Below are 55,278 nucleotides of genomic sequence, written 5' to 3' on the forward strand. Positions count from 1 at the left end.
GCGAGCTGACGGCATCGCCTGTTAGCCGGGACCGCGAGGAACGCGCCGACCTGAGCACCCGCCGGGAAGAAAGCTCCGGCCGCGGCCGGAGGTCGAGCGAAGGACGCGGCGGCAGAGCTGGCGCAGGGCAGCGTCAAGGCGGCCGCGGGCCCAGAGGCGCAGCCGGCGCGGAGCGGGAGACCGTGCGCGGACAGCGGCAGCCAGGCCGTGGGCGCAATGCGGATGCGGACATTGCCGGCGCTTGGCACCGCCGCGCGGAAGAGAGCGAGGAGCTCGCGCGGATCGAGCGTGAGCTAAACGAGGGCGGCAAAAAATCAGGCCGCAACGGCCGCTTCCAGGCCGTTTCCCGGACGAGCAAAGCCGCCTACAGCGCGCAAACGAGCGAGCTTGCTCCGGCTCAAGGCCGCAAGCGCTCGGACGAGCGCAGCGAACCGAGAGCAGGACGCGGCGGGGCCGCTGACCGGCGCCAGGCCGGCGCAGCGAGCCGCGGCGCAGGAGCGCCGAGCGCGGCCCGAGGCGGTCGCGGCCAAGCGGACGCGGGACGCCGCGGCAGAGACGGGCGCAGCCAAGCCGAGGCCGGGCGCAACGGCGGGAGCGGCGCTGTCGGACGTGACCGCCGCAGCAGCGCGGCAGGTCCGGCAGCCGGCAAGCGCGAGCCGATGAATGGCCGCGGCACGAAGCCGCGGGGCGGGCGCGGTCAAACCGGAGGCGGGCGGCGCGGACGCTGACAGGCGCCGCTCGTCCCTCGCTCCGTAACTGGTCCAATAGTGTGAAATAACGTTGAAGTTGAGCCGTGAAAGCCTTTACCTTGCACCGTAAACCATGTAAAATAAGGATACGGTACTTGGCAAGGAACTTCCAAAACCAAGGAGGGGTTTCCATTGTACGAATTGAAAGATCGCGACACTATCTTTATTTTTACCGGACCTAACGGTGCCGGCCGTAAAACAGTTGCGCAAATGTCAGGCGAAACACTTGGGATGAAGCAGGTCATTTCGTACACAACACGGGCACCTCGATCCTCTGAAGTGGATGGACAGGATTACCATTTCGTGTCAAGAGATGAATTTATTGCAGCCGAACGGAATCAAGAGTTTGTCGAGGTCATCGAAATCGATGGAAACCGCTATGGCGTCAAAGGAAAAGACGTGGCGGATATGGTGGAGAAATTCGGCGCCATTTACCTCGTGCTCAACCGGTTCGGTGCCGAAGCCTTGAAGCAGCGCTACGGCCGTAAAGCGGTGCGCATCTTTATTTATGCGGATCTGAAGACCATCGTGAAGCGTGAGGAAGACCGCGGTGATTCTCCCGAACTGATCGAACGGTACACTTCGCATTATGAAGAGGAAATGGCCTACAAGAATCAATGCGAGCATATTTTCGAGAACCTCGATCTGGCCCATACGGTATTCGACCTCACCAAGACGTTAGATGATAACTACTTGCACCGGAACCTGGTAGACAAGGACTAAGCACGAATCAACAGTTGAATATAGAGAGAAAAAGAGACCGCTCCCTTGCCTAACCTGCAAGCCGGTCTTTTTTTCGTAGAGAGGCGAGAGATAACGATGCACATTATTTCGATTGAACCTACCCCCAGTCCGAATTCGATGAAAGTCAATTTAAGCGAACGGCTGCCCGACGGCGTCCGCCACACTTATACGATAGCCGAGCAGCATAGAGCCCCCGGGTTTATCCGGGACCTCCTGGCCGTCAACGGCGTCAAAAGCGTGTACCACGCTGCCGACTTTATCGCCGTCGACCGCCTGTCTAAAGCGCAATGGCAGCCGATTCTGCAGCAAATCCGCGAGCTGCTGAGCAGCGGCGGCGCAGCGCAGACAGCCGCTCCAGGCGGCAGCTGCGGAACGCCTGCGGCCGGTGAAGCAGGCGCCTTCGGCGAAGTGCACGTGCTCCTGCAGCATTTCCGCGGCATTCCGCTGCAGATCCGGGTGCAGAGCGGCACGGAGCAGCAGCGCGCCGCTCTGCCGGAGCGCTTCAGCGAGGCCGCCGTCCGCGCGGCTTCGGCCTCCCCCAATCTGATCAAGGAGCGGTCGCTTGAGGATTGGGGAGTCCGCTACGGCGAGCTGAAGGAGGTGCTCGAAGAGGTGGCGCAGGAACTGGACGCCACCTATGACGACGCCCGGCTGGAGCAGCTCGTGCAGCAGGCGCAGCAGCAGGCGGGCCCTGCCGCCAGCGGCGCTGCAGCGGTTCAGGCGGCGGGCCGTACCGTGCTCACGCCGGAGGAATTGGCGCGCGAGCTGACGGATGCGGACTGGAAGAGGCGCTACGCGGCGCTGCAGCAGGTGAAGCCGTCCCAGGAGACGCTGCCGCTGCTCGTGCAGGCGCTGCGCGACGAGAAGTCGACGATTCGCCGGCTCGCGACCGTATACCTCGGCGACTTGAAGGACGAGGCCGATGTGCTGCCCTACCTGTATCAAGCTTTACAAGACGAATCCGCCTCCGTACGCCGTACGGCAGGGGATACGCTCTCCGATATCGGCGATCCTAGAGCTACCCAAGCCATGGCGAAGGCGCTTAAGGACCCGAACAAGCTGGCTCCGCTGGAGAGCGGCACGCTTTTTATACGAGGCCGGAACCAATGATGCCCTGCCGGCATTGAAGGAATCGTTGACCGAGCCGGAGTTCGAGGTGCTTATGCAAATGCAGATGGCCGTGGAGCGTATGGAGGGAGGCCAAACAGCCGAGGGCTCGGTATGGCAGCAAATGACGCGCCGCTCCCAGCAGCCTTAACGAAAATCAGCTTAAAGCGGATCAAGATGTTAATAGCGACCGCTGCTATCCAGCCTGCATCCATGTTGACGCCCCCTCCCTTATCTTCAATCATATGGCGATAACCAGAACAAACGGTCAAGAAGCTTATGGCACACATTGAAAAGCACCTGCATTCATTCCCCCCGGCTAGGCCAAGCGGAGAAAGAATGCAGGTGCTTCTTTTTGTAATGCAAGCAGCAAAGCTCAAGACGGAAGGCTGTGGCCTAACTAACGATGCGCATGGCCCCCCCTTCTCTTCTTCAAGCCGTGTAATACTTTAACAATTGATGCAGCTTATCGCTGCGTTCACTCAAGGTCTCGGCAGATGCCGCAATTTCCTCCATCGAAGCCAGCTGCTGCTGAGTCGCGGCCGCTACCTCCTGCGCATGAGCCGCCGCATTGCGGGAGATGACAACCGTCTCTTCCATCGAGGCAGTCACCTGCTGCGAGCCTGCGGACATTTGCTCCGAAGCTGCGGATATTTCCTGAATCTGCTCCGCCACCTGCTGAATCGAGCCCAGAATGCGGGCAAAAACTTCCCCGCTCCGTTCAATCGTGTCCGTCCCTTTATCTACTTCCAGCACGCCTACTTCCATTTTTTGTACCGCCTCCTTGCTACGCTCCTGAATCGTCCGGATCAGCTGCAAAATCTGCTTGCCTGAGCCTTCCGATTCCTCTGCGAGCTTTTTCACTTCAGCAGCCACTACTTGAAAGCCCCTTCCATGGACTCCTGCTCTCGCCGCCTCGATTGATGCATTGAGCGCCAGCAGCTGCGTCTGTTTCGTTATCGCATTCATTGCTTCGGCTATCCGGTTGATCTGGCCTGACGCTTCGCCGAGCAGCCGAATCGTTGCTGCGGTCTCTGCCACCTTCTCTTTAATAGAAGACATCTGTTGAATGGCTTTGCCGACAACATCGTTTCCGTGGGTCGCATCCTCTGCCGCTCCAGCGGCGGATTCCGCTACAAAGGCGGACGTCTCGGCAATACGCTGCACGCCTGCCGCCATTTCTTGCATCGCCAGCGACGTTTCTTGAGCCGTCTGCATTTGCAGCTCCGAACCGGAAGCCACCTCTTGAATCGTCTTTGAAATTTGCTCGGAGGATCGGGTTGACTCCAGACTTGCGGACGATAGATGCTCCGATGAGGTATGAACCAGCTCCGCCACCTGCTTGCTCTCCCCGACCACAAGGCGGAAGGAATCCGCCAAAGCATTGAACGCGTGTACCAGCTGGCTCAGCTCATCCTTCGTATCCACCGGTGCGCGGGCGGTCAATTCGCCCTTGGCCAGCAAAGCGGACGTTTGCTGCAAGTTAGCTACGGTGCGCCGTACCGAGAAGTAAAAGCCGATAAAGACATACGCCGCGATAAGGATAAACAGCAGCGTCAGCGCAAGAAGCGTTGCTTGACTCGCTTTCGCTTGATAAATACGCTGCGACAGCCGGCTATCCAGCATTTGAAGCTCGGTATGGTACAGCTTTCCGGAAGCATCGAAGGCTTTGGCCGTCAGATCGTCCAGCTCCGAATTTTTCATAATGAACGAATAGGCGGCGACAATGTTGGAATATAACGAATTATTGAAGAAGGTGGTGCCCTCTATCGCCTGCTTTAAAGCGGGGCTCAGCTCCTGCTCCAGAGCCTTGTTCGATTGGTATGTCATTTGCGTCGAATTATTCAGCTTGTCCATGAAGGTACCGATGTCCCCGGTAGAGAGTATCATCTGCTCCTTCTCGACGGTATTGTTGAAATTCCCTCGCTGCAGCAGCTCTCCGCTCAAGCTCGACGCCTTGCCTATGCTGAACCAGAGGCTCGGCATAATATTGATCGTCGCATCCATTAAATAATAGCTGTCCATCCGGGAATCCAGCGTAAGATTCGATTCATTCTTAATCTCATTGACCAGCTTGGAAATTCCTTTTTCCATCTCGACGTGCTTATCCTCGTTATCCATCGTGCTCTGTACACCGCCGGAGGTCTTCAGCTGATTCCACTGCGCTATCAACGGCTTCAGGGAATCGGATACGTCCAGGCTCTCCGTGTTGGCGGCATTGGTCTGATTCATCCGTTCCAAAACCTGGTCCACCTGCGTCTGCCATTCGCTGGCCTTGTCGGCCGCCGTTTTGTCTCCCCTCAACGATGCCGCTATCGCAAGCCGATGCTTTTCTACCGATACAATCAGCACATCCAGCTCCTGGAGCAGGGCGGTACCGAGCCTCTCCTGTTCGGCAAACCGGATATCCTCATTGAGCTTGCCGATATACTGAACCAGCATAAACGTGATAGGAATAAGGAAGATGATTCCGATCAGCCCGAACTTCAAGGAGTAACGAAGGCGGTTTAACACAATAACAGCCGGTTGGAAAAAATGGCTCCATAGTTTTTGAATACGATGGTCCATAGGAATCATCCTCTACGATAAGATTATGTAACAAAATATGACATAATCTTATTATATAGGCTGAAATCACTAAAAAACAAGGATTATTATGTAAGTTTATGTAGCATTAATAAAAGCTTATTTGAGAGTTTCTCCCAGCTTGGCAATGCGCAGTGCCGTTTCAGGCAGTTTTCTTCGCTCCCACTCGGCCGTTAACCGGTCCAACGCTTCCTTCGGCGTATCGTCCGCCAACCGGAAGGCGCCGTAATGCATAGGGATGAACTGCTCCGCTCCCACATCCAAAAAGGCCTGCACCGCCTCCTCCGGCGTGACGTGCTGTACCGACATAAACCATTCGGGCTCGTAAGCGCCGATGGGTATGAACGCCTGGCGGATTGCATAGCGATCGCCAATCTCCCGAAAGCCGGGAAAGTATCCGCTGTCCCCGGCAAAATATACCGCCTCGCGCCCTTGGCGCCGCGAGGGCTGCAGCACCCAGCCGCCCCAATGGGAGCGGTTCGTGTCCCACAGCGTGCGGCGCGTCCAATGCTGCGCCGGCACAAAGTGCAGCTCCAGCTCGCCGAGCTGCGCCTGCTCCCACCAGCCCAGCTCGGTGACGCGGGCAAAGCCTGCGGATCTCAGCGCTGCGGCAAGCCCTGCAGGCACGAACAGCTGCGCGGATTTAAACCGGTTCAGCGATGCCATATGCATATGGTCATAGTGGCTGTGCGACAACAGCACCGCGTCGATATCCGGCAGCTCGGACATCTGCAGGCCCGGAGCTGCCAGCCTGCGGGCAAAGCCCATCCGCTCGGCCCAAACCGGATCTGTCAGCACGTTCCAGCCGCCCATCTGCAGCAGGAAGGTAGAATGGCCGATCCAGGTGAATGTCGTCTCCGTTCGGTTGCTGCGCAAGTAAGCAATCTGCTTCTCTTCCGATTGGGGCACAACATAGGAAAAGTCATTCACCTTCTTCCTCCGCTCCGCCTGCCATTGACGAAGCTTGCGAAAGTTGTTATCCAGCTGAACGCCATTCATATTTTCATATCGTTTACCCGACATTCCGCACGCCCTCCAAGTTAATGTTTCTATCTTTCCTTTACTATAACGTTTTCAGAGGCATCCTCACAATTAGGCCGGTTGCCGGACTTTTTTATGCTACAATAATCCCGCCGGACCTTATCGAAGCCCTGCAGCTATCCCCTCCCTGGTTAACAGGGATGCATCCATATGTAAAGGAATGAAACCTTGCATGCACAAACGCATTATCATTTTCAGCGGGGGTACCGTCGGGCCTTGGGCCCTCGCGCTGATTCAGCCCGCGGATCTTCTTGTCGGAGCCGACCGCGGAGCGTTATTTCTGGTGGAAAACGGCTTTAAGCCCGACATCGCTCTCGGCGATTTCGATTCGGTCAGCACCGAAGAGCTGGAAGCTATCCGGCGCAGCAGCGCGATTCTCAAAAGCTGTGACCCGATCGATAAAGATTACACGGATACGGAGCTGGCTTTTGCCTGGTCGCTGGAGCAGTCCCCTTCCGAGGTCATCCTCTGCGGAGCTCTGGGCACCCGCTGGGATCATTCGCTGGCCAATATCCACCTGCTGCGGCAAGGTCTGCAGGCCGGCATAAGCTGCCGCATTGTCGATGCCCATAACCAAATCCGGCTTGCCGACCCGGAGCAGCCGCTGACGCTGTCCGCCGAGCCCTACCCGTATGTCTCGCTGCTCCCTCTGACACTGGAGGTGCACGGCATTACACTGGCCGGCTTTCAATATCCGCTAATGGATGCTTCATTGACCATCGGGCAATCCCTTGGCATCAGCAATGTACTGACGGAGCCTGCGGGATCGGTGACGATTAAGGAGGGGCTGCTGCTGGTCATTCAGAGCAGCGATACGCAGATCATAAGATAGGCCCGCTAAGATGCGAAGCCATGCATTATCAGCACCGCCGCAACAGCCGCAAGCAGCGAAGGCAGCAGGTTGGCTACACGAATCTTGCGGATTTCGAGCAAATTGATCCCGATGCCCATAATTAAAATGCCGCCGACCGCAGTAATCTGAACGATAATTTCATCCAGCAGCTCCTGCTGAATAAACGCCGCAATCCCCGAAGCCGCCAAAGCGATCATTCCTTGATACAGAAATACCGGAATCGCTGAGAACAGCACCCCCACGCCCATGGTGGATGCGAATATAATGGCCGTAAACCCGTCCAGCATGGATTTCGTGTATAAAATGTCGTGCTGTCCTCGCAGCCCTCCGTCCAGCGCTCCGAGGATCGCCATGGCGCCAACGCAGTAAATCAGCGTCGTGTTGACAAAGGCAAGCGCAAGCCGTCCCTGCTGAACCTTCGGCGCTTCGCCGCCGTCTGCGTTCCCGCCGGAAGCCGTCGGAGCCGCGTCCGCCGATGCCTTAGACCCGCGATCCGCTCCTGCAGGCGTTTCGGCGAAGCTTTGAATCGTCTCGGACTTTTCCCCCGCTCTGATCACCGATGTCCCGGACTCACTCCCCGCTCCCGCAGTCGTTTCGGCGAAGCTTTCGGCCCCGCTCGGCCCGTTCTCCCGCTCCGTTCAGCAATGCCTCAGCTTCGCTGTCCGTTCCTGCCGCCGATTCGGTGAAGCCTTGGGCCAAGCGCGCATCGCCTTTGCCCCGGCGCCGGCGGAGGCCGGAAAGCAGCTCGACTCCCTGCTCGAGCTTCCCGCCCAGCTGCTCCAGCCGCTTCTCTACCTGTATCAGCTCGCCCAAAATCCCCCCAACCACCAGGCTTGCTACCACCAGCAGAAAGTTGTTCGATTTGAGAGCCATGGACAACCCCAATACCACCAGGGCCATCCCAATTCCCTGCATGACCGTATTTCGGATGCCTTGACTCATCCGGTTGAGCATCAGCCCCAGCAGACCGCCTGCTATAATGGCTGCCGCATTCACGATCGTCCCCCATAATGCCATACGATTCGACAAATCCCTTCTTATTTACATTCGGCTTACCTGTTCCGTACACAAAACCGTTTCCCGTAAAGGAAACAAGCAAGCTCCAGTATACTCCTCTTTCGGGGCGTTTTGAACTGTATAAAGTTGCCGCATTCCCTCATCTCCTTCCTCTCGGCACCAACCGCTTTGCGACATAATCCTGCCGGAACAGGGCATACTAACGAGCGAATTCATATCAAGGAGGTTTATGGCAGCTATGGCAGAAGATAAGAGCATGCAGCCCGTATCCGGCGATGAGGTCGAGACAGACGGCATTTACGAAAACGAATGGGGTCGCGAGGAAACCTTAAAGCGCGGAGACGAGTTTCCCTTTGATCCCGCTATGGGCCAAACCGAGTGGGAGCTGACAAGTCTCGTGCCGGAAAGCCAGGAGCAGGAAATGTACAAAGACACCAAAGGCAACACCAAATCGCGCCTGCACATAGACCGCGGCGACAAATAACCGGGCGAACGGCGTTGCCGGAGCTCCTCCCTCTTCGCCCGCACACAAAAAAGCACCTGACGCGGCCCTAACGGCTGTGCAGGTGCTTATAATTGTTTCAGATAAACATAAGACGTTGGTTATACCGTTTTTTGCAGCCGCTTGTACATCCGCGCATTTTCAATGGCAACGCCCGCGGGCATGGTCATGGCCTCAAGCAGCTTGACATCCTGATCCGTGAAATGCTTGCCTCCCACCTTGTTAAGCACCTGAATCACGCCCAAAATCCGGTTCTGGACTTTTATCGGCACACAGATGAGATTGCGCGTTTGAAAATTCGTCTTATCCGCCACGCGGGAGGAGCCAACGGGCATCCTTCTGCACTTCATCGACCCGCAGCGACCGCCCCTGCTGAGCCACCCAGCCGGCAATCCCTTCTCCCATCCGAAGACGAATATGCCGCACCTGTTCCCCTTTTTCCCCGTTAGCCGCCCGAAAATACAGCTCATTAGTCTCCTCGTCCTTCAAAATAATCGAGGCCGCTTCCGCATCAATCACTTGAGCGGCGGTATGGACCACATTCGTGAGCAGCAGCTCCGGATCGTGCATCATGGAGTTGAGCTTGAGACTCGCATCAAGCAGCTTATTCATATCGCTTAAATCCCTTTGAAGCTGTCTATATTTGTGTACAAGCCTCCAGATAGCCGCAGCTGCCGCAGCGATTGCAGCAAGGACGGCCAGGATGGCGAGCTGGAGTAAATCCTCCATCCACTTCATCTCCTCCTGAGGATGAGCCTACTGGCGATATATCACATTGTAGCACATTTTGTCGGATTTCTGTCTACATTTCAGGGAAGCTTTTTCCTGCAAAAAAACATAATTTTTCCGCTTCTTATGAACCAAATCGGGCGTCAGCCCATACAATGCAGAGTCATCAACAAAACCGAACAAAACTGGAGGAAACTGTAAATGAACCGTGCATTTGGATTTCCCTATGGAGGCTTTGGAGGCTTTGGAGGCTTCGGGCACTCTTGGCCCGCATACCCTTTCTTCCCGCGCCGCCGTTTGTTCCCTTTTTTCTTCCTCTCCCCCTTCTACTTTCCGTTCTTTAGGGGAGAAGACGACAGGGACGGGACTTATTTCACCCATCATACCTGCCAGGAAGGCGATACCTTCGGCACACTCGCCAGCCAATACAATGTGCCTCGGCCCATTCTTGAAGCGATGAATCCCCACATCCAGCAGCCTGAGACGCTGTCGCCGGGTACCACAGCTTACATCCCGCGGCTCGATCAAATGCATTGCCACAAAATGTATGTGGAGCAGGAGGTTCCTTTTACCGGATCCGTTCCTGCATATGGCGGCCAGCAAATGATGCCCTCCTCCTACGGCTATCCTGGGACGTGGACAGTACAGCAGCCGGCTGCACCCTATGGCGGCGGTACGGCAGCCCGCTAGGGAAGCTCAACGAAGCGGAGAGCACAGGGAGCAGGTTACAAGTAAGCCGGAAGTAAAGGTGCCAAGAGTAACGTCAAAAGTCTGCCGCGCCCAAGGCCCTGAAAGAATGACGTCAGGACTGTAAATTCCAACGCGTGCGAATCCCAGGCGCGCGTTACGGCGGTGCCCGGGCGTGCGCTCAACCCCAAGCTGCTTCCTTTCTTTCAGAAGCTCCCGTCTGACCCGTTGATCCGGAGTATGACGTCGCTGCAGATCGTCTCCTGAACCGCAAAAATAAGACTATTCCTTGAATCCGGCCGATTCAAGAAATAGTCTTATTGCATTTCCAGCGCGCGTACCCCTAGTAGGCTGCGGCTTTTAACGGCGAACGCTCGAACCCTTTGACCAGGGACTCCCTTTATTTCCGTCCATAGTCCGCTTTAATCTCGCCCCACGCCTTCGTATCCCATTTGATGATTTTATTGCTGTAGGCGTTATTGTGGAGCCAGGCCAGCGCCCGGTCGACAAGCGTCCAGATCTCTTCGGTCGATGCATCGCGGGGCAGATTGGTTGCCACCGCCTTTTTGCGCACCCAGCTGATAGCCGTTACCGAATCGCTGTAAATCGTTTTACTGCTTCCCTGCTGCTTCAAATAGGCCAAACCGTGAACAATAGCCAAAAACTCGCCCAAATTGTTCGTTCCCTTGGCAATCGGCGGATGCTGAAAAATCACTTCCCCCGTCCGGGTATCGACGCCCTTGTACTCGACGATACCCGGGTTGCCGCGGCTGCCCACGTCAACGGAAATGCTGTCGAGGTCGGCTGCCGCCGGCGCGCCGCTTTTGGACGCGGATCTGGCCGTGCCGGCAGAAGCCCCGCCGCGGCCGGAAGCTGACGACCCCGCACTTGCAGAAGCGCTGTTCGCAAGGGCGAACGAGGCTTTCCAGCCGCGGGAATAGGCGGCCTTAGCTTCGGCCTCGCTCTCGTAGGCCTTGAAACGCGCCTGCGGGTATCCGTTCGTCTGCGCTTGGCATTCGGCCCACGTTTTATAAATGCCGGGGCCTCTACCTTCCCACACGACATAGTACTTCTGCTTCGCCATAAGCCTGCGCCCCTTTATGTTCATGAGACTGTCCGGCCCCTACTGCTCGTCCGTGCCTGGACAGCTCCTTATAAATTTTTGAAAAACTCGATAAAATAAGCGCCATACTTGAAAAACTTCGCTTCCCCGACCCCTTTGATCTTGAGCATGGCCGCAGGATTGGTCGGCTTGATGCCGCACATTTCGCGCAGCGTGCTGTCCGGGAACACGATATACGGAGGAATTCCCTCGCGCTTCGCGATCTCGCTGCGCAGCCTGCGCAGCTCGTCGAACAGCTCGGCCTCCACCTCGCGGACGGCCGGCGCCTGCTTGATGCGCAGCTTCTGAACGACGCGCTCGCCGCCAGATAGCACGGCCTGGGCTTTCGCCTGAAGGCGCAGCACCGGATATTTGCCCTCCGTGATGAACAGATAGCCTTCCGCGACAAGCAGCTGAATCAGATCGACGATTTCCTTCTCCGTCCGGTCCTTCAGCAGGCCGTACGTCGTTAATTCATCGAAGCCCATCTCGATGATCTTCTTGCTGCGCGATCCCTTGAGCACCGCAGCTACCGTCGTCGCGCCGAAGCGCTCCTTCATCCGGCGGACGCAGGAGAAAATCTTTTGCGCCTCCACCGTAATGTCGGTCAGCTGCCTCTCCGTGCTGCAGCTGCTGCAGCGGCCGCAGTCCTCGCCATCGTCGCCGAAGTAGCGTACGATATAACGCTGCAGACACTGCGACGTATGACAGTAATCCGCCATCTGCTGCAGCCGGCGGTATTCCTGCCCCTGGCGCTCGGGGTCCCCGATCGACTGCTCAATCAGAAACTTCTGGATATGAATATCCTGCGGGCTGAACAACAGCATGCATTCGCTCGGCTCGCCATCCCGGCCCGCACGTCCCGCTTCCTGGTAATAGGCTTCCATATTTTTCGGCATATTATAGTGAATGACATACCGGACATTCGACTTGTCGATGCCCATGCCGAACGCATTGCTCGCCACTATGACGCGCACCTCGTCATACAGGAACTGCTCCTGCGCTTCGGCGCGCTCCTTATCGCTCATGCCTGCATGATACTTCCCTACGGGCACCTTCTGCTTGCGCAGCAGCTCGTACAGGTTGTCGACTTCCTTGCGGGTCGCCGCATAGACGATACCGACCTCGTCGCTATGATCCCGGATATATTCGAGCATGACGTCCCGCTTGTTCTCGCCTTTGATGACCGAGAAGGCGAGATTCTCCCTCGCGAAGCCCGTCACATGCACCTTCGGCTCACGCAGCTGCAAGTGCCTGACGATATCCTCGCGCACCTGGTCCGTCGCCGTCGCCGTAAAGGCGGCGACAATCGGCCTGCGCGGAAGCAGCTCGACCAGCCGGCTGATCGCGAGATAGCTCGGGCGGAAGTCGTGCCCCCACTGCGATACGCAGTGCGCCTCGTCGACCGCAACCATCGGCACCTCCAGCTCGCTCAGCAGCTCCACGAAGCGCTCGGATTCGAGCCGCTCCGGCGCTACATAGAGCATCTTGTACTCGCCGCGCCTCGCGTTGCGGATGCGCAGCTCCACTTGAGCATAGCTCAAAGAGCTGTTGATATAGGTCGCGGGAATGCCGATGCTGTCCAGCCCGTCGACCTGATCCTTCATCAGCGAGATCAGCGGCGATACGACAATCGTCGTCCCCTCGAGCAGCATCGCCGGCACCTGGTAGCAGATCGATTTACCTCCGCCGGTCGGCATGATACCTAATGTATCGTGCCCGTCCAGCAAGCTTTGAATCACTTTCTTTTGCCCTTCACGAAACGTTCCGTAGCCATAATATGATTGAAGCAGCGTCTCCGCCTGCTGCATCGTCCCTATCACAACGGTTCACCACTCCTTCCCCTTGCTCCCGCTTCTTCCTCTTCCGCCTTGCCCTTTCCGGCAGACAGCGCATAACGCGATACGATCGGCGCTCCGTCCCACAGCACCTCTGTCGCCGCTTTACGCTGCTGCACCTCCGGCTCCTCCAATAAAACAAAAAAGTTTTTGGTCGGCAGCTCCCCGAGCCCGTGCTTGGCGGACAGCCTGTCCAAATAAGGACGCATATCCTCATGGCTTCCGGACATGTTGTCCCCCTGCTCGGAAAAAGCGTACAGCGCGCTGGCCACCGGCACCCTTTTGACCCGGTAATGCTCCGCCGCCCGCAGGTAGAAATCCCAATCCCAGTAATGGTGCATATCCGCATCGAACCGGATGAGCTTCTCCAAAATTTCCTTACGGAACAGACAGCCTGAAGCGACGAACGTGGAAAACCGCCGCATCGCCGCCAGATCGCTGTCATAAGCGAACACGAACCGCTTCGTTGCCCGGCGCGTCGCCCCTTCCAGCACATAGTCGAATATTTCCACATCCGAATAGACGAGGTCTGCGTCGGCAATCGCCCGCATCATAGTTTCCACATGCGTCGGCAGCAGCAGGTCGTCGTCATCGCACAGCATAATATAATCATCCTGCACAAGCTCAAGACCGCGGTTGCGGGCATGAACATGCTTCAGGTTCGTTTCCAGATCGACCAGCGTTATATCGAGCTCCGGATAGTCCTCCGAAATGAAATTCAGCGGCAGCCCCGCATCGTTCACGAGAATAATATGAAGACGGCGGTAGGTCTGCCTGTTCAGCGATTCTATCAATTCGCTCACCATCGCATGCCGGTTAAACGTAGGAATAATGACCGATACCCACGGTTGTTCCATATTTGTTCCTCCTCCGCCCTTGGCTCCTGCCAGAAAAGCCGCTAATGACAAGATACCAAAAAAACAGATAAAGGGAAACCGATCTTTTGGCTCACCTTCCCTTTGCCTCCCGAAAAAGGCCGTTCCATAATTTAACTTTTAGTATGTTCATACAATCCTCTATAATAGGATGACAACGTTTTGCCCTAGTATTTCGTATAATACATAGAGGGACGTTTCGTTCTTCTTGCGAAATAGGTTCAAGGTTGTTGGATTGCGACACGATACGTGTATAAGACTCACCTGGGAGGAAATTCATCATGAGACGGTTATGGAAACAAAGGGTTGCCCCTATCGCTCTGTCGGTCTGCATGATGCTGTCGTGGGCAGTTCCGGCGTCAGCCGATGCCGAGGACGCTTCAGCCGCGGAGCAGGTGCAAATCTATATGGGCCAGCAAAAAACAGACTGGGAGCAGCCTCCTTATATCGATAACGGCAATACGATGGTCCCGATGCGCGCCTTATTTGAAAAGCTTGGCTTTGCCGTAACATGGGATAATGCCGAGCGGAAGGCGATTGCCAGCAAGGGCGACTTGAGCATATCGCTGCCGATCGGCAGCGGGACGGCTTCAGTCAACCAGATCCAGTATTATCTCGATGCGGCACCCGTGATCCGGGAGGGCAGCACCTACATGCCGCTGCGCTTTGTCAGCGAAGCGGCCGGCGCCGAGGTGCTGTGGGACAGCGCGACCCACACGGTGACGGTGCAGCCGATCGAGGACGCGCAGCAGAGCATTCGTCATCTGATTGACCACGTCACGCAAAGCAGCAGCTTTCTGCAAAGAGCCGTGGCCATCACCGGGGGCGACGGGATCAAACGAAACGAGACCGAGGTGCTGACCCTTCAAATGAATGGCCAGGGCAGCTCCGCCGAGGTGACCTTCGAGGTCGGCTTTACCGTCTCCACTGCGGTCAAGAGCGACCATGGCGTCACCATTTCCCCGTCCGAGTCGGTCGTTTACGAATTTAAGGGCGAAGTGTACAAGGACAGCGCAGGACAATGGCTGCTCCGGACCGGTATCGATTCCCTGCCTTATGTACTGCAGGAGAAGAAGCCTTTTATGGATTCCTAGAGGACATTCATCCAGCCGCAAAGACCGCCAAAGCCGTGCGTCAGCCTTCCAGGCTCCGCACGGCTTTTTGTGCGGTTTCTTTTTGCCGGTTCACGATGCTGACTATTTCGCTTTCAGGCTCGCTTTCGCCGACTCGATCGCCCGGACGACAGGCTCCTCTCCATACCGGTCATACAGATGAAGCCTGCGGAAATAATCTTTGGCATTCGTATGATTCATTTGCTGAAATGCCACATTCAGTCCTCCGTTCAGCACCGCTCCGGCAATCGGGATCAGCAGGCCCAGCTCCTTTTCCGTCACGATAATGCCCAACCGTTCGGCGACAAAACGTACCAGACGGATCAGCTGAGGGGAAGCGCCATCCTTGACAAGCCCTTTGGCCAGCTCCCCCGTATGCCTGGAAGCGAATTTGACCGATTCGCGGATTTCGCTGATAGCTGCGGCCTTTGTGACCATAAACCCTTCATCGGAAGCGTCCGAGGTAGGAGCCATCGCCGCCAAAATATGCGGAAGGTGAGCCGGGTTGCTCGACGGATAGCCGTACGAGGCGGCAATCTGGCAAATATGTCTGGACATCATCGTCATCGATGCCGCCACATCGGCAATGACGACGGACGGAATAGCGATCTGAGCGAACGGAACCGCTTCGAGCAGGGTCGTCGCCGCTCCCATCACGGCTCCCTCCGTCGCTACGATAAAGGCGTTGCTGACGTCGAAGGCATCGGCCACTTTGTCCTTTTGCAGCAAGGGAAGTCCGCGGACAGACTCAAGCTCGCCGGTGTCGAGCTGCCATTTTTTCTTATACTCCTTGCGGATGCCTTCCGCATTCGTAAGCGTATTGGCCGCCTGAATCGTCTTTATCAACGACTTCTCGATGGTCGCGTCGATCGACCGGATCGCTTTTTGCACATACCGGTTTTCGGAGCGGTGGGCGATATCGAGCACTTTGGACACCGGCTTTCCCGCCAGCTCCAGCGCCGTTTTCACCGGGCTCGGCTTCACTTCATTACGGGCAATTTCTTCAATAACCTGTTCCTCATACTCCTCGAACGCAGACATAGCCGAATCCCCTTTCCCAATCCCTCTTCTACTTTATATTATACCCCGCTTCGCGATAGCTGCACGATCCATCCGGTGATTCGCGGGTGATTGGCTGCTTGTCCAACCGGGTAAGTAGAACCATGCCGGCCGCTTCTTTCTTGGAGCTTCACCGTAAAACCTGCCGGCAAATTTACAGCAGGAAGGGTGCCATTCTTATGAAAACTGCAACGGACTTATTTCAAACCAGCGACATCGTATCGGAAACCGGCGATTATATTTGCAAGGCCGGCGTATCGAAAAAGCTGCAAAAGGGATACCCCTTTCCCGATTGTCCGGTAACGAATGAACCGACCACCTGGAGACATGCCGATCATGTACACCGCTCGGGCGACCGGGTCACGGAGGCTGGCTCCTATACGGATGCAGACGGCCAAACGCTTGAGTTAAATCCTGGGGACACGTTTCCGAACTGCCCTAAATCAGGACAGCCGACGACCTGGAAGCATGCTAAAGCTTAATAATGTAAAATCTTAATAGCGTTAATTTAGCTATCTCTTTACAGTTCATACAGACGGATATACGAACACCGGCGGGGCATGGAGCGGAGAGACACATTCGTTCGGAGAGGAATACAGCCTAGCCGCCGTCAAACTGTTCAAGAGATAGCCATGGGTTGAAAAAAAGACACCGGGATACAGGAAGCCTCTTCCTTGTTCCGGTGTCTTTATGCGTATTTCTTACAGCGGCAGCAATCCGATCCGATCCCGCTGCTTCAGCTGTTCTACCATGGCGTACCAAGCCTGCGGCTTGTTCGGCAGGATGGCATAGTACGTTTCCAAAAAGGATGAAACCAGCGAAGCCGGTATGCTGGCCAGCTCCTCGACATCCACACCGAAAGACATGAAGCCCAAATCCAGCTCCTGTACGGCCGCCCCGTCCTGCTGCCACGAAGGATGAACGTAGCTGAGATCCAGCTTCCGGTATCCCAGGTGGGCCAGCACTTCGCGACGAACGAAAGGGTCCATCGGCTTCACGCCGCCGAAGCTGTGATCCTGAGCCAGGTATGGATTGTAGATCTCCGCAAACATCCCTTGCAGCCGGCCGCCGCTTTGCTGAACAAGCGACAGCAAATCCTGCGTACGCTGCTTCACCAGGAACGGTCCGATACCCAGACCCTCGCGGCCGATAATCGTGAAATCGGTCATCGCTACCTGCATATCGTCGTAATAGCGGTACTCTGTAGCCCCCACAACAATGCCTTCATGAACCGCGACAAATACCCGGATGCCCGGGTCAGTGCAGCGGCCCGCCCATGCCTCGAAGGCGAGCACTTCCTCGGGCGGGAATACGGTCTGCATCAGCCCATGCATTTGCTTGAAATACGGATCGGAAATATGAGTAATCCGATGATAATCCATGTCTTACGCTCCACTCCTCTCACAACTATACGGCTAGTATATCAAGGAGAGGAGCCGTTTTCCAGAAGAGGCGTCCTGTCTTGGCGGCATCTTTCGGCCGCATCGGTCGGCCTCGCCGTCTGCAAGCTTGAAGTTCGACTGGGCCGCCGCCGGTTATGGAGCAGGGACGGTCGAGAGGCCCCCTACACAAGGTCTCGCATGGATGCGCCGCAGCTGCAGCCCGACGCCGGCCTATGCTTGAGTCGTGAAATCAGCAGCCAAAGGAGGGGCACAGGTGTCGGCCCTTTCGTTAAAGGCCAAGTCCGGCGCGAATCCGTTCCTGCCTCGCGCCTACCTCCTCAGCTTCGGCGCTCCTCTTCGCTGCGCTTCAGCACCAGCACGTAGCCGCGCGTACCGTCCAGGCGGATCGTATCGCCGTCCTGAATCCGCTGCGTCGCCCCGTCGATGCCGACGACGGCGGGCAGTCCGTATTCCCGCGCGACGACCGCGCCGTGGGTCATCAGCCCGCCGACCTCCATCACCAGGCCGACGGCCGAATGAAACAGCGGCGTCCAGCCGGGGTCCGTGAACGGGGCGATCATAATCTCGCCCTTGTTCAGCTTCGCCTCCTCCGGCCGCATCACGACGCGGGCTACGCCTTCGACCACGCCCGCCGATACCGGCGTGCCGAGCAGCGCGCCCTCCGGCGCCTCCTGCCGCCTGCGGCGGCCGGTCAAGAGCTCGCCCTCGCTCGTCATCAGCCGCGGCGGCGTCAGCGAACGGAAGCGGTCGTACTCGCGCTTCCTCGCCTCCAGCATGGACGCGAGGCCGTCCGTGCGCCCTTCCTGCAGGAGACGCTTCAGCTCCTCCAGCGTCAAATAAAACACATCGTCTGCGGCTCCCAGCACACCGGCTTCGGCCAGTTTGCGGCCTTCCTCCTGCAAGATGAGCCGAATGCGGCCGAACCGCCGGATCAAGCCGTACTTCGGATGCTCCCGAAGGCCCATCAGCCCCCGGAACACCCGCAGCAGCCTCCGCATGAGCCTTACCTTCAGCCAGCCGAACGGCTGGCGGCGCAGCTTATCTAATAGCTCCAAACCGGCCGCCTCCGCTTCCCTGGCGCCCTGCTCGAATTTGAGCCGGTGCTCCCCCGGCTCCAATGTCCGCATATGGCTGTCGATGGACGGCAGCAGCGTACTTGCATCCTCGTACCAGCGCGGCCGCGTAATGTCGATCTCGCCCGGACAGCGCATGCCGTAGCGCTCCATAAAGCGGTCCCACAGCGTGCCGAAGATATCCCCGCCTTCGACCGTCCTAAGCTTCTCGCGGAAACGCAGGCCGTCCCCTTCGCGTATCAGCGCAGCCACCTGCGGGTAGGGTCTCGCGGCATCCGCCAAATCTCCAATCTGCAGCCCCATCTCGCTGGTCACATTGCCAGGCAGCGATTTGATCAGCACCGCCATCCTATCGGAGCCGGGCAGCCATCGGGCGATCAATGCGGCGGTAAGCTTGGAGGCGACAACGCCCGACAAAGGATAAGCCATCATCTGCTGAAATAAAATGCGCAGCGTCTCTCCCGCCAGCTCCTGTACCCGCTCGATCCGCGCGGCTCCCGATAAACCGGACAAGCGATCGGCGCCCTTTTGCTCAAAACTCTTCATCCGCGCGGATATTTCCGCGCCGCTCTTGGAGGGCGAGGCGATCAGCAGGTTGCGAAGCAGCCGGACGACGATCGGACGGGCAAAGCCTATAACGCTGCGGCCCAATCCCGGCTCCTTGGGCAGCCGGCTGATCACCTCTTCGCGCTGCACGAATTCCTCGACACCGGCGGCCATGGCCTCGTCTACGTTGCCCAATATTTTAGGGAGCCCCCTGCGCGCCGGCTTCAACGTCAGCAGCTTGGTGATATCGATAAACATCCTGCCGCCTGCCGTATAGGTGAAGCTGCTTTCGGCCGTGAGGCTCTTCTTGCCGAAAGGGAAAATGGTACGCAATACTGACAAGCCCATCGGCTTGACGGCATCCGTCATCATCTGCTGATGACCGAACGACATGAGCAGGTGCGGCGGCTCGCCCGCCGCCGCGGCGATCGCCGGGAGCGGATAGAGCGAGGTGATCGGACGGCTCTGCACAAGGAACAAGCGCCCGTCCGCCACACACCATTCGATATCCTGATCCGTGCCGTAATGCCGTTTCACCCGCTCGCCTAAGGCAGCCAGCTCCATAATGACGGCATCGTCCAGCGCCTGATGCTCCTGCACCGCTTCGGCCAGCTCGCGGGTTTCCGTTCCGCCCTCGGGCAGCGCAAAGATAGCCAGCTTTTTCTTCGCCACCTGCTTCGATACAATGGAGCCTCCTCGCACCCGGTACAGATCCGCGGATACCAGCCCGGACACCAGCGCCTCGCCAAGCCCGAAGCTGGCGTCGATGGAGATCGTGCCCCGGTGCCCGCTGACCGGATCGGCTGTAAACATAATTCCCGACACATCCGGGAATACCATCTGCTGGACGACAACGGACAGCAGCACCGAACGGTGGTCAAAGCCGTTTTTTGCCCGGTACGAAATCGCCCGGTTCGTAAAAAGCGACGCCCAGCAGCGCCGGACGGCCTGAAGCAGCGCTTCCTCTCCCCGCACGTTCAGGTACGTGTCCTGCTGTCCCGCAAACGAGGCCGAAGGCAGATCCTCCGCCGTTGCGCTGGAGCGCACCGCATAGGCGCGCTCCGCTTCTGCGCGGCTCCATGCGCCGGTTATCGCCGAGCGGATGGGCGCCGGGATGGGCACCGAGGTCAAGTGCTCCCGAATATGCCGTCCCAGCTCGGCAATCTGCTCCAGCTGATCGGCCTCCAGCTCATCCAGCCGGTCAAAAAAGCGCTCCATCTCCCCGCTGCCGGCAATAAAATCCCGGTAAGCCGCTGTCGTCACGCAGAATCCCGGCGGCACAGGAAAGCCCGCACGGGTCATTTCTCCCAGGTTAGCGCCTTTGCCGCCGACCAGCGGCAGGCTGGCTTTATCCAGCCGTTCGAAATCGAGAACATAGACGTCCATTACGCAGCACGCTCCTTATTTCTTATTATCCGCCCGGAGTCCCTCAATGAACAACGTGAACAGCGTATCTGCCACATCAGCGAGCACGAAGCCGTGCTTGGCGGCGAAGTCCGGCCTGACGAAGGTCTGGATGCTTTGCATGAGCAGCGTAGAAACCAGACGCGTGTCAATATCTCGGATCTGCCCGCGGCGCTGCGCCTCCTCCAACAGCTTCTCCAGGAAAGCAAGCTGCCGGCCGCGAAACGCTTCGACCTTGGCCCACAGCTCGGGAATGAATCGCTGCACATCCTCGAGAAACAGCGGGTTCAGCTTCATAATCTCCTGCTTGATGCCGGAAAACGCGGTATGAAACAGCTCGAACGGATCTTCTGCCGGGCGTTCTTTCACCGCAGCCACCCTGCCTGCGATCGCCTCCAGCGTCCGGTTCAGCACCGCTTCGGCGATCTGCTCCTTGCCGTCAAAATACAAATATAGCGTCTTCTTGCTCATCCCGAGCCGCACCGCAAGCTCGCTTAACGTAATGCTCCGGTAGCCCTTCGCGTTAAACAGCTCCGAGGCCGCCTGCACGATCCGGGAACGGATGGCCTCATCCATACGATTTCTCTCCTCTATCCGATTTGATTGCTGCCCGACTATGCGGAACGCTTCTTTAGACCGCTTCAATAAAGATGTGACATGAGCCGCGGGTCAGGGTGCTGTTGCTAATCATTCACTTCAACTCATACACTGCATTAGAAACCATGGAAACCAAAAAGATATTCTTTGGTTTCCATTTTATATAACGCCTTCCCCTCCTGTCAATGGGCACATGCCCATACCATTGTGTCAAGCTCCGTACAGGAAGCCTTGCACAACCGCCTGATAAGGGAGATAGCTAAAATGATTATTTAAATCAATCCTATGTCTCAGTTTCCTTTCCCCTTTGCTGCTCCCCCTATCTTATAGTACTGAACTTTATCCATTGCTTGGATTCGGAACTTTTATACCGCCCCATGGTTCCGCTTTCGCGGAATGTGGTAATTACATTCCAAATAACCCCACTTAACATTATATTGACTTCCCTGTTTATTTCATATACAATTGCTTGGTTTTAATGACCATAGGTTAATTAATTTCCGCAGCATGAACTTGATGGAATAAGCAAAAGCTTACCATAAGAAAAGAAGCTGCCATGCAATTGAGGTGAAATATGATACAGCTGCAGCAGATTCAAAAAATATATCAGAGCGGACGGCAGCAAATCGCTGCGCTCCGCGATATCAGCCTGCACATCCGTCCGGGTGAAATATTCGGCATTATCGGACATTCCGGCGCCGGCAAAAGCACGCTGATCCGCAGCATCAACCTGCTTGAAAGACCGACTTCGGGCAAGGTCATCGTCGACGGCATCGACATGACCGCGCTCAGCTACAGCAAGCTGCAGGAGGAAAGGCGCGCGATCGGGATGATCTTCCAGCATTTCAATCTTCTTTCCTCCCTGACGGTCAAGGAGAATATCGCTTTCCCGCTGCGGCTTGCCAAGCAGCCGAAGGAGCGGGTGGAACGGCGCGTCCAGGAGCTGCTCGGGCTGGTCGGGCTGGAGGCCCATGCCGCCAGCTACCCTGCGCAGCTGTCCGGCGGCCAGAAGCAGCGCGTCGGCATCGCCCGGGCGCTGGCGACCGAGCCGAAGGTGCTGCTGTGCGACGAGGCGACCTCGGCGCTGGATCCGCAGACGACGCAGTCGATATTGTCGCTGCTGCTTGAGATTAACCGCCGGCTCGGCATTACGATCGTGCTGATTACGCACGAAATGCAGGTGATCCGGTCGATCTGCGACCGGGTGGCTGTCATCGACGGCGGCTTGATCGTCGAAGAAGGAGCCGTCGCCGACGTGTTCTTGAAGCCGCAGCATCCGACGACGCGCGACTTTGTCGCCCAAGCCTCGGATGCGGCCGACGCGGCGGTTTACGCCAGCAGCGGCCCGGGAGGCCGGACGCGGGTACGGATCACATTCCTCGGCGAGCAGACCTACGAGCCGGTGCTATACGATACGACACGGGAGATGAATGTGCCTTTTGCCATTTTGCAGGGTACTATTTCCCAATTGAAGCAGATTCCCTACGGCCAGCTGGTGATAGAGCTGCACGCCGCAGGCGCGGAAGCGGATAAGACCATTGCCGCGCTGCAAAGCCGGGGACTCGACGTGGAGGTGCTTCGCTGATGAATAACTCATCGTTTCTGGACCTTGATTGGGCCGAAATCGGACAAGCGTTAATCGATACGCTGCTGATGCTCGGCACCTCGACGTTCTTTACCGTACTGATCGGTCTTCCGCTCGGCATCCTGCTCTTTCTGACCGCAAGCGGTCAGCTGCTTCAGCAAAAAGCGGTGTACAGCGTGCTGTCGTTCATCGTCAACGTCCTCCGGTCCGTACCGTTCATTATACTTATGATTATTATTATTCCGTTTACGAAGCTGCTGGTCGGCACCTCCATCGGCGTTCCGGGCTCGATTCCTCCGCTGGTTATCGGGGCGGCGCCGTTTTTCGCCCGTCTCGTGGAAACCTCGCTGCGAGAGGTCGACCGCGGCGTTATTGAAGCGGCTCAATCCATGGGAGCGACCCATGGCCAGATCATCACGCGGGTGCTGCTCCGCGAGGCGCGTCCCGGCCTCATCGCAGCCATTACGATTACGGCCGTAACGCTGGTTTCCTACACGGCGATGTCCGGGGTGATCGGCGGCGGCGGACTCGGCGACCTGGCCATCCGCTACGGATACCAACGCTTCCAAACCAACGTCATGATCGCCACCGTGATCATCCTGCTGGTGCTCGTTCAAATTCTGCAAATGCTTGGCGACCGGCTCATCCGGAGCTTTCAGCGTAAATAAATCATTTATTCATCATCAGGAGGTTATCTCATGAAAAAACTAACCATTACCGCTCTATCTGTCGTATTAGCACTCTCGCTAGCCGGCTGCGGCAAAAAAGAAGCCGCACCCGCACCATCCAACGGCGCAGCCGCCAGCGGGGAAACTAAGGAGGTTACCCTCAAGGTCGGCGCCACCGCTGTACCCCATGCCGAAATTCTTAACTCCGTAAAGGCCAAGCTGAAAGAGCAGGGCGTGAACCTGGAAGTCAAAGAATTTACCGACTATGTTCAGCCGAACGTGCAGGTGTCCGAGAAACAATTAGATGCCAACTTCTTCCAGCACACGCCTTATTTGGAACAGTTCAATAAAGATAAAGGAACCAATCTCGTCAAAGTTACAGGCGTTCATATCGAGCCGTTCGGCGCTTACTCGCAAAAAATCAAATCGATCGGCGAATTAAAGGACGGCGCCACGGTCGCTGTACCGAACGATCCTTCCAACGGCGGCCGGGCATTGGCGCTGATGGAAAAGAATAACCTGATCAAGCTGAAGGAAGGCGTAGGCGTGAACGGAACCGTTAAAGATATCGTGGAAAACAAAAAGAACCTGAAGATTAAAGAGCTGGAAGCGGCTATGCTGCCGCGCGTGCTCGGCGAAGTCGACATGGCTCTGATCAACACGAACTATGCGCTGGAAGCGAAGCTGTCTCCTGTGAAGGACGCGCTGTTCATCGAGGATAAAAACTCCCCGTACGTGAATATCCTTGTCGCCCGTCCGGATAACAAAGATTCCGATGCCATGCAGAAGCTGGCAAAAGCGCTGAATTCCGACGAGGTACGCAAATTTATTGAGGACAAATATCAAGGCGCGGTCGTCCCTGCATTCTAATCCGCTGCGCATGCCAAATAGCCGGAGATCCCTTACATAAAGGGTCTCCGGCTATTTTTGTCATGCGGGGGGGGGGGGCCGGACAGACCGGCCTGAGGGCGTACAGTCAGCCGACCCGATAGGCTCCCTCTCCCCTAAGCCCGATTCGTAAAAGGGCCCAGCCCGGAGACCGCAGAAGCTGCTGGAGACTAAGCCGGGGATACCTGCTTGTCCGCCCTGAGAGCCTGCCTTTCCATGACCTTCTCCGCTCCACAGCTCCCTTCCTCCGTTCGAAAGGGGATGTATAAGGTGAACGTGCTGCCCACGCCCTCCCGGCTCTCCAGCTCCAGAAAACCGCCCAATAGCTGTGCCAGCGCCCGGCCGATGGACAGCCCCAGACCGCTGCCGCCGAACCTGCGGCTGATAGAGCCGTCCGCTTGACGGAACGCCTCGAAGATCGGCGCCTGCATAGCCTCCGAGATGCCGATGCCCGTATCCTGAACGCGAAAGGCAATCCATTCTCCCGCCTTCCCCCGCTCCTCTAAGGTTACGGTTTCAATTCGAAGAACAACCTTTCCTTCCAATGTAAACTTGAAGGCGTTCGAGAGCAGGTTACGCAGCACCTGTTGGAGCCGCACTGCGTCGGAATATACGATATCCGGTATATCCGCAGCCGTTTCTATAATAAATTTCAAGCCCTTCTGCTCCGCCAAATGGCGGAAATGCTGGTTTAGGATGTGCATCATTTCGCACAAAATCACAGCCTCAATGGTGATTTCCATTTTGCCTGCTTCCACTCTGGACAGGTCCAGCACGTCATCGATCAGCCGCAGCAGCTCCCGGCCGGAATCGTGAATGATGTCTCCGTATTCCGCCGCTTCTTCCGAGCTCACCGGATCCTCCTTATCGCTGAGCAGACGGGATAAAGCGATAATGCTGTTCAGCGGCGTCCGCAGCTCATGCGACATATTGGCAAGAAACTCCGATTTATATTGCGATGCCAGCAATAGCTGCTGCGCCTGATGCTCCAGCACGCCGTGAGCTTCGATCAGCTTCTCCGTCTGTGTCTGCAAAGCGGCGTTCGCGTTCTGAATCTCGATGACACGGTAACGCTCAATTTGAAAATCACGCAGCATAAAGACAAAGAACGCGCTCAACAGCAGGCTTACCGGCAAAGTGACGGGGAGAATCGAAGTAAAATACATTTGAACCGGCATAACGCCGAGCAACCCGATATCCGCCACATTGACAATATTAAAAGCTACGATGACAATCGTTACTTTGACTTTAAAAGAATAGGCTCTGTTCTTCAGCCATTTGTTCAAGAGCATGCCCAGCAAGCCAAGCACGACCATATTCCAGAAGCCTGCCACAGCAGCCACCTGCAGACCGAACGTTAATCTTGCCAGCCCTATGCCTACCCCTATCAAGAACACGGTTATCGGCTGCGCGTACGCCATCGTACAAATAATTAGGGGCACAAATCGCAAATCGAAGAGAATGTCGTTGCCCAACTGCAGCCCGAACAGCATCGTTGTCCAGCCTGCTCCAATGGCAAGCAGCACGGACAATATATATTTAAGCAGGCCCGGCGCTTTCATAAGCCAATATTTATGAAGAAGCATCGCGACATAAACGAGCGTGGTCAAAACGCAAATATTCACCAGAAACACTTTGGAAAACTGCATTCTATCCCTCCTCTGTCATGCTTCCGCTTGTCGCTTCATTATACCATAAGCAGGCAGACTTTCTCTCATGAAACGCTATATTATGGAAGAGGGATGCACTTGTTTTTGACGCGCCCCTTTGATAAGATCAATATAAAATATAAGAACGTATATTCGTATTTTATTTTCTTGAGACGGGGTGATACAATGACTCAGCCTTTCAACGGGCAAAAGAAACCGATGGAGTTCGAAGCCATGCCGGTCAAATCGGTTTTAAATGCCGTCAAAGCTCCTTCGATGCCTTTCGACTGGTCGATTAATCCATACCGCGGCTGCCAGCATGGCTGCAGCTTCTGCTACGCCCGCTCCACCCATTCCTTTCTGGGCCTCGAGGCCGACGATACGTTTCAGCGGCATATTTTTCTCAAGGAAGGGGCTCCCGGGGTACTGAGAGAACAGCTGCGCAAGCGTCTTCGCAGCAAGGCCGGGCTTGCCGGCATGCGGCCCGTCGCTATCGGCACGGCGACGGACCCTACCAGCAGGTCGAGGCTAGGGCCGAGCTGACCCGGGGCTGTCTCGAGGTGCTGGCGGAGTATCAGGTGCCGGTAACCATTACGACGCGCTCTCCGCTTATTCTCCGTGATCTGGATCTGCTCAAGCAGCTGCCGGTCTCCTCTGTCAATATCAGTCTGTCTACACTCAATCCTACCGTTTGGCGGCAGTTTGAGCCGTATACCCCTTCGCCCGCGCAGCGGCTGAAAACAATCCGGCGGCTGACGGAAGAAGGGATTCCCGCAGGTATTTTTACCGCTCCCATTCTTCCATATTTGACCGACAAGGAGGATGGCCTGACCGAGCTTATCGCTTCGGCCTCTGCGGCCGGATCCCAGTTCATGATGCCGTCCTTCCTGCGCCTCAGCACCTCCGAGGTCAAGGTGTGGTTTTTTCAAACGCTGGAGCGCCATTATCCCCATCTCGTTGCGGATTATGCCAAGCTGTATTCCGGCTCCGGCTCCGTTCCGCACAGCTTCCGGGCCCCTGTGATGGAAGCAATCGAGAGGCTGCTGATGCAGTACCCGATGCGCCCCTTCAAAGCGGCTGCCGAACCGCCGTTTCGGCCGGCTCGCCCGGATGCGGAACCGGAAGGTGCGGGAGAACCGGTGCAGCTGACCTTATTTTAAAAGGAGGTGCAGCGCCCTCTCAGGACTTGCGGAGCCGCTCCCATGAGTGCGCATCAGCATCAGCCTATCAGCGCAAAAAAGCCGGCCCTGTGCATATTCGCACTAAGGCCGGCGATGAAATCTATCGCATCCGGATTATACCGGATTTAACTCCATCTGATCTTCTTCGTCTTTATTGAACGCATCGCGGTCGAACTCGCCCTCGGAGTTCGCTATCAGCACGGAGCACACGGTCGTTCCCGTAGCATTAGTTGCTGTCCGGCCCATATCGACCACGGCATCGATGGCAAGTACAAGTCCCAAGCCTTCCACCGGCAAGCCCAGCGCCGTCAGAACCACCGTCGTTGAGATAGCGGCAGGACCCGGCACGCCGGCAACCCCGATAGAGGAAATCATGCTGACTACAACAATCAGGATATATTCGGAAATGCTAAGCGGCACATTATAGACGCGCGCGACGAAAATCGCTACAATAGCGGGCCACACGCCTCCGCAGCCGTTCATATTCATCGTGGCGCCCAGCGGTGCCACAAAGCTTGCAATACGGGAAGAAACGCCGAGACGCTTCGTGATAACCTCCAGATTGACCGGCAGCGTCACATAGCTGCTGCGCGTCGTAAAGGCCACGGCAATCGTCGGATAAGCCTTGCGGAAAAACCGGAACGGATTGACCTTCGCTACGAAAGTAATCAGGCCCCCGAACGTCAGGACGAAATGAATAATTAAAGCCACATAGGTGGCCAGAATGACCTTCACCAGCGGAGCCAGCGTCTCAAGGCCGTATTTGGCCGCCATCGTTCCAATCAGCGCGTAAACGCCGTATGGAGTCAGACGAATAATGTATTTGGTAACCTGGTGCATAATTTGCGCGAACGATTCAATGAACTGCTTCACCGGCTGAACCAGCTCCGGCTTCTTTGAGCCGACATGCACCATAGCGATCGCTACGAAAATCGCAAAGATCAGCACAGGCACCACTTTGCCGCCCGCCATATCGCTGACCGGATTGGTCGGAACGAGATCAAGAATAACTTGAGAGAACGTCGGAATATCCCGCGGCTTGAACGTCGTCGGTACCGCCTGCTGAATGCCTGCGCCCGGATCGAAGGCCAAGGCAACCAGGAGGCCGATCAGTGCCGCAATCCCGGTCGTAATAAAAAATAACGAAATCGTTTTAATACCGATTTTACGAAGATGCCCCATATTGGAGATCGAGGTGATACTGTTAATGACCAGCACGACCACCAGCGGAATGACAAGCATTTTTACAAGATCGACATAGATCGTTCCGATCGTGCCTACGCTGGTCGCGTCAAACTTGAAGGTGTTGAAGAAAATCCCGGCCGCAAGGCCAAGTCCTAATGCCAGAAGCACCCTTGTACCGAAACCGACGCGCTTCTTGGCCAGAAAATAAAGAATACCAATGATGACAACTGAAACCAGCAAGCTGACCCAGTTGGATTGGATTGCCGTAATCAAGTTATTTTTCATGATGCCTATCCCCCTGTATATCCAACTTATTTAGTAGGAATTTCATTTCAAAATATTACTGCCTATTCTCCAGGCTGTCAAGAGATTTTTCTTTAAACTATTTAGCCGTAAACCAGAAAACCTGTCGTGGTAAAGCTTTTGACTCTCCGCCGTAAAACTACTATGATGAAGGTAGAACCGAGGTGAAATCGTATGGTAAAGAGGAGAAAACCGGCATCCGCCCCCGCTCCGGCTTCCCAAGACAAGCCTGCAACACTGAAGGATCTGCTCAACGCCGACGTGCTGAATAAGCTGAAGGCGCAAGCCGATCAAATGAAGGCGGAAGAAGCCGATCGGCGGGAGCAGGAGCGCAAGCAAAAGGAAGAGGCCAAAAAGGCCGAACAAAAACGGCTCGACAACGACTTCGGCCATTTGCTCGCCAACAGCAGCATGGACTGGAAAAAATATAAATAACTTCACAATCACAGGCTGCCTCAGGGTGGCCTATTCTATTCACGAGGTGAGCGTATGGTTTTGCGTCTTCATACCGGGGTTTGCTCGTTATTCGGCATTCGGTATCCTTTATTTCTTGCGGGTATGGCCGGAGGACCGTCCACGCCTGAGCTGGTTGCCGCCGTATCCGAGGCCGGCGGTCTCGGCACGCTGGGCGCCGCGTATATGGAACCCGATGCGATCGGAGCGGCGATCGACGAGATTCGCCGACGGACGGACGCGCCCTTCGCCGTCAATCTTTTTGCCCTCCGGGCCGTGGACGACAACGCGCGAATCCGCGAGGTTCAGCCGGTGCTGAACACGATGCGGGACGCGTTGGGGCTGCCGCAGGCCGGCCCGGAGCCGGCCGCCACGCGCGACCTGCTGGACGCGCAGCTGGCGGTGCTGCTTGAGAAGAAGGTGCCTGTCATCAGCACCGCCTTCGGTTTGCTGGACGAGCCGGCGCTGCGCGAGGCCAAGGCCGCAAGCATCCGCGTCGTTGCCATGGCAACGACGGTTCGCGAAGCGGTGCTGGCGGAGCAGGCCGGGTGCGACGCGGTCGTCGCCCAAGGCACCGAAGCCGGCGGGCACCGGGGGACGTTCGACGTCCGCCGGCACCCGATGGGCGCGAACATCGGCACGTTCGCGCTAGTGCCCCAGATCGCCGACAGCGTCAAGCTGCCCGTGCTGGCCGCGGGCGGCATCATGGACGGGCGCGGGCTGGTCGCAGCGCTGGCGCTTGGCGCGCAGGGCGTGCAGCTGGGCACCCGCTTTCTGACGGCGGCGGAGTCCGGCGCGCATCCCGCCTACCGGCAGCAGCTTCTGGACAGCACGGAAGAGAGCACCGTGCTGACCAAGGCATTCTCCGGCCGCCCCGCCCGGGGCATCGCCAACGGATTCATTCGGCAGTGGGACGCAAGCGGCATCGAGCCGCTGCCGTTCCCGACGCAAAATACATTGACACGCGATGTAAGGAATGAGGCGGCCAAGCAAAATAACCCGGACTACATGTCGCTGTGGGCCGGGCAGGGAACCCGGCAGCTGACGTCCGGTCAGACAGCCGGTGATATCGTAGCCGAGATCATGAACGAGGCTAAAGCTCTGATTGGCTCCGTAAGCGAATGACCGTTCACCGCCCGCCATGCATTCTTCTCTTGGCATACTGGCATACCGGGAGCCGGAGTCTGCTTTCCTAAGCAGTGCCCCGGCTCCCGGTGTTTCAGGTCCGTCTACGGCGAGAAGCTCGCGGTATTCCAATCTCAGTACGAGAGACTTACGCTGTTCCGCATGAAGAACAGGCTTCATTCATCCGGTCGCCGCGCAGCGCCGCCGCTGCCCGCTTGAGATTTGTCTCCCTGACACACCGCTGCCGGCAAGAAGCGGTTGGCTGGCATGCTGTTAAATCTAGCGGGCACGCTTCCTTCCGGCAGCCATCGCATATCTTTTTCCCAGAGCAGCCGCGCTTTCGTCCATCTCATCCCGCCCCGCCGTTTAAACCTGCCGTATCTCCAGCCGCCGCGCGATAGTAGACAAACTGTAATTGACGATAAAATACATGAAGGCTGTCATCAGCAGCGTAGGAATGACGAAGTTTGCGTCTTGTCCGTTAATGATCTGGGCGTTGTGCATCAGCTCCGCCAAAGAAATGACGACGGCCAGCGATGTATCTTTCAAGAGCGATATGAACTGGCTGACGATAGGCGGCACCATTCTGCGCAGTGCCTGGGGAAGCACGATATACCGCAGTGTCTGTGTGTAAGTCAATCCGGAGGATCGTGCGGCCTCAATCTGGCCCTTATCTATAGAATTCAGGCCGCTGCGCACAATTTCGGAAATCATCGCCGCCTCAAATACCGTCAGGGCGGCGATCGCCGCACGCTCGACACTCAGCTTCATACCGATTTCCGGCAGCGCGAAATAAGTAAAGAAAATAAGCAGCAGCAGCGGCAGATTCCGGATCGTTTCGACTCCTACGGCTGTCAGCCTCGACAGGACGGGCAGCCGCGCATAGCGGATAATGCCCAGAATACAGCCAAGAATAAAGCTCAATACAATAGCGATCAACGCAACCCTCAGCGTCATGCCAAGCCCTTGCAGCAGAAACCGGATATGCTCCCAGCTGTATGCCCCGATAAAATCCATTCTTCCCCCTCCTTTCGCCGCCTTAGCCGCTTCTGGCCATGCGCCTCTCCAAATAAGCTACGCCGAAGCTCAGCGGAATCGTCAGTAGGAGATAAAACAAGGCGACGAAAATATATACGCTGAAGGTCACAAACGATTTTGTCGAGATCAGATCGGCATAATACATCAGATCGAGACCGGCCACAACGCTCAGCACCGACGAGTTTTTAACGAGGTTCAGAAATTGGTTGCCCAAGGGCGGAATTACAATTTTCGTTGCCTGCGGCAGGACGATATACCGCATCGTCTGCGCATAAGTAAGTCCGGAGGAACGCGCAGCCTCCGTCTGTCCTGCGGGCACGGCCAGAATGCCGGCCCGGATCGCTTCCGCTATGAACGAGGATGTGTAGACCGTCAGCCCGAGCGTCCCTGCCGCGAACCCGCTTAGCGGAAATCCGAGAGACGATCGGACCCAGAAAGAAAAGAAATACGATGAGCAGCAGCGGAATATTCCGGATAAATTCAACGTAGGCGGCTCCCAAGGCGCTCAGCGGCCGGATCGGACAAATCCGCATGACCGCTACCAAAGTACCGAGAATCAGGCTGCCGATCAGCGCGATGACGCTGGCCTCCAATGTATGGAGAAACCCTTCCATGTACATCGGCCAATACTTTTCGAGCAGCTTCCAATTGAGCAGCTTTTCCAATGCGCCGTCCTCCTTCCTTCTGTGCTGTCCGAACGGAATAGGATGAACAGCCGGTACGGCCGCTCATCCTATGTGTTCCAAAGTCCCGCAGCTCATTTATTTGGGCGGCTTCTCGCCGATCCATTTCTCATACATTTTGTCGTATTCTCCGCTCGTATTGAGCTCCTTCAGAAAATCATTTACATACTTAACAAAACCGGTATCGCCCTTGCGGATGGCCATGCCATAGGGCTCGTCGGTGAACGTTCCGCCCACGACCTGGTAATTGGGGTCCTGCTTCACCATACCGTACAGGATAGCGTTATCTGTCGTCAGCGCGTCGCCCTGGCCGGCCTTGAGAGCCGTGAAGGCTTCCTGGTAATTTTCAAATTCCAGCACCGTTGCATCCGGCGCCTTCTGGCGAATATTATCCGTGGACGTGGAGCCTTTTACCGCGAGCACCTTCACGCCTTTTTTCACGTCGGCCACCGATTGGATCGGACTGCCCTTCTTCACGAGGAGCGATTGTCCCGCCTTGAAATAGATATCGGAAAATTCAACCTCCTGCTTCCGTTCCTCCGTGATCGTCATCGTTGCTATAATCATGTCGATGTCGCCGTTCTTCAACAGCGGTATGCGCGTTTTGGACGTGACTTCCTTCAGCTCGACCTTGTTCTCATCGCCCAATATTTTTTTGGCCAGCGCTTTGGCCATATCGATGTCAAAGCCCTCCACTTTGCCGGTCCGGGCCCTTCAGACCGAACAGCTTGGTGTCGAACTTCACACCCACGACCAGCTTCCCGCGCTTTTGAATATCGTCCAGCGTCTTGCTCGCCTGTCCCGCATCCGTCTGGCCGCCGTCTGCCCCTGCTTTAGGCGGGTCGGCAGGCGCCGCCGGCGCAGCTCCATTGGAACCGCAGCCCGCCAGAAGCAATGCCGCAAGCATCAGCATCATCGTCAATAAAACCAACAGCTTTTTCTTTGTCATTCCCCATTCCCCTCTTCCTTCCCGAATTCAAGGTGCAGCATAAAGCCCGCCTGGCTCACCATTCTTCCTTTTCCTGCTTTACCGCTTCCTGTTTAACCCTGCTATCCATGCAGCAGCCGGCTCAGAAACAGCCGCGCACGCTCCTCCCGCGGATTCGCGAAGAAATCAGCCGGTGCGGCTTCCTCCACGATTTGGCCTTGATCCATAAAGACGATCCGGTCGGCCACCTCCCGGGCAAAGCCCATCTCGTGGGTGACAACGACCATCGTCATCCCTTCGTCTGCCAATCCTCTCATGACGTCAAGCACTTCCCCGATCATCTCCGGGTCCAATGCGGAGGTCGGCTCGTCGAACAGCATCAGCTTCGGCTTCATTGCAAGCCCGCGGGCAATCGCCACCCTCTGCTGCTGTCCTCCGGACAGCTGGGCGGGAAACGCTCCCGCTTTTTCGGGGATGCCGACTTTTCGCAAGTAGTGCATGGCGGTTACCGCCGCTTCTTCCTTAATCGCGCCAAGCGCCTTGACCGGAGCCAGCGTAATATTGTCCATCACCGACATATGGGGATATAAATTAAAATGCTGGAATACCATGCCGATGTCCCGCCGGAGCGCGTTGACATCCGTTTTTTTGTCATGGAGCCTGGCGCCCATCACAAGCAGCTCTCCGTCCGTAATCGTCTCAAGCCGGTTTATGCAGCGCAGCAGCGTGCTTTTGCCCGAGCCGGACGGTCCGATAATGACGACCACTTCGCCTTGCCCGATGGACAATGTGATCTGCTTCAATACATGAAACGACCCGAAATACTTATTTACCTTCCGAAATTCAATCACCGGCGGCCTCCTTATCCTCATCCGTCCTCATGACATATTACTGACGCAGATATGTTATCTAAAGAGGTCAGCTCCATTGCGAAGGAACATATATTAAACTATTATCCAGGCGTCCATATTATGACAAACGGACATCTATCCAGCGCTTCCCATCTATATCCCGTACCTGGACGGACATGCTATATAGAAGTGACTGCAGTTTTGAGCCATCTTCATTATGCCTTCAGGCAGCACTCAATCTAATGTAAAGGAAGATAATCTCACATGGCACAGCTCTTGTATATTACCGCTCATCCGAACAATGAGACTCAGTCCTACAGTATGGCTGTCGGCAAAGCGTTTATCGATGCTTATCGCAAGGCGCACCCGAACGATGAAGTGATCACGCTGGACTTATATCAAGCCGATATTCCGCATATTGACGCCGATGTATTCAGCGGCTGGGGCAAGCTTCGGTCCGGAAGCTCCTTCGACCAGCTCTCCGCGGAGGAGAAGGCTAAAGTATCGCGTCTAAGCGCTCTCACCGAACAGTTCGTGGCGGCCGATAAATACGTATTCGTTACACCGATGTGGAATTTCTCTTACCCGCCGATTATGAAAGCCTACATCGATTCCATCTGTACTGCGGGTAAAACGTTCAAATATACGGAAAACGGCCCGGTCGGCCTGCTGCCGGATAAAAAGGCGCTCCATATTCAATCGCGCGGCGGTGTCTACTCCGAAGGTCCAGCCGCCAATATGGAATCGGGGCACCGCCATTTATCGGCGATTATGCAGTTCTTCGGCATCCCGTCCTTTGAAGGAATCTTTATTGAGGGGCACAATCAGTTCCCCGACCGGGCTGAAGAAATTAAAAACAAAGCTATCGATCAGGCGGTAGCTCTAGCACAATCATTCTAGGAGTTAGCCGAAACAGCACGTTCTTCTTCGTGAAGAAGCGTGCTGTTCATTCTTTATGGTTTACAAGCACGAAAAAAAAGCTTGCTCCTTCAACGGAACAAGCTCTTTTTCATGTGAGCGGCGTACCGCCGCTTTAATTTTTACCGGGAACGTAGTCAACGACCTTATCTTCGCTAACCTGCAGCTGATCTTCCAGCAGCTTTTCGTTGGCTGCATTAAACTCAGCGCGGTTTAACGGCTGCTGCTGGCTGTCCGCCGCTTGAGCGGTTTCTTCGTCATGTACTCCCATCGTGCACGCTCCTTTGTGTTGAAGGCAGACAGAAAAGCATCCCGCCTCCTTAGAGTGCTTGCACGGATAATATGGGCGAATACTCCGTTATTTATGCTTTAACCCACACTCAGATGGGATTAGAAGCGCTCGCGGATGACTTGGTCTTCCAAAGGAAGACGCTCCGTCGCCCGCGCAGGCGCCTGAGCCTTACCGATCGGAAGCATCATGATCGGCACATAGCGATCCGGAATGTTCAGTTCTTGAATCAGGGCCGCTTGATTGTAGCCGCCCATAGGTACGGTGTCGTACCCTTTTGCGCGTGCTGCCAGCATCAGCTGCATGGCTGCCAGCGATCCATTGCGGATCGCCTCGTCTCTTGCAAGGCCCGGATTGTTGCTGTATGCACCGTTGATTTGTCCCAGCATCATGTCGCGGATCTGCGGCGTTGCGCTTTCGTAGACCTTAGGCGCCACCTCATTGGCCTGCAAGTCGCCCAAGACAATAACGACAACCGATGCATCCACGACCTGCTGCTGGTTATAGGCGATAGGCAGCAGTTTTTCTTTATTCGCTTGCTCCGTTACCACGAGAAAGCGCCAATGCTGAAGATTCCACGAAGAAGGCGCGCTGGCCGCCAGCTCCAAAATTTCGTTCAATTCCGCTTCGGGAATCGTCACGCCAGGCTCATATTTACGTACCGAATGACGGGATAATAGCAATTCCTCGCCTGCACTTTTGTTGTCAGTTAAACTCATGTATGCTTCCACTCCTTTTTCTGCATTGCTTTCTTTCAAATCATATCATACTTGCTTACTTTTGTTAAGTTAGTTACTCATCCCTTAAAGCAGACTAGCTCAGGGCTCCTCTTAGGTTCACCTGAGCCATCCTAAGTATGTAGCCGCCGCCTTGTTAATGACTGGGCGAAACAGATTCTTTGTTCCCCTCAAGATTCGACCGGCCGCGGGCGGCGCCGCAGCACTTGCCTGGCTTCGAACGCATTGAAAAAAGGCCCTCCCCTAAGGGGTTAAACCCGGAATTTCACAACCAGCTGATGCAATTCCTCCGAAATGCCCGATAACGCATTGGCCGAGGATGTAATTTCTTGTATCGAGGCCAGCTGCTGTTCCGTTGTAGCTGCAACCGTCTGCGCCAGGCTTGAGGTCTGTTCGGAAATCTGCCCCATGCTGATCACGGTGGCAGCGACCTCCTCGGAGCTCGCCGACATCTGCTCTGCCGCTGCCGCCGCTTCCTGAATTCGTTTGGACACTTCTATCGTAGAATGCACGATAAGCTCGAACGTCGTCTCAGCTTGTCCTACAGCCTCAAGTCCTTCTCTTACCTCTAACATTCCTTCATCCATGGACTGCACGGCTTGCGAAGTACTCAGACGAACTCCTTCAATGACCTGATTGATTTCCTGGATGGAATTGGCAGTCTGATTGGACAGCTTGCGGATTTCTCCGGCCACGACCGCAAAGCCCTTCCCGTCTTCACCCGCTCTGGCCGCCTCGATCGCCGCATTCAGCGACAGCAGGTTCGTCTGCTCCGCGATTTCGCCAATGAACAAGGAAATCCGGTTGATACTATGCGAATGCTCCTCCAGCTGGCGGATGACTTCGCTGGCTTTCTCGACCGTGCCGCTAATAATCTGAATTTTGGCCGCGGCCTTCTGAATGACCTCGGTTCCTTTCTCCGCCTGATGGGAAGCCTCGTTCGAAATATCGGCCACATCGGATGTCGTCTCGGCGATCCGTTGAATTCCTACAGCCATTTCGTCCATGGCACGCGCGCATTCCAATGCGTTCTGCGCCTGATTCTCCGAGCCTGCCGCCACTTCCTGTATGGAGGTCGTCACATGCTCCGACGCGGAAGCATTCTGCTCAGAGCTGGCGGAGAGCTCCTGCGCCGATGCAGCGACCAGGTTCGACGCTTCCTGTATTTGATGCACCGAATCGCGAAGGGTACGGGAAAGGCGATTTACCGAGGCTACCAGAACCCCGATTTCATCTTTGGAACCATATTTCAGATCCTTGCCCGTCAAATCGCCATTCGAAATCCGCTCCAGCGCCTGCGCCGTTTGTACTACCGGCCTGGAAATCATTCTCGTTATGAAGTAGGCGATCAGCACGACAAAAACGAAAGCTGCCGCAAGCAATACGAAAAATTCTGTTACGCTTTCCCGGTACAAAACGTCGCTGTCGAGCTCCGCCTGCATTGCGCCTTGATGGTTATACTGTACGATCGTAGTAATAATGTCTTGAACATCCTGAAACGCTTTGGTAAAATCGGTGTTCGCCTCCGATACGGATGCAGCCTGCGCAATTTTATCGCTTTTATTCATCTGCTTAAAGTTATCCCAGCGGGATTTCAGCACCTTTAAATTTTCCGCATCCTGGGCATCGGCCACAGAACCTTCATAGGTAGTCAGCTTCGCATCGATATCCGCATAAGACGACTCCAGCTGCTTGTTCAGCTCAGCTTGCTTGGCAGCATTCTTTTCCACCAGCATCTGATAGTACAACGATAAAATATGCTCCTTGGCGTAATTCACCTGGTTGGCGACTTCCGTACCGACGAGCCAGGTCCGAGTAATTTCTTTGGTGTTATTTTGAAGCTCCTTCATATTTCTCAAATCCATCCAACCCATTACACCCATGACCAGTAAAATGCAGGCGAATGCAGCTACCAGTTTTTTCCCGACCGTCAATGACATCATGCAACCCCCTAAGTATGTAAGCAATCACAAGTCTCTCATTCTCATCTTAGTAGCAATTGTTTAGTTTTCTTATGGAAAGACTGTTTGCTATGTATGAAATTCACTAATAGTTGTCTAACAATTGGGCTTACACTACAATGAAAAGGTACAATCGCATCCTCAGGGGGAATGGAAGATGAGTATCAAATGGGACGGTCACACACACACACGCTTCTGCTATCACGGCAGCAGCGCGCCTCAGGAGGAATACCTGGATCAGGCCGTCAAGCTTGGCTTCGAACGCTATACGATCAGCGAGCATCCGCCGCTGCCGCAAGGCTGGATCGGCAACGCAGCCTTATTCGAGGAGCTGGCGATGCCTGAAGCGGAGCTGCCTTTATACTTCGCTTACGTGAAGCAAATGCAGGAGCAGTACAGCGGGAGCATCGAGATCACCTCCGGATTGGAGCTGGATTATTTGCCCGGGCGGCTGGACTATACCGAACGGCTGTTCGGACCGCTGGCAGACGGAGCTGGAGGATGTCGTCTACTCCGTTCATTATTTGCCCGGCAAGGAAGGCATGCGGTGTATTGACTTCACCGCGGATGATTTCCGCCAAGGGCTGCTAAGCTATTACGGCACGATGGAGAATGTGGTCGAGGAATATTACAATCACGTGGAGGCGGCCATCGAGCGGGCGGGGCAGCTGCCCGTACGCACCAGGCTCGGACACATCAACCTGATAGAAAAGTTTCAACAGGCGCTGCCGCCTATCGACGAGGGACAGATTCGCAGACGTCTGGAAAATATTATCCCCAAGCTGGTTCAAGCCGGGATCGGGATAGACGTCAACACCGCGGGCTTACGCGTCGCTACGTGCGGGAAGCCGTATGCGCCGGAATGGTTTATTAAGCAGTGCCGGCAGCAGGGCATTGCTTGCATTTACGGCTCCGATGCCCACAAACCTGAGCATGTGGGCACCGGTTGGGATTGGTATGAAGCCTTGACGCTGTAACCTGCCAAGCTGTGTTTACCTTGCATAAACCATCGTCCTGCCGCTGATCCGCGCCACCACAGCTCCTGCGGCGGCAGGCGCGGGCGAAATCGAAGAAAGCGGCGCAGACGGTAAAGCGGCCATGGCCGTTACCTCCGGAGGAGTCCCCGGATTCGGGGGCTCGGCCCCGGCCATTTTCTCCCAATAGCTGAAATCCGGATACGTGATCTGATCCTCCAGATAAGCGGATACCGTACTCCCCGGCTTCCTCACCATGTTCAAACGCTCAATGATCTGATCCTTGGACAAGATGCTAATCCCGTGTCCGAAGAACAGCGACTGCTCCAGCTTAACGACATTCTCCCCCTGCCACTCCGGCGTTTGCGGGTCTACATCCGGGTTCTTGAAATACATCACATCCCCTGAGAACGAATCCTTCTTCCCATTAACCGTAATCAGACGCAAATCGTTGTCGAAATTCCAGGAATACAAGAACAGCTCTTTAAATTTATTATCAAACACTTCATCCCCCAAAATTTCCAATGCCGCTTTATACAAAATGATAATAATCGCCGTAGCGCATTCGAAGCCGTATTTATCCCCGTTAATAAAAATGTCGCGGACCGCCTTGCTCGGCGCCGCATCCTTCTTCAGCAGGAATCCGCCGTTGTTCTTGCGAATCCAATATTCCTCATTGCATTTCGACTGCTTGAAGGTAGCAAAACCCGCAGCGCTGCTGTTCAGCGCAAGAGCGGCATCCATAATGGCCACTCGGGCCTTTAATTCGAATACGAGCGATTTCCATGAAGGGTAAATAAACTTTTGGGCGACATGCTCCTTTTGATCGTAAATGCCTCTTTCCCGCTCGGTAAGAGAGGCACGATCCGGCTTTTCATTCGGATCCGTAAACTTGATCAAGCTGTATTCACCTGCCTTCCTTGTTCCGTCATATCTATCCTATGTGCCGGAGAAGGCGGGAATGCTATTCCTTCCATTTCATTTCCAACGCCGGCAGGCCCGGCGGAAACCCGCCAGGCCTGTTCACAAGCTGTATCTTATTTTCGGCTCTGCAGGGCGTAAGCTTCCTCATATTCCTCGATCAGCTTATCGCCGCCGGCTTTACGCCACTTGTCTACCTCCGCCTGCCAGCCGGCATCGTCGATTTGCCCCATGATGTATTTCGTCTGCGCATCCCAGATCATCTGGTCCAGATCCTTGCCGCGCTCGGTATTCATAGCGGATGTCAGCGTCAGCGCAGGATTCGGCACGGCGTATTTTCCGTTATCGCGCGTCATTTCCGTTCCTTTGTCGCCGAGCGGCGTGTCTTTTAAAGGAGCTACATTGTAGCCCTCCACATTCACCATATTATCGCGGTACGGCTTGATTTCGCGCTGGAACGCGGTCAGATCGGTCATCTCGGTCTTGCCGCCGCCGATATGTTTATAATGCTTGTTCTCGATCCCGCGGAGCTGCAGCATACTCATCGGGGTATCCATCAATTGATCCAGGAAGCTCAACACCTTTTTCAACTCCGCTTCCGTTTTCACCGCAGATTTAGGGAAAGCCAGGAAGCCGAAATTGCCCGGTTCACCGGCCAGCCGCGGCCCTTTAGGACCTGCAAAAGGCTCTACATCCAAGACGCCCTTAGGGTCGATCTTGACCAGGCGGTCCTGGAAGCTCTTGCCGTTGTTCGCCACGCCGTTCAGCTTCATCGCGACACGGCCCGCATCCATCATCTTGTCCGCTTCCGATTGATCGAAGGCGGCGAAGTCGGCGTTGATCAGCTTCTCTGCAAACAGCTTTCGAAACAGCTTCATCACATCCACATATTCCGGCGTCAAAAATTCCGGCGTAAACTTTCCATTGTCCACGCCCCAGCGGTTTACGCCTCCCAGCCCTACGGCAATGCGGGTCAGCACGGGCTGGGTGCCCTCATTGTACTTTTTGAACAGCACCGTGCCGTAAGTGTCGTCCTTCCCGTTTTTGTCCGGATCTTTGGTCGCGATCGCTTTCATCACGTTGTACCAGTCCTCCAGGCTGGCCGGGACCTTCAAGCCGAGCGCATCGAACCAGTCCTTGCGGTAGACGATCGCCGCGCGGCCGATATCCCGGAAGTTCGGTATGCCGTATATTTTGCCGTCCACCGAAATGTTCTCATAGTACTGCGCATCCTGTGCGGACAGATTCTTGTAGTCCTTCAGCAAAGGGCCGATCTCCCAGAACTGCCCGCCCTGGATAGCGCTGATCGTTGCCGGCACATAATTCACCTTCATGATCTTCGGCATTTCGTTCGAAGCGATCATCACGTTGACCTTCTCGTCAAACGCAGCCTGGGGAATCCATTGAATGTCGAGCTTCGTATGCGTATATTTCTCGACGGCCTGCTCGAACTCGCTGCCTTTATTCGGAATATCACCCACCTGCAAGAGCGCCATGCTGACCGGAAAAGGCGCGTTGTCGCCCTTACCGTCCGCCGCGGGAGCGGAGTCCTTTCCCCCGCAGCCTGCCAGTGCGCCCGCCGCTAACGCCCCCGTACACACGATGGCGGCCCATTTCTTCGAACTCATCCGGTATCCCTCCTGATTTATAACAGGATCTTGATATTATTTTTGATTAAACTTCGCATACTCGGCCTTGTATTCCTCCATCAGCTTCGTACCGCCGGCTTTTTTCCATTTTTCAATTTCGGCCTGCCAGCCGGCATCGTCCATTTTCCCCATAATGTACTTGGTTTGCGCATCCCAGATCATTTGATCCAGCTCTTTGCCCCGCTCGGAGTAGGTCGGAGAAATCAGGGTAAGAGCAGGGTTCGGAACGGAGTTTTTCACATTCTCCTGTGTAATTTTGGTTCCCTTCTCACCGATGGCGTTATCTTTGAGTGTCAGCGTGTTATAGCCGTCCACATACAGCATATTGTCGCGGTACGGCTTCACTTCTCTCTGGAAACCCGTGAAATCCGTGAACTCCGCTTTCCCGTCAGCTGTTTTCGTATAATGCTTGCCTTCCACTCCCCGGGTCAGCAGGTTCGCCATGTCCGGCTCCATCATGCTGTCCAGAAATTTCAGCAGCTTCTTCACCTCGGCTTCGGTTTTTACCGTCGATTTAGGGATCACATAGATTCCGGAGTTCCCGGTCTGGCCCGCTACTCTAATTCCGTTGGAACCGGCCATCGGAGCTACGTCCACAACGGCCTTCGGGTCATTCTTGGAGAGACGGTCCTGCTGGCTTTTCGCTGTCGTGGCCACCGCAATTTTGAAGCCTACGCGGCCCGCGTCGAACAATTTATCTGCCTCGGATACATCGAATACGGCGAAATCCTGGTTGAGCAGCTTCTCCTCGTACAATCGCTTGTACAGCTTTAATACGTCGTTGTATTCCTTGGACATAAACTCCGGCTCGAAGCTGCCGTTGTTCACCGCCCACTTGTTCGGACCGCCCATGCCCACCGCAAACCGGGTCGTCAGCGAAGCCTGACCTTCATTGTATTTCTTGAACAGCACGGTTCCATACGTATCGTTCTTGCCGTTCTTGTCCGGATCGTTCAGCGTCATCAGCTTAATCGCGTTATACCATTCGTCGATCGTCCTAGGCACTTGCAGGCCAAGCGCATCCAGCCAGTCTTTGCGATACACAATCCCGACCCGCGCGATATCCGAGAATACGGGAACACCGTACATTTTGCCGTCTACCTTAATGTTATCGAAGTATTGCGGGTTCTGCGCGGACAAATTTTTATAATCCTTCAAGTAAGGCCCGACATCCCAGAACAGGCCCGACTGCATCGCGCTGATAATATTCGGCACGTACTGCACCTTCAGCAGCTGCGGCATTTCGTTCGAAGCAATCATCACGTTGATTTTATCGTCATACGCCGAGCTCGGAATCCATTGAATATCCAGCTTTGTATTGGTATATTTCTCAATCAGCTGTTCGATTTCATTTCCTTTATTCGGAATATCGTTCACCTGCTGCATCGCCATGGTCACATTCATCGGTCCGGCGTTTTCCGCCGCTGCGCCTTCCCCAGTCTCCTCCGGCTTATTGCCGCACCCGGCGGCCAGGCCTACGGTCATCACCGCTGCACAGCAGGCTGCAATCCATTTCATTGTCTTGGTCATCTCAATACCCTCCACTTATCCGAGGCCGCTGCAAAAGGTCAGCGCTGCAAGTACGAAACATTCTTACGGTCGCTGTTGTCCTGGATCTCTTGGATCATCTTCCGCCTGCAGCGGTTGAAATCCAGAGACATAGGCGAACGCTTTCGCTTCTTCAGATCGATTCCGTACGCTGCGCTTTGTTTTTCAGCGGCCTCTGCTTATCCTGAGTTTCTTTTTTAACCGCTCGCTTTCGCGGCGGCCTGCCTCTCTGATCCTAATTATCCATAGCTCTGCATCGATAAGCTATCCTTTGTATTTAACCAATTGTCCGAAAATACCGCAATATGCCGTAATACGGCGCCTACCGCCCGCCCGATACACCTGATTTAACTTAAGCTGTGCCGCATTTAACCTGAAATCGCCGGAGTCAAGCGGCACTCCAGCTTGCATCCGTAGAGGCAGCTTAGTCTTTTTCGGCTCTCTTTGAAATTATTTTAAAAAAGTTCAGCCAAAAGAAAATTTTTAGGATATAATAAAATTGTTGGTATAAAAGGAAAGCTTAGTTCACATATTAAGAAGGGTTCTTACCAAAGCTGAAAAGCGCTCTTTTGTCATGTGTGAGCTTTTTCGTTCATACACTATTAAAGAGTAACAATTTATTGGAGGTTTATGAGGTAAATGGAAACAGGTACAGTGAAATGGTTTAACGCAGAAAAAGGTTTTGGCTTCATCGAAGTGGAAGGCGGCAAAGACGTATTCGTCCACTTCAGCGCGATTCAAGGAGATGGCTACAAATCGCTGGATGAAGGGCAGCGCGTCCAATTCGACGTTGTCGAAGGCAGCCGCGGTCCTCAAGCTGAAAATGTTGTGAAACTGTAAAGTTTCATCTATGAAGAGAACTGTTCGTCGTTCGGGCAGTTCTCTTTCAAATGTTTGACCATGCGTGTGTCTTGCGTCTGGAGGCACTTACAGCACTAACATAGGAGGGGTTACCTTGTATTTCTCAAAGAAGGCCATGGAACCGGTTCAAGAAGAACAAACATCCGTCTGGATGTGCAGTAATGAAGGATGCTCCTGCTGGATGAGAGAAAACTTCTCTTTAGAGAGTACGCCGGACTGCCCCATCTGTCATGCGACAATGGTCAAAAATTTTAAAATGCTTCCTATGCTTCAAAATCATCACGTGAAAACTTACTAAGCCTTCAGCCGGTAACGGTCCAGGCTTTTCATCGTTCTCCCTCCCTGTGCACAGGAAGGCAGGCGACTATGCAAAAAGGCACTAGCCCATGATTACGGGCTAGTGCCTTTTCCTTTATCTGCGAAGCATCCGCCGCGCCCGCCTAAGACAGGCTTGGCGGGCTGCCGTTAAGAGCCTACTCTGCCGCCGGGGTCCGCCGGGTCGGTAGGCGGCAGCTTCGTGTCATCAAATTCTGCATTGTAGTTCGGAAGAGCGGACTTCGTCAAATAATCCTGGTCGATGTATTTGGACAGAAACTGCTTGCCGAACAATAAATCGTACTGCAGCTCGCGGTACTGGTTCACCAGGTCCTGAGAGCCTTCCGGCACCGTCTGGTGCAGTCCGCCGCTCGCATCGACGACAAGGTCGCGAAGCAGTCCCGGGGTCTGCTGTCTCAGCTGGTCGCCCAAGGCGAAAGCCGCAGGCTTCTCCATCTGCAGCGTATCCAGAACGAACGAGCCGAGGAAGGAATCGCTCAACGAAGGCACCTGCTGCTTAGGCAGCTGCATGTTCGACCACATAACGAACGGCACGCTGTGCATCTTTTTGTTCTCCTCAAGCGACCACTGTCCTGACGCGCCGATCAGGCCGCCCTGCTTGTAGACATCGTAATCGAGTCCGAGCATGGGAAGATGGTCGCCGTAAAAGACGATGACGGTCGGCTCATCCGATTCCTTGAAATGATCGATCAGCATCTTCAGACTTTGGTCGGCGTCATGCGCGCCATGCGTGTACGTCTCCAATATTTTGCGGGCGTCGTTCGTTAAATTGCCCTCCGCCTTGATCGGATTGCCGTCTTTATAACGCGTGTCGTCATCATACGGTCCATGATTCTGCATCGTTACCGCATAAATAAACATCGGCTTCTCCGTATTGTCTACCTCCTGGATAATGCTTCTTGATACCTCATCATCCGAAATAAAGAATCCTTTGTATTCCGGGCTGTCGAAATGATCCTTGCTCTTAAAGCTTTCAAAGCCCATCTGCTTGTAAACATTTTCCCGGTTCCAGAACCAGCCCTCGTACGAATGGATCGCCATACTCTTGTAATCCTTGTTCTCGAAATAGCTGGCCAAGCTGGGCAGCGGCTTGCTGATGTACTGCTGGTACGGCACCGAGCCGCTAGGCAGAAAGCTCATTGAGTTGCCCGAGAGCACCTCGTATTCGACGTTGCTCGTCCCTCCCCCGAATTGCGGGGAAAGCAGATAGCCCGACGTCGATTCCTTTTGCAGCTGGTGAATGGTCGGCACCGGATCTTCGCTGAACTTGACGTTCGGCAGCAGCGTCGGATCCCAGAACGCCTCGTTCATTATAAAAATAACGTTAGGCTGCTTGCCCTGAAACGGCGTCTTGGTCTCATTCGTCGATACCGTCATGGCCGTCTGCGTTGCGGCGATATTCTGGGCTACGGCGGCCATTGAAGGCTCGCTGTACCCTTCCGGCTTGGCTACGACGGTATTCTTCACATTCATCGTAAACGCAAGAGCCATCCCGTTATCGCTGTAATTCTGCTTCTGGTCCCATACGATTTCACTGGCGCCCATCCGGTCCATCCATTGACCGGCCCATGGCGTGCGCATCCCGAAGGAATACAGCGCGAGCAGGGAAAGAACCCCGATCACAATCCGGCTGACCCAATGCAGCCGGAGCCGCGGCATCACCCAGCGGAGCGCCAGAAGAACGACGAATGCCACGAAAATAGCGGCGATTCTTTTAAAAGCCGATGCTCCCGTTACCAGCGGGATAATGTTCATACTTTCTTTCTTCAAAAAGATATCCCATGGAAAAAAGGGCTCTCCGATTAGCTTTGTTTTGAAATAGCTGACTAGAGCCATCACAAAAAGAAGCAGCGAGCTGACGGCAGCTCCTGTCATCAAAGACCCGAATACACAATAGCAGAACAGCAGCACCAGTAAAATCAACGTACCATTCATGATGGCAAGGCTCTGATGCTGAACTATCCAGGCTAGCGCTTCGGTTAAAGAGCCTCTTTGAATAAATTCCATACCTAATAATAAGCCAATTGGAAACGCGACAAGTAAACAAATGATTAAGCTGTATCGTACTATCCGGTTCTGCTCCATCTTGGATGGCTGCTTCCGCCGGAGATACGCCAATAGCTTCACCCTGAATCACTCTCCTTTTTTTAATACGGCCGGGCTTTCACACCGCTCAAACAGCTGACCCTCATTGTACCCGCTAAATATTAAAAAAAGATGAAGATTCATCAAAAAGTAAAGAAAATGTAAATTTGGAAGACGTATAAACCTCTGTCAAAGCGTGCATCCTGTTTAGTAGATTCATAGAAAGTTCGGGAGGCGCGAGCATGAAACGTTACGCAGCATATACGGTATCCGTCCTGGTTACGCTAAGCTTTCTCATCGGCGCATGGGTCTTTCAAGCCCAGGCCCAGACCGCTTCATCGGCTGAAGCCGGCAGTGCCGGTCTGGAGCTTCTCCTTCCGCTGTCGGAGCAAGCGATCGGCGGCGCAGAGCATATTATTATAAAGCATACCAGTCCTTATATAACTTATCGTACCGAGAATGAATTTCTCTCCATCGGACAAGAGCTGAGCCGCAAGCTGGGGCTGCCGGAATCGCAGCAAATCTCTGCGGAGCCGGATCATCTTCTCTATAAAGCCGAAGCGACGAGTCCGGAAGGAACCCGACCACCCTGCTGTGGGTCGGTTATACCGACGGCACCAGCAGCATGATCGTGACCGCACAAACCGAGGAGGGACACTCCGGTCCCGCTGCACAGCAGGCCATGACGCGGCTTCAGCATGAGCTTAGCGGTACCCTTCAATCGCTGGGATTGGCTCCGCAATGGAATGTCATGATCCAAGGGACTTTGTCGGATACGTTCGCAGATATGACCGAGGACCCGCTTTCCGTCTATCACTGGCTCTCCGAGGAGCTTCAGCTGAAGGAGGTAGGGAAATACCAGGATACCGGAAGCACCAGCATCTCTTATTATTCTCCACTTCTGCCCGCAATCACTCCCGATCCGTCAGCGCCTGCAAGCAGGATGAATTTTCAGGTGGCGGTTCACCGCAACTCGATGACCAGGGAGCAGCGGCTTACGATAGCTACGCCGGCCATCTCCATTGAATATTGAGATATTGGGCTCAGCGGATAAACCGGATGAGAAAGCTGCGGGATCTTACCCAGCAGGCTCAAACAGCTAGAAGGTTCCCTGTCTACAGGTGTGTTAAATCTTATTCAGCAAGGAATATGAAAACATAACCGCGAATAAGAAGAATATGCTGGTATGCTCGTGCTTGTCTTCTGTGAAGGATACGAACGCCAGACTTCGACGGATGGCTGCTATTGAGTTATCGGGCAGATGAATGCAAACATGCTGTACATATCCGTTTATATAAGGAGGCGGGATTGACGTGGCGACACTTCATTTAATGGTTGGTCTCCCTTGCAGCGGTAAAACGACTCTGGCTCGACAACTTGAAACGAAATACTCCGCACTTCGCCTTACTCCCGATGAATGGCATATCCAATTATTTGGGCATGATTTCGGGGATAACATGACGGAAACGGAGGAAGTTATGCATGATTCCAGACATGATTCGGTGGAATCCCTGATGTGGGACGTGGCCGCCAGAGTTTTGGTTCTTGGTGTTGATGTCATTCTGGATTTCGGATGCTGGGTTCGAAGTCAGCGAGACGAGTTTCGTTCCAGAGCCGAGAACCTGGGGGCTGGCTTTAAAATTCATTTTGCCGATGTGCCTGAAGAAGTGTTATTTCAACGTCTAAAAGCTAGAAATGATAGGGATACAGAAGGAACTTTCTTCATCCCTGAAGCAAAGCTTAAAGAATGGATACAGATTTTTGAACCACCTTCATCAGAAGAACTTGATTCCTCAGACAATTAAACTGACGGAAACGGATCCCTTAATAAGCCGCCCATACGGGGCGGTTATATTTTTGTTCCCCGGGCCAATGCCTTCCATTGTCCTGCCGCGGCAATTGTTGTAAACTAAAGTTTTCCGCTATAGAAAAGGTGATTATATGCATACTGATTTATACGCATCCGCTCCCTTCGGAGCCGGAAGCGATGCTATACCGCTGGCGCCGTTAGCCGAGACGGCAACGAGCCGTGAGCTTGTGGGCGACGAACAGCCGGACGCTTTCTACTTCCGCGCCCTGGAGCAGCAGGGCATCTTCCTGAATCAAGCGCAAATTCAGGCCGTCCGGCACGGCGAAGGCCCCCTGCTTACGCTCGCCGGCGCAGGCTCCGGCAAAACGTCGGCGCTCGTCTGCCGGACCGGATACTTAATTACCGTTCGCAAGGTCAGTCCCCGGCATATTCTGCTCGTCACCTTCTCAAGCAAGGCGGCCGCCGAGATGAAGCAGCGGATTGCCGGGCTCCCCGGGATGACGGCCCGCATGGCAAACGACGTTCAGGCCCGCACGTACCATGCGTTCTTTTTGCTGCTGCTGCGCCGACAGGGCTACGATCAGGATATTTTGTCGGAAACCCGCTACCAGCACATTATCCTAAAGCGCATGCTCCGCGAGAAGGGACTCCAGGACGACTACCAGCCGGAAACGCTGCTGTCGGAGCTGTCCCGCTGCAAAATGAATCTCATCGACATTGCCGGGTTACCCGAGAAAACGATGGACGAACGAAACATCAAAACCATCTTCACGCAGTATGAGCAGTGGAAGACGGCCAATCATAAAATGGACTTCGACGACGTCCTTCTGTTTGCCTATCAGCTGCTGCAGCGCTCCCCCGAGCTGCTAAGATCGCTGCAGGAGCGGTTCATCTATGTTATGAACGACGAGTTTCAGGATACGAACCATCTGCAGTACGAGCTGGTCCGAATGATCGCGGCGCCGCAGCACAATTTCATGGTTGTCGGCGACGACGATCAGACGATTTATACTTTCAATGGCGCAAGCCATGAATATATACTGGATTTTCACAAGCTGTTCCCCGATGCGCGGACGATTACGCTCGATATTAATTACCGTTCCAGCTCCAGTATCGTCGGCTTGGGCAATGAAGTCATCCGGCGCAATAAAAAGCGTAAGCCCAAGCGGCTTGCGGCGACGAAATCCAGCGAGATCGCCCCCCGCTATTACCGTCCCGGCGATGCGAACGAAGAAGCGCAGGCCGTCATCGCACGCGTGCTGGAGGATGTGAAACAAGCCCGCCGCTCTTACAGCGATTTTGCTATTTTGTACCGGAGCGCCAGCGACAGCCGGGCCATGCTCGAGCATCTCGTGATGCGCGAGATTCCTTTCGTCCATTACGGCGGAGGAGACGTTTTCTATGAACAGTGGATGGTCAAGCCGGTCATTGACCATATGCGCCTGTCTCTGCATCGGCGAAACTTCGAGGCCATGGAGGGCATCCTGCCTACGCTGTATATTAATCGGGATAAAGGAATGGATTTCATCCGCAGACAGGAAGCGATCCAACGGAAAAAGGGCCCCCTCGCCTACCTCCTATTCCTCCCCGAGCTGAAGGATTTTCAGAAAGAAAAGCTGAAGGAGCGCCTGGCCCGGATCAAAATATTCGCGCAGATGAAGCCTGTCGACGCTATCAAGGAGATGCGGCGCACCTTCTACGACGCTTTCCTGGAGACCGGGGAGCGGAGCGTGCTGACGCCGCACAAGGAAGTGCTGAAGGAAACGCTGGACGAGCTGGAATCGGCGGCCAAGCCTTTTGCCAGCGTGGAGGCTTTCGTCGGGCATGTGGAGCAGATGATTGCGAAGCACAAGGAGATGGAGCGGCTGCGGCAGGATGCGGACGCCGACCGCGTAACGGTCATGACCATCCACAAATCGAAGGGGCTGGAGTTCCCCGTCGTCTTCGTCATCGGCGTCTCCGACGGGATGCTGCCGCACAGCTCGGCATTGGAGCAGCCGTCTTCCCGGGGCGATAAGCCCAAAGCCGAGCCCTCGGAGGACAAGGCAGCCGCGCTGGAGGAAGAGCGGCGGCTGGCCTATGTCGCCATCACCCGCGCCCGAGAGGAGCTGATCCTCAGCTCTCCCGCCTATTTCCGCGGCAAGAAGGCCGAGGTGTCCCAGTTCATCCTCGCCCCGTTCCGCAAAGCTTCGCCGCCTGGCGCGGCCGGGGGCGCGGAGGCCCGCAGAAGCCCGTCGTCCGGCGGCAGTCCCCGCGCGGCTGACGGCCTGCCGAAGCGCAGCGCCGCAGCCAAGCCGCCGCTGCGGACAGTCAACGAGACCGTGTACGCGTGGGTATGTACAGGCGGCGGGTGCAGCGCCTGGGCCCGCATTTCCACGCAGCAGGAGACCCGCATAAAGGACAAGGCTTGTCCTTTATGCGGCGCTCCGATGCGCCGGGGAAGCAAAACCATCGCCGTCAGGCAGGGCTGAGGCGTGCTGCTCACCCGAGCAGCAGCCTGATGGTGATGGAAAGCCGCTCCGGCGGTATGCAGGAGCCCTTGGAAGGTCTCCGATAAGACGGCAGCCATTCATACACAACACAAAAGGGAAGCCAGCGAATCACCGATGCTTCCCTTTTGTTTTTTTGCAATTATTTCAGCCTTGTTGTGTCTTCCGCTTCCTACGCGTTCAGAATCTGTTCGATCCGCGCCAATTCCTCAGCGGAAAATTCGAGGTTATTGATCGCGCCGGCGGCATCCTCAATCTGACTGACCTTGCTCGCTCCGATAAGCGCCGAGGTCACGCGGCCGCCCCGCAGAACCCAGGCCAATGCCATCTGCGACAGCTTCTGGCCGCGCTCCTGCGCCAAGGCGTCCAGCTTCCGCACTTTGCCGATGACTTCTTCCGTAATGTCCTCGCGCTTCAGGAACACGCTCTGCCCGGCCGCGCGGGAATCCGCAGGAATGCCGTTCAAATAGCGGTCGGTCAAAATCCCCTTGAACAGCGGGGAGAAGACGATGCTGCCGACGCCCTCTTCCTCCAGCACGTCCAGCAGACCGTCCTCGACCCAGCGGTTCATCATCGAATAGCTCGGCTGATGAATCAGGCACGGCGTACCCAGGCTTTTCAGAATCCGGATCGCTTCCCTCGCCTGCTCCGGCTTGTAGTTGGAAATACCGACATAGAGTGCTTTGCCTTGACGAACGATCAGATCCAGCGCAGCCATCGTCTCCTCCAGCGGCGTATTCGGGTCCGGGCGGTGATGGTAAAAAATATCGACATAATCGAGCTTCATCCGCTTCAGGCTCTGATCGAGACTCGAAACGAGATACTTCTTCGAGCCGAAGTCGCCATACGGCCCAGGCCACATCAGGTAGCCCGCTTTCGTTGAGATGATCATCTCGTCGCGGTAAGGCGTCAGATCATCCTTAATCATCTGCCCGAACATTTCCTCCGCGCTGCCCGGCGGCGGCCCGTAGTTGTTCGCAAGGTCGAAATGGGTAATCCCCAGGTCAAACGCCCGGCGTACCATAGCCCGGCCGCGCTCGTAGGAGTCGACACCCCCGAAATTATGCCACAGGCCCAGCGAAATGGCCGGCAGCTTCAATCCGCTGTTTCCGCAGCGGTTATATTTCATAGCTTCATATCTTTGCTCCGATGCTGTGTAAGGTGTCATCGCTTTAACTTCCTCCCTATACATGCTCCTCGTCTTCGAGAAGGCATTTGGCGGCATGTTCCGCCGCTTCGTTCCTCTCCATTGTACCCCAGTCTGCTTGCCCCGGACATGTCAGCAGGCGGAAATCATATGGTATAATGTCTTTTTATCCTATTCTCGGAGGATACGCCATGCCGGATTTCAAATATATGCTGCCCATTCACCAGTTCGATCCATACGACGATTTGAAGCTGTATTATTGCGGCTCGGAGCAGTGCTTGCCCGGCCATTCCTGGGGGCCCGCCCTGAAGGATCATTACAAAATTCATTACATCCACAGCGGCAAAGGCATGTACCGCACCCCGGAGAAAACGCATACGTTGACGCAGGGGCAGGGCTTTCTGATCTGTCCTGATGTCCTTTCCTTTTATCAGGCCGACGCGCACGAGCCATGGACGTATTCCTGGGTCGCCTTCAAGGGGACGAACGCGGATTCATATTTGCAGCGTGCTTGCTTGACCTCGGAACAGCCTGTATTCCGGACGGCGCAGCAGGAAACGATCGCTCTCTGCTTCCAGCAGATGTTTCAAGCCAGCCTGATGCCCAAAAGCCGGGATCTCCGTCTGCTCGGCTCCTTGTATCAATTTCTGTCGATTCTCATAGAGGATGCCTCTCCTTCCCGAGAGCTCGAAGCTTATGCCGAAGGAGCGGACAGGCAGCAGCTCTATGTCGCCAAAGCCGTTGAATTTATTGAGACCAACTATTCCCGCTCTATGAGCATTGCCGAATTAGCCGACCAGGTCGGGCTGGAACGCAAATATTTGACCAAGCTGTTCAAAAGCCGTACCGGGCTGTCTCCACAGCTCTATGTGATTCATTACCGGATCGGCAAAGCCTGCGAATGGCTCGCCGACCCGCTGCTGTCCGTCGCTGAAATTGCCTACTCCGTCGGCTATAAGGACCCGCTGCTCTTCTCAAAAATGTTCAAAAAAATGAAAGGCCTCTCGCCGAGCGAATACCGCCGTTCCCTCTCTGCCAGCTCCGCCTCCGCTTCACTCTCCTGATTCGCTTTCGGCACACAGCTGTTAAAGGTGCTCGAAGCTGAAGGTCTGGATGGGGTCAGGCGCTTTCTCAACTCTATTCTCCTGCCGCCGGAAAGCCAAGCTTTCCTCTATCGTGTCAAGTAGAGTACCGTTTGAACCAGAAGCCGACGGATATTTTCCAAATTTCTCCGTATAAAACCGTTCCAACTTGGCCATATTTACAGTAACTTGCCGAAAAGGGGTGTAATACAATGGAAGCTAACATGAGCGTGGTAGATGTGATGGCTCAAATTCAACAGCTCAAGCATAATGGGGAAACGCTGAGTAAGAAAAAAGTGAAGCAGTCTCATCCTGATCTGATGCAAAATGCACTCTACTACTTCCCCAGCTGGGAGCATGCCATTCAAAGCGCTGACATCCTTTAACAGAACGTGCCCGCAGCGCCAGCAAAGTCTCTTCTTTAAGTTGACCTGACCTTTTCCGCAGCGGGAAGGCACAGATCCGCGAAGACAGACGACTTTGCCTTTAGAAAACAAGCCAAAAAGAGCAGTCCTCTACATCAGAGGCCACTGAAAAAGTCATCGCTACGAGAGTACGGAACATTCTTCCAATCGCTGTTGTCCCTGGATTTCTTTAATTATCTTCCGCTTGTAGCGGTTGAAATCCAGGGACAAAGGCGAACGCTTTCGCTTCTACAGAACGATCCGTACTCTCCGCTAGTTTTTCAGTGGCCTCCTACATCATGGGCTGCTCTTTTTGGCTTGTCCGTCCATTGAACCGGCATACATTTTTATCCGGTGCTCCGGTCGGCTATACTCGTCTTGCCGTTTTATGATTGCAAATGCGCCAAAATTTTTACGATGCGCTCTTGGTACTCTTCATCGCTCAGCTGCACGTTCTCCGCCGGATTCATATCGAACATTCTTCCCCAGGCATGTCCGCCTTCATACTTTGGCACCACATGGAAATGCAGGTGCGGCATCGTATCGCCGAAAGCGCCGTAGTTGATTTTATCCGGCTCGAAGGATTGCTCCAGCGCTTGGGCCACCTGAGCCACATCCCGCATAAAAGCATCCTGCGTGTCCTGCGGCAGGTGGAAGAACTCCTTGGCGTGGTCATTCAATGCGACCACGCAGCGTCCCGGATAAGACTGCTCCCGAAACAAATACACCGTCGACACTCTAAGCTTGCAAATTTCAATCATCAGCTTGCTGATGCGCTCGTCCTGCGCGCAATAAATACACGGTTGACTCATGCTCTTTCGCTCCCCTGTTCCCGTTGAAATGGCTGTCTTGATGAAGTTAATATTAACCATCCGCCGTTCATTTGTCTACGGTCTTTTGGGAACGCTTACCCCAACGATTGCTGCGAAATAAAATGGTTCCGTTTCATTGAAAACGCATACATTTTGATTTCAAAAAAAAAACTGCCATTAACCGAAGTTAAGGGCAGTTCTTATCGCTGAAATTACAGTTTTACAACGTTCTCAGCTTGTGGTTCACGGTTGCCTTGTACCACGTTGAATTGAACTTGTTGACCTTCGTCCAAAGTTTTGAAGCCGTCGCCTTGAATCGCGCTGAAGTGAACGAATACATCGTTGCCGCCTTCAACCTCGATAAAGCCAAAGCCTTTCTCTGCGTTAAACCATTTAACTGTACCTGTTTGCATGGATATTACCTCCAAAATTAAATTTAACATGTTCCTTTTATTCACCGGAAGTAAAAAAAATTCACACATTGGAAAAGGTACCAAAGTACACCTGGTAACCCTTTACAATATGTGAAGAAAGGTTACTGCTCTAAAGTTGATTCCATCATACCATGCGCATAAGGGAAAAGCAAGCTGATACCTATTCCTGCCACCTATTTCCTTACAGCCCTTCTTCCCGGGGCAAGGAAACGGCCGGACACAAAAAAAGGAGGCCTGCAGCAACGGGCTGCAAAGCCTCAAAGGTTTATATATTAAAAAGGGGGTCGACTTTTATTATAGGCTTGCTTCATTAAAGGCAGATGAAAATAAGATTACAGCTTTATTACAAATTTTGGCGTTCCTGTTCATTTGAAGCAGACATGCCTGTTTGCCGCCCGATCGGAGTGAGCCGGCCGTCCATGCTGAACGCGTTTTTGTCCTTACGGTACTGCTGCAGGCCCTCTTCTCCTTTTGCTGCCGCCCATTTCTGCAGCGTATCCCGTTCTCCCTCATAGGAGAAGAACGGCACGCTGAAGCCGCAGGACGTCTTCACGGCATGAAGCTCGGCTGTAATGATTTGCCGTGCGCCCGGCAGAAGCTCGAAACGAGGAGCCAGCTCCTCCCACTCCTCAGAGCCCGGAAGAACCACCCTGCCCTTCCCGTACAGACGCAGAATCATCGGCGGGCCTTCAAAAGCCATGAAGAGAAACGTAATTCGGCCGTTATCCGTCAAATGCGCGCTGGTCTCATTGCCGCTGCCCGTCAAATCCAGATAAGCGACCGAGGTCGGAGACAGCAGCCGCAGCACGTCGTGTCCTTTCGGCGAAATGTTGACGTGTCCTTCCTCATCCATCGGAGCGGAGCCTACGAAAAATATCCGCTGCTTCCGGATAAATGCCTCGTGCTCAGGCAGCAAGGCGGGAAACAATTTGCCCATACCATCACCTCATCCTCGTAAAGTACATAGAAAGGAGCCAACCTTTGGGATACTAATTATAAATTTACCGTTTTCCTGTTACTTTTGGAAGAGAAAACCGTAAGCATTCATGAATTCTTGTACCGGAGGTTTAATCATATTTATGAGCTCACTGCTAGAATTATTGAAAAAGGGCAACACCTCTTCCCTTACCGCCGCGCTGGGGAATACAGGCATCGCCATTCTGAAAGCCGTCGCGGCGTCGATGAGCGGCAGCGGGCCCATGTTCGCCTCGGCAATGCATTCCGTGGCAGATGCGATCAATCAAGGCTTCGTGTTCGTAG

At 54.9% G+C, this 55,278-nt stretch carries 56 protein-coding genes and 3 pseudogenes (2 of these 59 running past the window's edge); 28 read left to right on the plus strand and 31 right to left on the minus strand.

The genetic code is table 11. The features are described from left to right. The 3 genes and pseudogenes from ACHHV8_RS34140 to ACHHV8_RS34150 all read left to right on the plus strand — a co-directional run. On the plus strand, nucleotides 1-728 hold the end of the coding sequence (locus ACHHV8_RS34140) for a DEAD/DEAH box helicase (protein WP_395163905.1). 1,120 nt of this gene lie to the left of the window's left edge; only the last 728 of its 1,848 coding nucleotides appear in the window; its start codon lies beyond the left edge, outside the window; the stop codon is at nucleotides 726-728. 153 nt (nucleotides 729-881) lie between these two features. Then, complete coding sequence (locus tag ACHHV8_RS34145) at nucleotides 882-1,472, plus strand: guanylate kinase (protein ID WP_395163906.1); 591 nt, start codon at nucleotides 882-884, stop codon at nucleotides 1,470-1,472. A gap of 96 nt (nucleotides 1,473-1,568) precedes the next feature. Beyond that, nucleotides 1,569-2,751: pseudogene (locus tag ACHHV8_RS34150) on the plus strand (conserved virulence factor C family protein). A 281-nt stretch (nucleotides 2,752-3,032) separates the two neighbouring features. Here ACHHV8_RS34150 and ACHHV8_RS34155 read toward each other — a convergent pair. Both ACHHV8_RS34155 and ACHHV8_RS34160 read right to left on the minus strand, forming a co-directional pair. Further along, the gene (locus tag ACHHV8_RS34155) at nucleotides 3,033-5,168 is read right to left on the minus strand and encodes a methyl-accepting chemotaxis protein (RefSeq protein WP_395163907.1); all 2,136 of its coding nucleotides are present in this window, start codon (nucleotides 5,166-5,168) and stop codon (nucleotides 3,033-3,035) included. 117 nt (nucleotides 5,169-5,285) lie between these two features. Continuing rightward, a complete protein-coding gene (locus ACHHV8_RS34160; RefSeq protein WP_395163908.1) occupies nucleotides 5,286-6,209 on the minus strand; it encodes an MBL fold metallo-hydrolase in 924 nt (307 codons plus the stop codon). 190 nt (nucleotides 6,210-6,399) lie between these two features. Between ACHHV8_RS34160 and ACHHV8_RS34165 the strand changes: the two genes are divergently transcribed. Next, nucleotides 6,400-7,059, plus strand: a complete 660-nt coding sequence (locus tag ACHHV8_RS34165) for a thiamine diphosphokinase (RefSeq protein WP_395163909.1) — start codon at nucleotides 6,400-6,402, stop codon at nucleotides 7,057-7,059. Nucleotides 7,060-7,064: 5 nt separating this feature from the next. Here ACHHV8_RS34165 and ACHHV8_RS34170 read toward each other — a convergent pair whose 3' ends face one another. Both ACHHV8_RS34170 and ACHHV8_RS34175 read right to left on the minus strand, forming a co-directional pair. After that, the gene (locus tag ACHHV8_RS34170; protein WP_395163910.1) at nucleotides 7,065-7,637 is read right to left on the minus strand and encodes a DUF554 family protein; all 573 of its coding nucleotides are present in this window, start codon (nucleotides 7,635-7,637) and stop codon (nucleotides 7,065-7,067) included. A 13-nt stretch (nucleotides 7,638-7,650) separates the two neighbouring features. Next, the gene (locus tag ACHHV8_RS34175; protein ID WP_395163911.1) at nucleotides 7,651-8,097 is read right to left on the minus strand and encodes a DUF554 family protein; all 447 of its coding nucleotides are present in this window, start codon (nucleotides 8,095-8,097) and stop codon (nucleotides 7,651-7,653) included. Nucleotides 8,098-8,335: 238 nt separating this feature from the next. On the opposite strand from ACHHV8_RS34175, the gene ACHHV8_RS34180 reads away from it, so the two are divergent. After that, nucleotides 8,336-8,581, plus strand: a complete 246-nt coding sequence (locus ACHHV8_RS34180) for a hypothetical protein (protein WP_395163912.1) — start codon at nucleotides 8,336-8,338, stop codon at nucleotides 8,579-8,581. 119 nt (nucleotides 8,582-8,700) lie between these two features. On the opposite strand, the gene ACHHV8_RS34185 is transcribed toward ACHHV8_RS34180, so the two are convergent. Together ACHHV8_RS34185 and ACHHV8_RS34190 are read right to left on the minus strand one after the other, a co-directional pair. Then, a complete protein-coding gene (locus tag ACHHV8_RS34185; protein ID WP_395163913.1) occupies nucleotides 8,701-8,934 on the minus strand; it encodes a GAF domain-containing protein in 234 nt (77 codons plus the stop codon). Then, the gene (locus tag ACHHV8_RS34190) at nucleotides 8,903-9,328 is read right to left on the minus strand and encodes a GAF domain-containing protein (protein WP_395163914.1); all 426 of its coding nucleotides are present in this window, start codon (nucleotides 9,326-9,328) and stop codon (nucleotides 8,903-8,905) included. The genes ACHHV8_RS34185 and ACHHV8_RS34190 overlap by 32 nt, the downstream gene beginning before the upstream one ends. A gap of 201 nt (nucleotides 9,329-9,529) precedes the next feature. Here ACHHV8_RS34190 and ACHHV8_RS34195 point away from each other — a divergent pair, with 201 nt between their 5' ends. Beyond that, on the plus strand, nucleotides 9,530-10,018 hold the full coding sequence (locus ACHHV8_RS34195; RefSeq protein WP_395163915.1) for a LysM peptidoglycan-binding domain-containing protein: 489 nt from the start codon (nucleotides 9,530-9,532) through the stop codon (nucleotides 10,016-10,018). A gap of 397 nt (nucleotides 10,019-10,415) precedes the next feature. Here ACHHV8_RS34195 and rnhA read toward each other — a convergent pair whose 3' ends face one another. The 3 genes from rnhA to ACHHV8_RS34210 all read right to left on the minus strand — a co-directional run bounded on the left by rnhA (nucleotide 10,416) and on the right by ACHHV8_RS34210 (nucleotide 13,812). Next, the gene (gene rnhA, locus ACHHV8_RS34200; protein WP_395163916.1) at nucleotides 10,416-11,099 is read right to left on the minus strand and encodes a ribonuclease H; all 684 of its coding nucleotides are present in this window, start codon (nucleotides 11,097-11,099) and stop codon (nucleotides 10,416-10,418) included. 68 nt (nucleotides 11,100-11,167) lie between these two features. Further along, entirely contained in the window at nucleotides 11,168-12,928 is a 1,761-nt protein-coding gene (recQ, locus tag ACHHV8_RS34205) for a DNA helicase RecQ (RefSeq protein WP_395164303.1), read from the minus strand. A gap of 8 nt (nucleotides 12,929-12,936) precedes the next feature. Further along, nucleotides 12,937-13,812, minus strand: a complete 876-nt coding sequence (locus ACHHV8_RS34210; protein WP_395163917.1) for a glycosyltransferase family 2 protein — start codon at nucleotides 13,810-13,812, stop codon at nucleotides 12,937-12,939. A gap of 299 nt (nucleotides 13,813-14,111) precedes the next feature. Between ACHHV8_RS34210 and ACHHV8_RS34215 the strand changes: the two genes are divergently transcribed. After that, the gene (locus ACHHV8_RS34215; protein ID WP_395163918.1) at nucleotides 14,112-14,924 is read left to right on the plus strand and encodes a copper amine oxidase N-terminal domain-containing protein; all 813 of its coding nucleotides are present in this window, start codon (nucleotides 14,112-14,114) and stop codon (nucleotides 14,922-14,924) included. A 102-nt stretch (nucleotides 14,925-15,026) separates the two neighbouring features. On the opposite strand, the gene ACHHV8_RS34220 is transcribed toward ACHHV8_RS34215, so the two are convergent. After that, nucleotides 15,027-15,983 (minus strand): EcsC family protein, encoded by a 957-nt coding sequence (locus ACHHV8_RS34220; protein WP_395163919.1) that lies wholly within the window; start codon nucleotides 15,981-15,983, stop codon nucleotides 15,027-15,029. Between the two features lie 197 nt (nucleotides 15,984-16,180). Here ACHHV8_RS34220 and ACHHV8_RS34225 point away from each other — a divergent pair, with 197 nt between their 5' ends. Continuing rightward, nucleotides 16,181-16,483 carry a hypothetical protein gene (locus tag ACHHV8_RS34225; RefSeq protein ID WP_395163920.1) on the plus strand — a complete coding sequence of 101 codons (303 nt, stop codon included), beginning with the start codon at nucleotides 16,181-16,183 and terminating at the stop codon, nucleotides 16,481-16,483. Nucleotides 16,484-16,702: 219 nt separating this feature from the next. Here ACHHV8_RS34225 and ACHHV8_RS34230 read toward each other — a convergent pair whose 3' ends face one another. From ACHHV8_RS34230 to ACHHV8_RS34240, 3 genes are all read right to left on the minus strand, one after another. Further along, on the minus strand, nucleotides 16,703-17,383 hold the full coding sequence (locus ACHHV8_RS34230; protein WP_395163921.1) for a GNAT family N-acetyltransferase: 681 nt from the start codon (nucleotides 17,381-17,383) through the stop codon (nucleotides 16,703-16,705). Between the two features lie 338 nt (nucleotides 17,384-17,721). Further along, nucleotides 17,722-20,409: a phosphoenolpyruvate synthase gene (locus ACHHV8_RS34235; RefSeq protein WP_395163922.1), complete on the minus strand. Its 2,688-nt coding sequence runs from the start codon at nucleotides 20,407-20,409 to the stop codon at nucleotides 17,722-17,724. Nucleotides 20,410-20,424: 15 nt separating this feature from the next. Continuing rightward, entirely contained in the window at nucleotides 20,425-21,003 is a 579-nt protein-coding gene (locus ACHHV8_RS34240) for a TetR/AcrR family transcriptional regulator (protein ID WP_395163923.1), read from the minus strand. 595 nt (nucleotides 21,004-21,598) lie between these two features. Between ACHHV8_RS34240 and ACHHV8_RS34245 the strand changes: the two genes are divergently transcribed. Genes ACHHV8_RS34245 through ACHHV8_RS34255 form a run of 3 tightly spaced genes read left to right on the plus strand, consistent with a single transcriptional unit; the run spans nucleotide 21,599 to nucleotide 24,147 of the window. Further along, the gene (locus tag ACHHV8_RS34245; RefSeq protein WP_395163924.1) at nucleotides 21,599-22,609 is read left to right on the plus strand and encodes a methionine ABC transporter ATP-binding protein; all 1,011 of its coding nucleotides are present in this window, start codon (nucleotides 21,599-21,601) and stop codon (nucleotides 22,607-22,609) included. After that, nucleotides 22,609-23,277 (plus strand): methionine ABC transporter permease, encoded by a 669-nt coding sequence (locus ACHHV8_RS34250; protein ID WP_395163925.1) that lies wholly within the window; start codon nucleotides 22,609-22,611, stop codon nucleotides 23,275-23,277. The genes ACHHV8_RS34245 and ACHHV8_RS34250 overlap by 1 nt, the downstream gene beginning before the upstream one ends. Nucleotides 23,278-23,307: 30 nt before the next feature. Continuing rightward, nucleotides 23,308-24,147, plus strand: a complete 840-nt coding sequence (locus ACHHV8_RS34255; protein WP_395163926.1) for a MetQ/NlpA family ABC transporter substrate-binding protein — start codon at nucleotides 23,308-23,310, stop codon at nucleotides 24,145-24,147. 188 nt (nucleotides 24,148-24,335) lie between these two features. Here ACHHV8_RS34255 and ACHHV8_RS34260 read toward each other — a convergent pair whose 3' ends face one another. Then, nucleotides 24,336-25,814, minus strand: a complete 1,479-nt coding sequence (locus tag ACHHV8_RS34260; protein ID WP_395163927.1) for a sensor histidine kinase — start codon at nucleotides 25,812-25,814, stop codon at nucleotides 24,336-24,338. A gap of 186 nt (nucleotides 25,815-26,000) precedes the next feature. On the opposite strand from ACHHV8_RS34260, the gene ACHHV8_RS34265 reads away from it, so the two are divergent. Then, nucleotides 26,001-26,357, plus strand: coding sequence for a radical SAM family protein (locus ACHHV8_RS34265; protein WP_395163928.1), 357 nt, complete (start codon nucleotides 26,001-26,003; stop codon nucleotides 26,355-26,357). 17 nt (nucleotides 26,358-26,374) lie between these two features. Continuing rightward, nucleotides 26,375-26,974 (plus strand): SPL family radical SAM protein, encoded by a 600-nt coding sequence (locus ACHHV8_RS34270; RefSeq protein WP_395163929.1) that lies wholly within the window; start codon nucleotides 26,375-26,377, stop codon nucleotides 26,972-26,974. 135 nt (nucleotides 26,975-27,109) lie between these two features. Here the strand turns inward: ACHHV8_RS34270 and ACHHV8_RS34275 are convergent, their stop codons facing one another. Beyond that, nucleotides 27,110-28,465, minus strand: coding sequence for a dicarboxylate/amino acid:cation symporter (locus ACHHV8_RS34275; RefSeq protein ID WP_395163930.1), 1,356 nt, complete (start codon nucleotides 28,463-28,465; stop codon nucleotides 27,110-27,112). 192 nt (nucleotides 28,466-28,657) lie between these two features. Here ACHHV8_RS34275 and ACHHV8_RS34280 point away from each other — a divergent pair, with 192 nt between their 5' ends. Together ACHHV8_RS34280 and ACHHV8_RS34285 are read left to right on the plus strand one after the other, a co-directional pair. Then, nucleotides 28,658-28,918 (plus strand): YqkE family protein, encoded by a 261-nt coding sequence (locus ACHHV8_RS34280; RefSeq protein ID WP_395163931.1) that lies wholly within the window; start codon nucleotides 28,658-28,660, stop codon nucleotides 28,916-28,918. Between the two features lie 54 nt (nucleotides 28,919-28,972). After that, nucleotides 28,973-30,061, plus strand: coding sequence for an NAD(P)H-dependent flavin oxidoreductase (locus ACHHV8_RS34285; protein ID WP_395163932.1), 1,089 nt, complete (start codon nucleotides 28,973-28,975; stop codon nucleotides 30,059-30,061). Between the two features lie 176 nt (nucleotides 30,062-30,237). On the opposite strand, the gene ACHHV8_RS34290 is transcribed toward ACHHV8_RS34285, so the two are convergent. From ACHHV8_RS34290 to ACHHV8_RS34300, 3 genes and pseudogenes are all read right to left on the minus strand, one after another. Next, nucleotides 30,238-30,414, minus strand: a complete 177-nt coding sequence (locus ACHHV8_RS34290) for a hypothetical protein (protein WP_395163933.1) — start codon at nucleotides 30,412-30,414, stop codon at nucleotides 30,238-30,240. A 13-nt stretch (nucleotides 30,415-30,427) separates the two neighbouring features. Then, nucleotides 30,428-31,078 (minus strand): amino acid ABC transporter permease, encoded by a 651-nt coding sequence (locus ACHHV8_RS34295; RefSeq protein WP_395163934.1) that lies wholly within the window; start codon nucleotides 31,076-31,078, stop codon nucleotides 30,428-30,430. A gap of 22 nt (nucleotides 31,079-31,100) precedes the next feature. Then, a pseudogene (locus tag ACHHV8_RS34300) lies at nucleotides 31,101-31,713 on the minus strand (amino acid ABC transporter permease). Between ACHHV8_RS34300 and ACHHV8_RS34305 the strand changes: the two are divergent. Continuing rightward, the gene (locus ACHHV8_RS34305) at nucleotides 31,631-31,810 is read left to right on the plus strand and encodes a hypothetical protein (protein WP_395164326.1); all 180 of its coding nucleotides are present in this window, start codon (nucleotides 31,631-31,633) and stop codon (nucleotides 31,808-31,810) included. The pseudogene ACHHV8_RS34300 and the gene ACHHV8_RS34305 sit on opposite strands and share 83 nt — an antisense overlap. 50 nt (nucleotides 31,811-31,860) lie before the next feature. Here the strand turns inward: ACHHV8_RS34305 and ACHHV8_RS34310 are convergent. Both ACHHV8_RS34310 and ACHHV8_RS34315 read right to left on the minus strand, forming a co-directional pair. Beyond that, a pseudogene (locus tag ACHHV8_RS34310) lies at nucleotides 31,861-32,731 on the minus strand (glutamate ABC transporter substrate-binding protein). Nucleotides 32,732-32,832: 101 nt separating this feature from the next. Then, nucleotides 32,833-33,561, minus strand: a complete 729-nt coding sequence (locus ACHHV8_RS34315) for an amino acid ABC transporter ATP-binding protein (protein WP_395163935.1) — start codon at nucleotides 33,559-33,561, stop codon at nucleotides 32,833-32,835. Nucleotides 33,562-33,825: 264 nt separating this feature from the next. Here ACHHV8_RS34315 and ACHHV8_RS34320 point away from each other — a divergent pair, with 264 nt between their 5' ends. Next, nucleotides 33,826-34,461, plus strand: a complete 636-nt coding sequence (locus tag ACHHV8_RS34320) for an FMN-dependent NADH-azoreductase (protein ID WP_395163936.1) — start codon at nucleotides 33,826-33,828, stop codon at nucleotides 34,459-34,461. 133 nt (nucleotides 34,462-34,594) lie between these two features. Here the strand turns inward: ACHHV8_RS34320 and ACHHV8_RS34325 are convergent, their stop codons facing one another. The 3 genes from ACHHV8_RS34325 to ACHHV8_RS34335 form a co-directional block, all read right to left on the minus strand. Further along, the gene (locus tag ACHHV8_RS34325) at nucleotides 34,595-34,750 is read right to left on the minus strand and encodes a hypothetical protein (protein ID WP_395163937.1); all 156 of its coding nucleotides are present in this window, start codon (nucleotides 34,748-34,750) and stop codon (nucleotides 34,595-34,597) included. A gap of 119 nt (nucleotides 34,751-34,869) precedes the next feature. Beyond that, nucleotides 34,870-35,487, minus strand: a complete 618-nt coding sequence (locus ACHHV8_RS34330; protein ID WP_395163938.1) for a nitroreductase family protein — start codon at nucleotides 35,485-35,487, stop codon at nucleotides 34,870-34,872. 269 nt (nucleotides 35,488-35,756) lie between these two features. Beyond that, nucleotides 35,757-37,448, minus strand: coding sequence for a methyl-accepting chemotaxis protein (locus tag ACHHV8_RS34335; RefSeq protein WP_395163939.1), 1,692 nt, complete (start codon nucleotides 37,446-37,448; stop codon nucleotides 35,757-35,759). A 175-nt stretch (nucleotides 37,449-37,623) separates the two neighbouring features. Between ACHHV8_RS34335 and ACHHV8_RS34340 the strand changes: the two genes are divergently transcribed. After that, nucleotides 37,624-38,022, plus strand: a complete 399-nt coding sequence (locus ACHHV8_RS34340; protein WP_395163940.1) for a PHP domain-containing protein — start codon at nucleotides 37,624-37,626, stop codon at nucleotides 38,020-38,022. Then, on the plus strand, nucleotides 37,991-38,443 hold the full coding sequence (locus tag ACHHV8_RS34345; protein ID WP_395163941.1) for a PHP-associated domain-containing protein: 453 nt from the start codon (nucleotides 37,991-37,993) through the stop codon (nucleotides 38,441-38,443). The genes ACHHV8_RS34340 and ACHHV8_RS34345 overlap by 32 nt, the downstream gene beginning before the upstream one ends. A gap of 15 nt (nucleotides 38,444-38,458) precedes the next feature. Here ACHHV8_RS34345 and ACHHV8_RS34350 read toward each other — a convergent pair whose 3' ends face one another. The 3 genes from ACHHV8_RS34350 to ACHHV8_RS34360 form a co-directional block, all read right to left on the minus strand. Next, a complete protein-coding gene (locus ACHHV8_RS34350) occupies nucleotides 38,459-39,340 on the minus strand; it encodes a protein-glutamine gamma-glutamyltransferase (RefSeq protein WP_395163942.1) in 882 nt (293 codons plus the stop codon). 137 nt (nucleotides 39,341-39,477) lie between these two features. Continuing rightward, nucleotides 39,478-40,989 (minus strand): extracellular solute-binding protein, encoded by a 1,512-nt coding sequence (locus ACHHV8_RS34355; protein ID WP_395163943.1) that lies wholly within the window; start codon nucleotides 40,987-40,989, stop codon nucleotides 39,478-39,480. A 36-nt stretch (nucleotides 40,990-41,025) separates the two neighbouring features. Continuing rightward, nucleotides 41,026-42,540 (minus strand): extracellular solute-binding protein, encoded by a 1,515-nt coding sequence (locus tag ACHHV8_RS34360; RefSeq protein ID WP_395163944.1) that lies wholly within the window; start codon nucleotides 42,538-42,540, stop codon nucleotides 41,026-41,028. 657 nt (nucleotides 42,541-43,197) lie between these two features. Between ACHHV8_RS34360 and ACHHV8_RS34365 the strand changes: the two genes are divergently transcribed. Beyond that, nucleotides 43,198-43,398 (plus strand): cold-shock protein, encoded by a 201-nt coding sequence (locus tag ACHHV8_RS34365; protein WP_395163945.1) that lies wholly within the window; start codon nucleotides 43,198-43,200, stop codon nucleotides 43,396-43,398. A 64-nt stretch (nucleotides 43,399-43,462) separates the two neighbouring features. After that, on the plus strand, nucleotides 43,463-43,717 hold the full coding sequence (locus tag ACHHV8_RS34370; protein WP_395163946.1) for a cold-shock protein: 255 nt from the start codon (nucleotides 43,463-43,465) through the stop codon (nucleotides 43,715-43,717). Nucleotides 43,718-43,884: 167 nt separating this feature from the next. On the opposite strand, the gene ACHHV8_RS34375 is transcribed toward ACHHV8_RS34370, so the two are convergent. Then, on the minus strand, nucleotides 43,885-45,690 hold the full coding sequence (locus ACHHV8_RS34375) for an LTA synthase family protein (protein ID WP_395163947.1): 1,806 nt from the start codon (nucleotides 45,688-45,690) through the stop codon (nucleotides 43,885-43,887). A gap of 392 nt (nucleotides 45,691-46,082) precedes the next feature. Between ACHHV8_RS34375 and ACHHV8_RS34380 the strand changes: the two genes are divergently transcribed. The 4 genes from ACHHV8_RS34380 (at nucleotide 46,083) to ACHHV8_RS34395 (ending at nucleotide 50,121) form a co-directional block, all read left to right on the plus strand. Beyond that, nucleotides 46,083-46,469 carry a hypothetical protein gene (locus tag ACHHV8_RS34380; RefSeq protein WP_395163948.1) on the plus strand — a complete coding sequence of 129 codons (387 nt, stop codon included), beginning with the start codon at nucleotides 46,083-46,085 and terminating at the stop codon, nucleotides 46,467-46,469. Between the two features lie 2 nt (nucleotides 46,470-46,471). Beyond that, nucleotides 46,472-46,873 (plus strand): YwmB family TATA-box binding protein, encoded by a 402-nt coding sequence (locus ACHHV8_RS34385; protein ID WP_395163949.1) that lies wholly within the window; start codon nucleotides 46,472-46,474, stop codon nucleotides 46,871-46,873. Between the two features lie 280 nt (nucleotides 46,874-47,153). Further along, nucleotides 47,154-47,645, plus strand: coding sequence for a P-loop nucleotide/nucleoside kinase family protein (locus tag ACHHV8_RS34390; RefSeq protein WP_395163950.1), 492 nt, complete (start codon nucleotides 47,154-47,156; stop codon nucleotides 47,643-47,645). A 136-nt stretch (nucleotides 47,646-47,781) separates the two neighbouring features. Beyond that, complete coding sequence (locus ACHHV8_RS34395) at nucleotides 47,782-50,121, plus strand: UvrD-helicase domain-containing protein (RefSeq protein ID WP_395163951.1); 2,340 nt, start codon at nucleotides 47,782-47,784, stop codon at nucleotides 50,119-50,121. A 190-nt stretch (nucleotides 50,122-50,311) separates the two neighbouring features. Here ACHHV8_RS34395 and mgrA read toward each other — a convergent pair whose 3' ends face one another. Then, on the minus strand, nucleotides 50,312-51,307 hold the full coding sequence (gene mgrA / locus ACHHV8_RS34400) for an L-glyceraldehyde 3-phosphate reductase (protein WP_395163952.1): 996 nt from the start codon (nucleotides 51,305-51,307) through the stop codon (nucleotides 50,312-50,314). 170 nt (nucleotides 51,308-51,477) lie between these two features. On the opposite strand from mgrA, the gene ACHHV8_RS34405 reads away from it, so the two are divergent. Together ACHHV8_RS34405 and ACHHV8_RS34410 are read left to right on the plus strand one after the other, a co-directional pair. Beyond that, nucleotides 51,478-52,350, plus strand: coding sequence for an AraC family transcriptional regulator (locus ACHHV8_RS34405; RefSeq protein ID WP_395163953.1), 873 nt, complete (start codon nucleotides 51,478-51,480; stop codon nucleotides 52,348-52,350). Between the two features lie 230 nt (nucleotides 52,351-52,580). Continuing rightward, a complete protein-coding gene (locus ACHHV8_RS34410) occupies nucleotides 52,581-52,754 on the plus strand; it encodes a hypothetical protein (protein ID WP_395163954.1) in 174 nt (57 codons plus the stop codon). Nucleotides 52,755-53,158: 404 nt separating this feature from the next. On the opposite strand, the gene ACHHV8_RS34415 is transcribed toward ACHHV8_RS34410, so the two are convergent. From ACHHV8_RS34415 to ACHHV8_RS34425, 3 genes are all read right to left on the minus strand, one after another. Further along, nucleotides 53,159-53,584, minus strand: a complete 426-nt coding sequence (locus ACHHV8_RS34415; protein ID WP_395163955.1) for an HIT family protein — start codon at nucleotides 53,582-53,584, stop codon at nucleotides 53,159-53,161. A 212-nt stretch (nucleotides 53,585-53,796) separates the two neighbouring features. Beyond that, nucleotides 53,797-53,997, minus strand: a complete 201-nt coding sequence (locus tag ACHHV8_RS34420; protein ID WP_395163956.1) for a cold-shock protein — start codon at nucleotides 53,995-53,997, stop codon at nucleotides 53,797-53,799. A gap of 364 nt (nucleotides 53,998-54,361) precedes the next feature. After that, a complete protein-coding gene (locus ACHHV8_RS34425; RefSeq protein ID WP_395163957.1) occupies nucleotides 54,362-54,955 on the minus strand; it encodes a pyridoxamine 5'-phosphate oxidase family protein in 594 nt (197 codons plus the stop codon). Nucleotides 54,956-55,097: 142 nt separating this feature from the next. Between ACHHV8_RS34425 and ACHHV8_RS34430 the strand changes: the two genes are divergently transcribed. After that, nucleotides 55,098-55,278, plus strand: partial view of a cation diffusion facilitator family transporter gene (locus ACHHV8_RS34430; protein WP_395163958.1) — the 5' portion only. It continues 812 nt past the right edge of the window; the window shows 181 of its 993 coding nt (coding positions 1-181); the start codon lies at nucleotides 55,098-55,100; its stop codon lies beyond the right edge, outside the window.

Origin of the sequence: Paenibacillus sp. TAB_01 (assembly GCF_043945595.1) — a bacterium.
In the GTDB taxonomy this organism is placed as follows: Bacteria; Bacillota; Bacilli; order Paenibacillales; family NBRC-103111; genus Paenibacillus_S.

Bases quoted from the DNA above. Each gene is read 5' to 3' on its own strand.
- ACHHV8_RS34185 (WP_395163913.1), bottom strand. From the start codon at position 8,934: ATGCCCGTTGGCTCCTCCCGCGTGGCGGATAAGACGAATTTTCAAACG.
- ACHHV8_RS34160 (WP_395163908.1), bottom strand. From the start codon at position 6,209: ATGTCGGGTAAACGATATGAAAATATGAATGGCGTTCAGCTGGATAAC.
- ACHHV8_RS34215 (WP_395163918.1), top strand. From the start codon at position 14,112: ATGAGACGGTTATGGAAACAAAGGGTTGCCCCTATCGCTCTGTCGGTC.
- ACHHV8_RS34420 (WP_395163956.1), bottom strand. From the start codon at position 53,997: ATGCAAACAGGTACAGTTAAATGGTTTAACGCAGAGAAAGGCTTTGGC.
- ACHHV8_RS34240 (WP_395163923.1), bottom strand. From the start codon at position 21,003: ATGGATGAGGCCATCCGTTCCCGGATCGTGCAGGCGGCCTCGGAGCTG.
- ACHHV8_RS34355 (WP_395163943.1), bottom strand. From the start codon at position 40,989: ATGAGTTCGAAGAAATGGGCCGCCATCGTGTGTACGGGGGCGTTAGCG.
- ACHHV8_RS34305 (WP_395164326.1), top strand. From the start codon at position 31,631: ATGACCGCTACCAAAGTACCGAGAATCAGGCTGCCGATCAGCGCGATG.
- ACHHV8_RS34395 (WP_395163951.1), top strand. From the start codon at position 47,782: ATGCATACTGATTTATACGCATCCGCTCCCTTCGGAGCCGGAAGCGAT.
- mgrA (WP_395163952.1), bottom strand. From the start codon at position 51,307: ATGACACCTTACACAGCATCGGAGCAAAGATATGAAGCTATGAAATAT.
- ACHHV8_RS34225 (WP_395163920.1), top strand. From the start codon at position 16,181: ATGAAAACTGCAACGGACTTATTTCAAACCAGCGACATCGTATCGGAA.
- ACHHV8_RS34425 (WP_395163957.1), bottom strand. From the start codon at position 54,955: ATGGGCAAATTGTTTCCCGCCTTGCTGCCTGAGCACGAGGCATTTATC.
- ACHHV8_RS34260 (WP_395163927.1), bottom strand. From the start codon at position 25,814: ATGCAGTTTTCCAAAGTGTTTCTGGTGAATATTTGCGTTTTGACCACG.
- ACHHV8_RS34375 (WP_395163947.1), bottom strand. From the start codon at position 45,690: ATGAATGGTACGTTGATTTTACTGGTGCTGCTGTTCTGCTATTGTGTA.
- ACHHV8_RS34340 (WP_395163940.1), top strand. From the start codon at position 37,624: ATGAGTATCAAATGGGACGGTCACACACACACACGCTTCTGCTATCAC.
- ACHHV8_RS34285 (WP_395163932.1), top strand. From the start codon at position 28,973: ATGGTTTTGCGTCTTCATACCGGGGTTTGCTCGTTATTCGGCATTCGG.
- ACHHV8_RS34265 (WP_395163928.1), top strand. From the start codon at position 26,001: ATGACTCAGCCTTTCAACGGGCAAAAGAAACCGATGGAGTTCGAAGCC.
- ACHHV8_RS34155 (WP_395163907.1), bottom strand. From the start codon at position 5,168: ATGGACCATCGTATTCAAAAACTATGGAGCCATTTTTTCCAACCGGCT.
- ACHHV8_RS34320 (WP_395163936.1), top strand. From the start codon at position 33,826: ATGGCACAGCTCTTGTATATTACCGCTCATCCGAACAATGAGACTCAG.
- ACHHV8_RS34245 (WP_395163924.1), top strand. From the start codon at position 21,599: ATGATACAGCTGCAGCAGATTCAAAAAATATATCAGAGCGGACGGCAG.
- ACHHV8_RS34220 (WP_395163919.1), bottom strand. From the start codon at position 15,983: ATGTCTGCGTTCGAGGAGTATGAGGAACAGGTTATTGAAGAAATTGCC.
- ACHHV8_RS34365 (WP_395163945.1), top strand. From the start codon at position 43,198: ATGGAAACAGGTACAGTGAAATGGTTTAACGCAGAAAAAGGTTTTGGC.
- ACHHV8_RS34230 (WP_395163921.1), bottom strand. From the start codon at position 17,383: ATGGATTATCATCGGATTACTCATATTTCCGATCCGTATTTCAAGCAA.
- rnhA (WP_395163916.1), bottom strand. From the start codon at position 11,099: ATGGCGAAGCAGAAGTACTATGTCGTGTGGGAAGGTAGAGGCCCCGGC.
- recQ (WP_395164303.1), bottom strand. From the start codon at position 12,928: ATGCAGCAGGCGGAGACGCTGCTTCAATCATATTATGGCTACGGAACG.
- ACHHV8_RS34325 (WP_395163937.1), bottom strand. From the start codon at position 34,750: ATGGGAGTACATGACGAAGAAACCGCTCAAGCGGCGGACAGCCAGCAG.
- ACHHV8_RS34360 (WP_395163944.1), bottom strand. From the start codon at position 42,540: ATGACCAAGACAATGAAATGGATTGCAGCCTGCTGTGCAGCGGTGATG.
- ACHHV8_RS34255 (WP_395163926.1), top strand. From the start codon at position 23,308: ATGAAAAAACTAACCATTACCGCTCTATCTGTCGTATTAGCACTCTCG.
- ACHHV8_RS34280 (WP_395163931.1), top strand. From the start codon at position 28,658: ATGGTAAAGAGGAGAAAACCGGCATCCGCCCCCGCTCCGGCTTCCCAA.
- ACHHV8_RS34295 (WP_395163934.1), bottom strand. From the start codon at position 31,078: ATGGATTTTATCGGGGCATACAGCTGGGAGCATATCCGGTTTCTGCTG.
- ACHHV8_RS34195 (WP_395163915.1), top strand. From the start codon at position 9,530: ATGAACCGTGCATTTGGATTTCCCTATGGAGGCTTTGGAGGCTTTGGA.
- ACHHV8_RS34190 (WP_395163914.1), bottom strand. From the start codon at position 9,328: ATGGAGGATTTACTCCAGCTCGCCATCCTGGCCGTCCTTGCTGCAATC.
- ACHHV8_RS34330 (WP_395163938.1), bottom strand. From the start codon at position 35,487: ATGAGTTTAACTGACAACAAAAGTGCAGGCGAGGAATTGCTATTATCC.
- ACHHV8_RS34175 (WP_395163911.1), bottom strand. From the start codon at position 8,097: ATGGCATTATGGGGGACGATCGTGAATGCGGCAGCCATTATAGCAGGC.
- ACHHV8_RS34210 (WP_395163917.1), bottom strand. From the start codon at position 13,812: ATGGAACAACCGTGGGTATCGGTCATTATTCCTACGTTTAACCGGCAT.
- ACHHV8_RS34250 (WP_395163925.1), top strand. From the start codon at position 22,609: ATGAATAACTCATCGTTTCTGGACCTTGATTGGGCCGAAATCGGACAA.
- ACHHV8_RS34290 (WP_395163933.1), bottom strand. From the start codon at position 30,414: ATGAGATGGACGAAAGCGCGGCTGCTCTGGGAAAAAGATATGCGATGG.
- ACHHV8_RS34410 (WP_395163954.1), top strand. From the start codon at position 52,581: ATGGAAGCTAACATGAGCGTGGTAGATGTGATGGCTCAAATTCAACAG.
- ACHHV8_RS34380 (WP_395163948.1), top strand. From the start codon at position 46,083: ATGAAACGTTACGCAGCATATACGGTATCCGTCCTGGTTACGCTAAGC.
- ACHHV8_RS34415 (WP_395163955.1), bottom strand. From the start codon at position 53,584: ATGAGTCAACCGTGTATTTATTGCGCGCAGGACGAGCGCATCAGCAAG.
- ACHHV8_RS34165 (WP_395163909.1), top strand. From the start codon at position 6,400: ATGCACAAACGCATTATCATTTTCAGCGGGGGTACCGTCGGGCCTTGG.
- ACHHV8_RS34180 (WP_395163912.1), top strand. From the start codon at position 8,336: ATGGCAGAAGATAAGAGCATGCAGCCCGTATCCGGCGATGAGGTCGAG.
- ACHHV8_RS34235 (WP_395163922.1), bottom strand. From the start codon at position 20,409: ATGGACGTCTATGTTCTCGATTTCGAACGGCTGGATAAAGCCAGCCTG.
- ACHHV8_RS34335 (WP_395163939.1), bottom strand. From the start codon at position 37,448: ATGATGTCATTGACGGTCGGGAAAAAACTGGTAGCTGCATTCGCCTGC.
- ACHHV8_RS34275 (WP_395163930.1), bottom strand. From the start codon at position 28,465: ATGAAAAATAACTTGATTACGGCAATCCAATCCAACTGGGTCAGCTTG.
- ACHHV8_RS34405 (WP_395163953.1), top strand. From the start codon at position 51,478: ATGCCGGATTTCAAATATATGCTGCCCATTCACCAGTTCGATCCATAC.